The sequence below is a fragment of the Leptospira ainazelensis genome, assembly GCF_016918785.1.
GTDB classification, from domain to species: domain Bacteria; phylum Spirochaetota; class Leptospiria; order Leptospirales; family Leptospiraceae; genus Leptospira; species Leptospira ainazelensis.
In genome coordinates, this window is sequence record NZ_JAFFPT010000060.1 from 1 (window position 1) to 57,671 (window position 57,671).

The following is a 57,671-nucleotide window of genomic DNA, read 5'->3' on the forward strand; positions in this document are numbered from 1 at the left end:
GAATCAGGAGAGATTCTCTGTTTTTCTTTTTCAACAGGCTCCCAAAAATCAGGGCGGGGCGCGCGGCTTTCACAGAGAAATTGTTGGAGTTACGACAGATTCTATGAAAGACTCAGTTCACTTGCGGACAAGGTTCTTCAGATTTTGCCTGAAGTAAATACAACTTCTGAACTCAAGATGCACCCTCGCGCCGCTAAAAAAATCGGGGGAGTTACTTCTTTCCGATCTTCTCGAGTTCTTTTCCGATCTGTCCCGTGAGAATGTAGAAATACATGACCCAATCCCCCATAAAGGATTTGAACGGATACGTAAAGGTCGCAGGACGATTCTTCTCGACAAAAAAATGACCGATCCATGCAAAGAAGTAACCGGAAAACAAAGCGGCAAAAATGTAATACGGATTGAAGTTGATGATCGCGGTTAAGATCCAACCAAGAGCAATCGAAGTTCCGATAAAATGAAGGGTTCGATTGAGCGGGTGCGAATGTTCCCCCAAGTAAAAGGGCCAAAATTCTTTAAACGTATCATAAGTCTTCGGTGCGGCTTCGGTAGTCATAGCGGTTCATCCTTTTTTTTCTACGATTCTATCCATTCCAGTTCAAAAATGCAAGTCATTTGGATGAAAACAAATCCGTCGAAATTCCTTCCAAAGAATGAACGTAATCGAAGTAGGACTGAAGCTTGAACTTCTTCGCCGTAGAATCCGATGACATAGTTCGGATGTTACCGAAAACGTTTCTCTCCGGAAACCAAGGCCGATCAAACAAACCAAAACACCAAAGAATCCCGGTATAAGAATTCGGATCCCTCCCGTCATACGCGTATTTGTTGTTGAAGTCCTCCAAAATCTCGAACGCGGTTTCATAATCGGGAGTCCATTCGATCACTTTTTTTCCCCAGAGCATCCGAAGATAGTTGTGCATACTTCCGGATAAAACCAGCTCTTTCTGAGCGGCGTTCCAAACCACGTCATGCGTCTTTGCTTTTTCCAAATCCTCTTTCGAATACAAAAAAGGACGTTTGTCCTTTTTATGAAAATCCAGATTCTTCTGAATCCAATCCGGAAGAATGGAAAGGTCCTTTCGAAACGAAGGCTTTTTCCAAAACATCAAAAAGCCCACGTCTCTCCACGTGATGAGTTCGTCCAAAAAAGAATTCACATTTGCATCCGGATGAAAGAAACCTTCTCTTTTGTTTTTATTTTCGGGAATGATGATTCCTGGATTCCAAGGTTCTTCCAGATTCCAATCTAGGACGGCGCTTACGACTTCTTCTTGCGCGATATGACCGAAGTGTAAATACGGCGACAAAAGGGAAGAATTCGAATCTTCCGGACTTTTAGGCTGACTCCTTTTTTCAGAATAACCGGAAAGACCTTCCTTTAAGAATTTTTTGAGAAATCTGAGCCCTTCCGCTCTCCCGCCGCTTTTCCCTTCTACGGGCCTTACGTTTGGGAATTGAAAATCAATTTTTTCGAATATTCTAAAATTAGGATTTTCTTCCGGATCATACCAGAGAACTTTCTTTAAGGGAGAATCCGGATTCTTCTCCAACCAAGAATTTTCCCTTTCCACAAAAGGTTTTCCGGGTTTACGGGAAGACCGTAGACCCCAGGCTTCTCCGAACAAACGATGAACTCTAGGTCTTAAGATCCTCGCGGCGGATGCAAATTCTCCGTAAGAAAAAAGTGGTATGATGGAATTGGAATCGACGGCGAGTAACTTGCATTCGATCTTAGAAACAACTTGTTTAAACATTTCCGGGATGATATAAGCGGGATAATCGTCTGTGATTATGAGCGCGGCATCCCTGCTCAATTTCGAAAGAACTTCCGAAATCGGATTTTCCTTGGTTTCGACAAAGGCTCTGTATTTAAGTCCGGTCTTCTTCGCCTCTCTTGCGTTATCCGCCATTCCTTCCATCATAAATCGATGAAGCCGGGGGGAACTCCAAGGATAATCCATCTTCAGCGGTTCGTAGATCAGAAGTTCCTTTTTGTATTTTTTGGAAAGATGAATCGCATAATCCAAAGAATGATTCCAAGCAAGTCGCCTCGCCATCGACATCCAGTAGAGAATGTAAGCCCCTTCTTCTCGAACCGGTTTTTGATTTAGATCTCGGACTCGGATCAGATTTTCTTTTGGAAACATGATTCTCCCTGGAAACGGATTCTTCCTTAGACTTCTTCCGTTCGGCGTTTCGCGAAATTCTACAGAATTCTTCTTTTTTTCCCTCTCGTAAATTAGCACTCTCAGGCAGGAAGTGCTTGACGAACCGAAGGCAAATTTTTTAACTGGAAATCTAAGTCAGCACTCTTCCTAGTATAGTGCTAATCAACATTTTAAGGAGTTAGTCTATGGCATCGATTAAACCTCTGGGTGACAGAGTCCTCGTAGAACCAAGACAGGAAGCCGAGGAAAAGATCGGTAGCATTTTCGTTCCTGATACGGCAAAAGAAAAACCGCAAGAAGGGAAAGTCGTAGAGGTCGGAAGCGGCAAATACGAAGACGGAAAACTCATCCCTCTTGAAGTAAAAGTAGGCGATACCGTCCTTTACGGAAAATATTCCGGAACTGAAATCAAATCCGAAGGCAAAGAATACCTCATCATCCGTGAGAGCGATATTCTCGCCGTTGTTAAAAAATAATTTAGGAGTGAATCATGGCTAAAGAAATAGAATACAACGAAACAGCAAGACGTAAACTCCTCGAAGGCGTGAACAAACTCGCAAACGCGGTGAAAGTTACCCTCGGGCCTAAGGGTCGTAACGTAGTTATCGATAAAAAATTCGGCGCTCCCACCATCACAAAAGACGGTGTGACTGTTGCAAAAGAAATCGAACTCGAAGACGCTCTGGAAAACATGGGCGCGCAAATGGTAAAAGAAGTTTCCACAAAGACGAATGACGTCGCCGGAGACGGAACTACCACTGCTACCATTCTTGCTCAATCCATCATCAACGAAGGTTTGAAAAACGTAACCGCAGGTGCGAACCCAATGTCTCTGAAAAGAGGAATTGATAAGGCGGTTACTGCGGCTGTCGAAAGCATTCAAAAAAGAGCCGTTAAGATCGAAAACAAAAAAGACATCGCTAACGTTGCTACCATCTCTGCAAACAACGACAGCGCGATCGGAAATCTGATCGCCGACGCGATGGACAAAGTTGGGAAAGACGGAGTCATCACTGTAGAAGAAGCAAAGTCCATCGAAACCACTCTTGACGTGGTGGAAGGAATGCAATTCGACAGAGGATACATTTCACCTTATATGGTGACCGATCCTGAATCCATGATCGCAACTCTGAACGATCCTTTCATCCTCATCTACGACAAAAAGATCTCTTCTATGAAAGATCTGATTCACGTTCTTGAAAAAGTGGCACAAGCTGGAAAACCTTTAGTGATCATCTCCGAAGAAGTGGAAGGAGAAGCTTTGGCTACCATCGTAGTAAACACTCTCAGAAAAACCATTTCTTGCGTTGCGGTGAAAGCTCCCGGTTTTGGTGACAGAAGAAAATCCATGTTGGAAGACATTGCGATTCTCACCGGCGGACAAGTGATCTCCGAAGACCTCGGAATGAAACTCGAAAACGCTACTCTTCAGATGCTCGGACGAGCGAACAAAGTGACCGTAGACAAAGAAAATACTACGATCATCGAAGGGAAAGGCCAGACAAAAGACATCCAAGGAAGAATCGGTCAGATCAAAAAACAGATCGAAGATACTTCTTCCGAGTATGACAGAGAAAAACTCCAAGAAAGACTCGCGAAACTTGCGGGTGGTGTTGCCGTGATTCACGTGGGCGCCGCAACCGAAGTAGAAATGAAAGAGAAAAAAGCCCGTGTGGAAGACGCTCTTTCCGCGACTCGCGCCGCTGTGGAAGAAGGAATCGTTCCTGGTGGCGGTTTGACTCTTCTAAAGGCTCAGGAAGCGGTAGCCGCTCTGAAACTCGAAGGTGACGAAGCTACCGGAGCAAAAATCATCTTCAGAGCTCTCGAAGAACCGATTCGTATGATCACGAACAACGCAGGTCTGGAAGGATCCGTAATCGTTGAACACGCGAAGAGCAAAAAAGGAAACGAAGGTTTTAACGCACTGACTATGGTTTGGGAAGACCTTCTCGTAGCCGGAGTTGTTGACCCTGCGAAAGTGGTTCGTTCCGCTCTCCAAAACGCGGCTTCTATCGGTTCTATGATCTTAACTACAGAAGTTACGATCACCGATAAACCTGAAAAAGACGGTCCTAACCCGATGGCGGGAATGGGCGGTGGTATGGGAGGAATGGGCGGAATGATGTAATCCATTCTTTCCTTTCTTTTGATTCAATCAAAAAAGGCGGTCGAGGTTTTCCTCTTCCGCCTTTTTTTGTTTTCAAAAACTCAAACTTAAAAAAGAATCTCAAACATGATTCGACGCTTCCTAATTCTTCTTACGTTATTCATCCTTCCGACTCTGGAAATTTTTTCCGAAACAAAACAAACCGTTACCGTCAGCGGTAACGGTATAGCAGTCGTCGAAACGGACTATATTCAGATGTCTTTTTCGGTCGAGGTGGAGGACGCTAATCCTAAAATCGCTCAGGAAAAAAATTTACAGAGAGTGGCTAACGTGATCCAAGCCCTTTCCAAAGAATTTAAGATTTCTTCCAAGGACATCCACAGTACGGACTATACTTTGCAAAGGCAATATCTGGAAGAAGGAAAACAGAGACCTTATCTGGCGTCCTCCGGAATTCTACTCAAACTCAGAAACATAAAAGTCTATAAAGATTTACTGTTGGAGATTCAAAAGCTCGGAGTCAACCAAGTGAGCGGAATCGAATTCAAATCCGACAACACTCAAAAGCAAGAGAAGGAAGCACTTGTGGCGGCTTTGGAAGACGCTACAAACAAGGCTCTCGTTCTTGCTACCTCGATCGGAAAAACAAAGGTGGTTCCGATTCGAATTGTAGAATCCGATTCGAGCGTATTTCCTCAGGTCGTCTATCAAATGAAAGGGAGAGAAAGTGAATCCTCCCCTCTTTCCGTCGGAGAAAGAAAGATCCAAGCCAAGGTCAGCGTAGAATTCGAAATTCAATAAAATGTAGGATCTCACACACGACGGAGATTTTGCTGTAGAATCTTGAAAATGTAGGATCTCACACACGACGGAGATTTTACGGTGAAATCTCGTAAAACGTAGGATCTCACACGCGACGGAGATCTTGCGGTGAAATCTTGAAAATGTAGGATCTCACACAACACGGAGATCTTGCGGTGAAATTTCGTAAAACGTAGGATCTCACACAAAGCCAGCGACACGACACCCGATTCTTCTTCCCGTTTTTCAACCTAAATTATCTTGATTTCCCGGTTCGATTGTTCCCTACTGTTCTGCCATGAGTAAAGAAAAGTTTGAAACTTCGAAATGGAACGGAGTCCACAAAGAATTCGAATCCTTTATCGGCGACTGGAAAGGAGTCGCTCAGATGATATTCGAAGAAGGAAAAATCGCCGACGAATCTCCGATCGCGGGAAACATAAAACTAGTGTTAGGTGGAAGATTCCTTTTTCACGAATACAAGGGAAGTTACGCGGGTGAACCCCTGGAAGGAATCGCAATCTACGGATATCACATCGATCGAAAACGATACGAATCCGCATGGATTGAAACATTCGGAATGGGAAGCGGAATTCTTTTTTCACAAGGAGAATCCGGAGCCGCAGATTTTTCATTCACCGGTCACTATGGAGGAGAAACTCCGGAAAGACAGTGGGGCTGGAAAACCCATCTCGAAAAAGACGGTGAAAATAAACTCGTCATCTTTTCACAGAATTTGACCCCGGAAGGAGAAAAAGCGGGTGGAGTCAGAATTCTTTACGAACGAGTAAACCATTCTTAAAAACTCAAAGTCCAATTCTTGAGCGAAACAAAGAAAAACGCGCAAGGATAAAAAATGACGAAAACAACTACGACCCGGTGGATTCCTGAGAAACAATTAATTTCCACGACGATCAGAGGTAAGATGGAAGTAGAAGACGTGGAACTTTGGGAAAGGACCCTTCTGGATTCTTTGGAACAAATACCGGATAACGGAGTTTTTAAGATTTTTGTAAATCTTCACGGATTCGAAAGCGCAAACATCGAAGCTCACAAACGATTTCGCACGATCATCCCCGAAGTTCTTTCCGATTACGGATGGAAGGTGGGATATCTGGATCTTTTTGAAGAATCCAAACAAATGCGATTTAGAAATCATCGCGGGATTCGTTGTCTCGGCGCGGTTCACGTTCATCAGGACAAAACCAAGATCGATTCTTACGAAGAGAAGTTCGGAAGAGACAACGAACATTTCTACACCGATCCGCAGATCGCGGAGGAATGGATCTCCAGCCTCGCTCTTCCTACTTAAAAATCCTTTGACTTTCTTAGGGGATCCAAAGAAATACGAAGGGAAATGAAGCAGAAGGGGTATTTTCTTTCCATCGGAGCCGGTATCAACCAAGTACCCCTCATCTCAGCCGCGATCAACTTGGGATACACAGTCATTGCGGTGGATCAAAACGATCGTGCGCCTGGGTTGGGCCTCGCCTCACTTCGAATCTTAGAATCCGTAACTGAATATCGTAAAATTCTAAAAACCGCTTCCGAACTTCCTTTACAAGGCCGGATCGTAGGAGTGGGAACCCGCTCATACGGAAAAGCGACGTACACGACATCGTATATCGCCGATAAGATGAAACTGCGTTATGCGCCTCTTTCCTCGGTGGAGATTTGTTCGGATAAGAATCTTCTGAAAGCAACCGCCGAAAAAGTCGGAATCCTAGTTCCTGAAAGTCTGGATCTCCATTCGGCAATATCCAAAACTCAGTTTCCATTCGTATTAAAACCGGCGCGTGGAAACAGCAAAGAAGGAATTCATACCTTCTATCATCCGGAAGAATGGGAACACCATCTCAAGTCCAAAAAAAAACTTCCTAGACCCAAAACTTCCTCCAAGAAAAAAACTTCTCCGAACATAACCGAAAAAGAGGATTGGATCGCGGAAGAATACGTTCCCGGCTTTGAAATTACGGTCTGCGGACTTGTTCAAAACAAGGAATTCTTTACGGCTTCGATCTCCCACAAGGATGTAACTTCTTACGCACCTTATTTAGAAATCGCTCATACACTTCCCTTTTTACATCCGGAACTTGTGGGAGAAATTCTACTCAACTGTAGGGCTCTTGTTGCCGCGACAAAGATGAACAACTGTCCCTTTGTCGCGGAATTTCGTATCAATCCTCTCGGAGAAATTTTTCTCATCGAAGCGGTTCCCGAAGTCGGGGGAGAATTTTTAGCGGACTATCTTATTCCCAACTACTTCGGAACCCGATATTTTGAAAATTTGGTTCGGCTTCTGACCGGTGAAACGCTCAAACCGTTCGATCTCTATTCGGAAGTTCCCAAAAAATACGCGGGAGTATTTTTTTCCGCACCTCCCGAAGGAAAATCCAAACTCGTCGAACATTCTTCTTTTCAAACGTTAGGAAAAGAAAAGCTTATCTTCGATCAAAAATGGAAACAACCCGGCGAAGTTTTAAGAACAAACGACGGAAATTCGGTCCGCACTCGCGGAGTCGCACTCTTAGGGCCCGAACAAAACAACCAAAGTCTGGAAGAATGGAAAACCTCCGTTTACAAAAGACTGGAAGGCAAGTTTGAATCCATCTGAACCCTCTTCCCAGTCGGCTTGGAATATTCACTATACTCGAAACAAATCCAAGCTAGCTTATCCGGACGAGAACCTGGTAAGAATACTTTCTAAAATCAAAACAAACGCGGAAGAATCTTCGATTCCAAAAAAAGCTTTGGATTTCGGCGCCGGTTCGGGTAGACACTGTCTTTTGTTAAACGAATTCGCTTATCAAGTTTACGCGACGGATTATACGGAGAATGCGGTCCAAACGATTTCAAAAGAATATCCGTTTGTAAACGCTTCCGTCACCGGAGCTCCGCCCTATTCTTTCAAAAACGAATTCTTCGACGTGATCGTAAGCTGGGGAGTCCTTCACTACAACACTGTCGAACTCGCAACACAAATCTTGGACGAGAAAAAAAGAATTTTGAAACCGGGCGGATTTCTCGCGGGTTCAGTTCGAGCCGTGGGAGACACTCATCTTCAGGCAAAAGGAACCACGATCCAAACACCGGATCTCAAGGGCGCCTATTCCCGGTTTTATACGTTGGAAGAATTAAAACAAGATCTGAACGGTTTTTCCCAAGTCGAGTTCGGATACACGGAAAGGACTCCTCTCGGAAAACTGGAAGAAAGGATTTGCCATTGGATTTTTCTGGCCAAACTTTAGACGAAACCTGCCCTTGTTGCCGGAAAAATCTCTGGAAATTCTTATATCACTCTGCATTCAATCATTATAATATACCGATATTCTTGTGCACCTTCTGTGGTCTGCAGACTCAGTTTCCAAGACCTAAAGCCTCCGAGTTATACACGGAAGACTATTATTCCGGAAACGCCGAATTTTCATACAGAGACGAAAGAAAAACTGAAAAATTCGATCGTTACGTCTGGAAGGCAAGAATCAAAAACATTCAAAAATTCAAACATACGGGGCAATTTCTGGATATCGGTTGTTCCTTCGGCGGATTTTTAAACTGCGCGAAAGAAGCGGGTTTCGGAGTTACCGGAGTCGAAATTTCTCCTTATTCTTCAAAGGTCGCTGAATCCAGAGGTTTTAAGGTTTTTACCGGAGAATTTTTAGACGCGGACCTGCCCGAAAACTTTTTCGACGTCGTCACCCTTGTCGAAGTGATCGAACATCTTTCCAAACCTTCGAAAGTTTTTGCAAAACTAAATCGGATTCTAAAACCCGGAGGCCTTCTTCTTCTGCAAACCGCCAACTTCGAAGGATGGCAGGCGATCGAAGCGGGCCCGAACTATCACTACTATCTTCCGGGACATTTTTATTATTATTCCGAATCCAATCTGAAAAAAATTCTTGATCAATCCGGTTTCACCGATCATATCACGTATCCCGGAGTCGACTTTTCTCTCTCGGCAAAGTTACTCAAGTCCAGAGGTAGTTTCCATTCTTGGTTCGATTATTGGAAATGGATTCGTATCGGAATCTATCACTGGAAAAGCAAATTCAAAAAGAAAGACAGACCTTTGACATCGTCTATGGTACTGTACAGCTTCAAGGTAGAATGAAGGATGTTACAATTTTTAAAACCGGGTTGGTTGACCGACTCCGAAAAAATTCCTAAAAGCGGATTCTTACGTTACTTCGTACTTTTCCTGAGAGTGCTCGTCGGTTCCGCCTATCGTTTTATCAAAGACGATTGTCTTATGCAGGCTTCCGGAATTTCTTATACCACGATCGTTTCGCTCATTCCCATGCTGACCGTAGCTCTTTCCTTGATCACGATCACTTCCGGTTTGGAAAATCGAAAGGAGGAAATCTTCGATACGATCAACACCTTCATTCTGCAAAGTAATATCAACGTCGACATCAACACGTATCTTGAAGCGATCGGAGATTTGATCGACACAGCGTCCCAGATCGGAGCTATCGGTTTTGTCATTCTTGTATTTTCCGCGACCGCGGTTTTACGTTCTCTCGAAAACGCGTTTAACGGAATTTGGAAAATTCAATCCAATCGTTCCCTTTTCCAAAAATTGGTGTTCTATTTTTTTGTCTTAGCCATCGGACCGCTTCTTTTTGTGATCGGCGAAGGTGTCGCGGAAAAGACGATCGATTTTTTCAGACCACCCCATTACTTTTCCATGGAAAAAGATTCTTCCGAAAAAATTTGGGTGAGCGGTGAGAATGGAACCTTGTTCCGAATGGATTCAAATCTTAAGAGAGAATATTCCATCCGTGAAGACGAAATCGACTTTGAGAACATGAGATGTTTGGACAACTTAGGAGGACGACTCGACTTCTGTAAAAAACCGGATATAGGGGCTTCCGATTTTTTGAAAATTAGAATTCGGGACGGACTCATCTATGTCCTTTCTCAAAAAGGCGTCCTTCTCATAAAACCTATCGAATCCTCGGTTTGGACCTTGACCTCCCTCGAAGGTGTGGAACTCAAAGACATAGAAATCGTGGATTCAAATAATATTTTTATTGTATTCAAGAATGGTGAAGTTCTTCACTACATCCCCGAAGGAATCTCCTTCAAACCGATCTTCAAGGACCGATTGAGGATGAACGCCTCCAAAGTTTACTTTCCCGACCCGCTAAACGGTTATATCGCAGACGAATCCGGAACGGTCTGGACGAGCAATGACAAAGGTTTCACATTCTATCCGAACCGATTGACACATTTGTCGTTTCATGATATTCACAAAACCCAAAACGGGGACATCTTTTTAGCCGGAGAAAGAGGAGTCATCTTCCGATCCAAGGATGGAGGAAACAGTTGGATCGAAACCAGTCACAAACGTTACAATTTTATTCGTATCTGGTCCTTTACCGGTATGGATACGATGGAACTTTTCGCGATGGACAGCCTCGGTCATATTCTCATTTCCACGGACGAAGGCGATCACTGGAATCCTTTTTATACTCCCCTGAACGGTAAACTCTGGGCCAATCTTCTTTTGGAAAGAAAGGAAAACGGAAAAATCAGAATGCTAAACGTAGGAGAATACAGAACTATCAGCATCACAGAATCCAAGGATCAGAAGTTTTCAACAACGCTTGTGACGGGAGGAGACAGCGTCTTTTCGATCTATTCCTTCTTAAGAATTCTTTTCCCTCTTTCTGGAATCTGGCTCTTTTTCCTAAGCCTTTATTCTTTGATTCCGAACACAAAAGTCCCTCTCAAAGCCTCTTCGGTCGGAGCCGCGGTAACGGGTGTGATCTTTTTGATCTTTCTCTGGGGATTTCAAGTCTATCTTTCCTCGTTCAGCGAAACGACGATGATCATCTACAAGGCGTTAGCCGCAATCCCGATTTTTTTATTGGGAGTATATTCACTTTCTCTAATCGTTCTATTCGGCGCCGAAATAACGGCCTCCTTACAATTTAGGGAAAGATATCTGGCTCCCCTTCAATCCTTGGAAAGAATACATACTTCCACGAGCAACGAATTTAGAAAGTTGATCCTCGCCTTAAAATCCGCGTATCAGATTCAGAAGGATAAAAAAGTTCCTTCCACTTCGCACGAAATCGCCCTGATTTCCAGTTTGAAGGAAGAAGAAATTCCAGTGCTCACTAAAAAACTATGTGAATTGGGATTCTTATCGGAAACCAAAAAGAACGAATACGTTCCGATAGCCGCGTCCACTGATCTAAGCGTGGGTGACGTCTATCGAAAAATTCCGGAACCTTTGCTGACGGGGGACTCGGGTTTAAAACTATTCCCATCCAATCTTCAAACCAAAGTGGAGAAAACGGAAGAAAAACTTCAGAACGATCTGGATACTATCAAATTTAACGATCTAATCGGCTAATACCGATTAGACTTTTTGATCCAGTTTTTTGGAACCGGTTACCGGAGGAAGATTGGAAGCGAGAGATTGGTAGATTTGTTCCGCGAGTCCGAGCGAGGAATTGGAAGAAAGATTTTTCGCATATTCGTCGTAGAGCATGTCTTCGAAAATTTCCTCCGCGTGTCCGCCGTCGATCAAACCCGATTTTTCGACGGTCTTTTTCATTTCGGTTAACATCATCTTGACGAAAATCGATTCGAATTCCACGGAAGCAGAATATAATTTTTTTCGATATGGGTCGGCTTGGATTTCTTCCTTGATATTATGAGGAAGACGTATTTCAGAGGAACTGATCTTACCGGAAAGTTTTTCGTTAAATTCTTCCCTAAGTTGATCCGGAAAAGAAACGTTTTGTTTTCCCTGGCTCGCTTTTTCGGCGTTGATAAGACTTCTTACCTCCGACTTTTCCAGGAGATTTAACTTGTTAGTATAATCGTTGATCGAATCGATTTTCATTGGATCTCCAGTTCGGCGTGTAAGGCTCCCGATTTTTTGAGTGCTTCTAAAATTGCTATGATGTCTCTTGTGGACGCTCCCACTTTGTTCAAGGCTTCCACAACGTCGCCTACGCTCGTGGATTCTTCGATAAGAAAGGAACTTTTTACGGGCTCCTGTTCTTTTCCGAGCCAGTTGCGTTTCCTGTTTTTGTCGGTGACAGAAAGATTCAATCCCGAACGTGAAACCGCAACTTCTTCGATCGTGATATTTCCACCCATGACGATCACTCCGGTTCTTTCGTTGATGACAACTCTGGGTTTTACTTGGGTTTCTACGGTAAGATTTTCAATGTCGCTTAACAAAGTTAAGAATAAGTCCGATTTGTTTTCGAAGGTTTTTCCGAGGACGATATTGATTTCAGACGGAGAAACGGGAACCACCGATTCCGGACCGATTCCGTGTTTTCCGGGAAGAATGGATCGGATCTGAGTGATGACGGCGTTTAAGGTGGTAAAGTCCTGATTGTCCAATTGAATTTGAACCCTTTCCGAGGCGTAAAAATTCTGATCTAATTCTTGTTCGACGATCGCACCGCCATGAATGAGACCTACCGTTTTTTTATTTCCACGTCCGCTCGTTCCACGTTCTTGTTCCTGTCTTCCGCCGAAAGAAATCACCCCGGAAGCTACCGCAAAAGTTTTATCACCTGCGGTTTTCAGAGGAGACTGGAGAAGCACTCCGCCTTCCAAGGATTTTGCGTCTCCGATCGAAGAGACCACTACGTTTAACTTATCACCTTTGCGGGCGTAGGTCGGAATCGTCGCCGTAATAAGGACGGATGCGATGTTTCGCGTTTGATCCGGTTTTAAATTGGCTTCTACTCCGAGGTTTTTGAGATAGTTTTTCATACTTTCGGATGTCATCGGAGTTTTGCTGTCGCCGGTTCCGGGAAGACCTACCACGATTCCGTATCCGGTGATTTGATTTTCACGAACGCCTTCGATTTTTGCGATATCCTTCAGTCGAAGTTCAGTCGCCGACAACCCGGCAATCAAAGATAAAAAACACATAAAGAATGCGGAATATTTCAATTTCATTGTGATTCTCCCAGAAGACGATTGAGTTGATTCAAAATCAGCCTTTGTTTTTCCTCTTCTGAAAGTTCCGCCTTGACGGTCACGGATCCGTCCGGATTGTTCACCGTCTTTAGAGCGATCGGCGGGGTCACCTGTTTGGGGTTGATTCTTCCATTGTATGTAACCTGCAAATTCGCGATTTTATCGGAATTCAGGGAAGAATCCTTTTCCACAAACTCGGGAGCGACCGTTCCCGCGAGAATCAGACTGTTTTCTTCTCCGTTGATCACACTCACCTTTTGTCCCTGAATGGAAAGAAGTCCGGTATTCGGATCGACTGCGGTTACGAGCGCAGTTAGATTTCCTTTGATCTTTCCTATCGACTTGATCTTTCCCTTGTTCTTGCGTGTAATCGTACGATCGTTGTTATATGACGGCATATCGGGAATGATTTTTTTATCGGGCATCGCCTTGAGAGTCAGAGTTTCGTCCGCATTGGACTCGAGTTCGAACTCGGCTTGAAGTCCGTTCGTGATTCTGATATAAAGAGGAGAACCAACTTTGAGATTCTGGCGGACCGAATACGGATTTTTATCGGTCCAAAGTGAGGAATCTTGCGCCCTCAGCCTGGATCCGTCCTCGACGAGAAGAACCAATATTAGTAAAACGTAAACAGTCCCGGCGCCGAGGATTCCCGGAAAAAGATCAAAGAGGATCTTTTTGATAGATTCGAATTTCATTCCGTGACCACCGTATTCTTATCCACGACCTTCGCTCTCATCTGCCCGTCTCTGGAATGAGTCGTAACCTGAACTTCGTCACCGATATTTCCGGAGCTCAAAGCCTTCACTTTTGTTTTAAGGACAAGACTTCCCTTATGATAGACCATAAGAATTTCTCCGCCTCTTTGGACGTCTGCGATCTTACGGACGTGTTTTTTACGGAAGATTTCACCTTCGTTCATATCCTTCAAAAGTGTCGAACCCAAAAGTTCCTTCCCTGGAGAATCTAAAATTTCTTCGGGAGTAAGGATTTCTTCTTCTTGAAAGTCGTTTTCGGTAACTCTGATTCCTTTGTTCAAAGATCGGACGGCTTTTTGAACACGAACCTTTTGTTCCACTTGAAATCGGATTCTTAAAGTATGCACTTTTTGATTTTGATAAAAAATTTCCAAAGACGCCATAACTTGCCCCGGATGCAGACGCGAAGCAAGGCTCGCCCAACGGAGTTCGACTCCTTCGGAAGGAACCTTGGTTTCACCGGATAAGAACGTTAGACGAAATTCTTCGTTTGGATGTTTCTTTTTAATTTCGTCGGAGAGAGAATCGGTAATCTCGGACGGTTCCAGAACGTGATTGAGCGGAAGTACCAGTGTTTCTTTTCCGGTCACGATCGGATCCAAATCCCTGTAGACGTTTAAAATTTCCTTGGAACCCACAAAGACCGGTTTTTTTAAATTTTTAAGAATGACTCGATCTTCAAAACCGTCCGGAATTCTCGCGATAGAAGAAAGGAAAACTTCGTCTCCGTCCACTACGGCGCGGCCCTTTAGGTAGATTCCGGAAACTCCCCTTCCCCAAAGAGGGTTCAAAAATAAAATCAGAAAGAGGAAAGTTATCGCGGTCTTCATAAGAAATTTATAAAATTCTTATCTCTTGAGTGAAATGGCGGTAGAGAGCATGTTGTCCGAGGTTTGGATCGCTTTCGAATTGGATTCGTAAGCCCTCTGTGCGACGATCATGTTCACCATCTCTTCCACGATTTTTACGTTACTCATCTCGAGAAAACCCTGGAGGACGTTTCCAAATCCTTCCATCCCCGGATTCCCCGGTATCTCGGGACCGGAAGCCATGGTCTCTTGAAATAAGTTTTTTCCGATGGCTGTAAGACCGGCGGGGTTTACAAAACGATAGAGTTCGACCTGACCGATTACGATCGGACGGATGTCAGCTCCTACCTTTACCGTAACTTCCCCTTGTTCGGAGATCATAAGCGTGTTTAAGATAGAGCCTTCGGGAAGAATGAGAGGCGGCTCCAGGAGATATCCGTTAGACGTCACCACCTGTTGATTCGAGTCGATCTTAAAAGATCCGTCTCTGGAGAATGCAAAACTTCCGTCCGGCATTTGGATCTTAAAAAATCCCATCTCACCGGTGATCGCCATATCCAGCTTGTTTCCCGTTGCTTGGAAGGAACCGATCTCAAAAAGTTTTTGGGAAGCCGCTGCGCGAACCCCGTGACCTACGTTCACTCCCGTGGGAATCTCGCTCACGGAAGTCGCCGGTGTTCCGGCCAAAACCTGATGTTGATAGACTAAGTCTTCAAAGTCCGCACGGTTCTTTTTAAAACCGGTTGTGTTTACGTTTGCCAAGTTGTTGGAAATCGTATCGATATGGAATTGCTGGGCAATCATACCCGTAGCCGCAGTCCAGAGTGAGCGCATCATATTCCGGTAACCCTCTTCTGTATTCAAGTTCGGTCGAAATCCGAAATTGGTGAAGGGGAAAGCTTCGAATTAGAGACAGAATTCGTAAAAAATGAGAGTTAAACGAGGAGGGGGAAGCCTCCCCCTCGCTGCAGCCGCAAAGCGTCTTCCGCTACCCCCTCTCCGGGCGACTTCTTTCAAATTCATTGCCCGGACCCAAAATGAGATTTGTAAAAGGACATTTATCCGAGTTCTTAGGAACGCCGCAGAAGAAAGAAGGAGTTCCCACACCGCAAGGGACACGGAGGGTTTAGTCTAAAACGCGCGTTTGCAGAAAACTTCGAATCTTTTGAAAATTACTTTGCCGCGTTTTAGACCGAGCGAGACTTCGCGAGCCCGGAGCGGCCCGACCGCGCCAGCGGATGCGGCCAAAGATTGTAGGAAGAGTCCCCTTTTTTTTGGAAAACTCTCCAAGGAACCATAGGAGTTCCCACACTCTCTTCTATTTGTAATTCCGAAAGACCACACAACGATTCGAGTTTGTGCCTTTCTCGTTGTTCGAGACGTTCCAGCAATTGGAGAGTTTTGTAAACTTCTGATCGTTGATAAACGTAGTTTCCCATTCTAATCCGGTTCCTGCGGCGGCTTGGATCACATATTCGTCCAGATTAAAAACGGTTCTTCCCTTTTTGATGTCCCCGACTTCCATCACACAAACGCCTTGAGGTTTTAGGACGCGGGAAAGTTCTTCCAAAGTTCCGTGAATAAAATCGGTCCAGCCGGAAAGGGTCGAGAAGATACTCGGCTTCTTATGATCCGGAAGTTCTATCTCTAAAAACCAGTAACGAAGCCAGTTGTCTTCTTCGTAGTTCACCTTATCGAGAAAAGGCGGAGACGTTATGACAAGATCGGTAACCGAGTCTTCGAGAGATTCAAGATGGAGAGAAGAATGATTCGTATAACGATTTCTTCCCGAGAACTCGTGATAGAACGGAGGAAGCGGAGTTTTTAGATCTCTCTTCATCTTCTGCATGATTCGAGATTTGATCTCCTTGTATTCAGGACGAATCCCCTTCTTCTCATTGTTCCGTTTCTGCGCGGAAGGAGGAATGGAAATCTGAGGAAAACTATAAACTGAAAAGAAGCCGTCGCTGTGCCCGTGCAAACGAGAAAGGGCGGTGACTCCGATGTATTGAATTTCAGGAGTCCCGTCTTGTGCGAGAATTCTTTTGAGATTCTTGATCTCTTTTAAAGTGTCTTTATGATAGAATGCGAGAAGATCCTTGTCTTCTTTTTCTTCGGAAATCTTTTTCTTGAGATCCAGACCCGAAAGAATTTTCTCCATACTTTCGATCGAAGGAACGATCTGTCTTGACTTCGCGAGAAACAAGGACATAGGACTGATATCGTTGTGAATCGCGGTATGTCCTTCCAGATTGGCTTGGATCGAAGTGGTTCCTCTTCCGCCAAACGGGTCCAAGACGACTCCCTTATTCCCCGAAAGATATTTATCCAAGAAGAATGCGGGGAGTTCCGGTTTGAACGAGGCGCGATAACTTACGCTGTAATGAATGGAGTGTGATTGTCTCTGGCGCGAAGTCCAGAATTCTCCGGTTTGAATTTTTCTTTCTTTTCTTTTGAGTGCGGTCGACATCCAGGAGGCCTCGTATGAAAAGATTTTCGGTCTTCCAACGAGTTTTCACCTGAAGAAAAAGAAGAGTGAAAGATAGGACTTCGTTTTTGCAAAAGGAAAATTTCGACCGGTTTGTTATGTCTCTCCTGCACGCCGCTCTTTCCAAAAAGCTAACACGGCAAACGTTTAGAATTTCACGGAGACAAAATTTAGCGAAGCGAATGAAATTCTCAAATCTCCTTTTTGTTTCCGGGCAGGCAGTCGGCTGTTTCGCAAAATGATATCGAGACCGGCTCGATTTGATTTGTCATTTCGAGTGTGGAATTTTGGATGGATAGAAGAACCAGGAATATTCCTTTTTCATAATTTACCCGATGACCCAAAACAAAACCGCACCCTACTCCACGGAGTCCCTTGATTTAGAATTCGACAAAGAAGTTTTTTGGAACCGTTTTTTCGAAAGGAGCGGACTCATCCTCGGTTACGGGGCTTACTTGGTTTGTTTTATCATCGTTTTCGGTTTAAAAATGGAGGCCGTCAAATACGCGTCCCTCTTTTATCTGGGTCTTTTTACTCGTTTCTCAAGCCTTCTCATTGGAAAATTCTACGAAATTCCTTCCGTGTTTCGGAATCTTTTTTCGGACGATTCCGCGCTTATTTCCGCGAGTTGGGAATATCTGAAGGTCAATCGGGAAAAAGCTTTTCTCCGGCTTGCATCTCGTTTATACGGAATGAACGACGCCTCCGAACTCTATAACGCAAACGATGAGAAACTGATCGAACTTTTAAGGCCAAAAATGAAGAAACCCTGGAAGAAGGCGGGAAAACTCTACTTCTTCTTTTTTTATCTTCCAGTTTCTCTAATTTTGATTGGCATCTCTATCTTAAACTGATTGAGTCAATCTTCAGTGAAGTTTTTTATCTCATACTTTTGGATCGTTTTCGTTCTTTTGTTTTGTAAGAGCGAACCCGCAGTTTTGTCTCTTCCTCCGATGCCCTTTTCCGAAAAAAATCTGAATTGGGACGGAAAGTCCGCCTGCGCCGTGTTAGTCAATCTTGCGGCAAGAACCAAAATCTACTTTCAAAAAGAAGAATGTTTTTACAAGTCCCCGCCCGCGTCTCTCTTTCATACCTTCCTCGCGTTAAACGCCCTGGAAAGCGGTTATCTCAAAGAAGACCAGTCCCTATTTTTCTGGGATAAAACAAGACATCCTTATATACGTTGGCAAAAGGATCAAAATCTAAAATCGGCGCTTGAGTATTCGGTGCATTGGTATTTCGCGAAACTCTGGAACGATATCGGCCCGGAAAAAGGAAAACAACTTCTGGAAAGAGTGAACGGTTTCTCAAGTCCGGTTCCGATCACGAGAAACTCTTTTTGGCTGGATGGATCTTACACGGTCTCTCCTTCCGAATTCGTAGATTTCCTAACGCGTCTGCAAGAATCGAATCCTCCCTTTCGAAAAAAGACGATTCAGACCGTCTTCGGTCTTTTAAAACGAGAAGCGGGGTCCCTTTCCAACGCGAGCGGAAATCACGACCTTCCCGGAACCTGGAGCGGAATCGAAGATTACCGATCAGATTCTTCTTTTTACTACAATCAAGACGAGGCAAACTCTTGGTTCTGGGCATTGTTTCAAAAAGAAGGAAAACAGTGGCTGGTTTTAACTCGAGTGAGAACGACGGGACAACCCGCCGCTCCGTTGGAAGCGGCAAAACTCGCTTCTAAGATTATCCAAGAAGAATTTTTACAGCTCTCCCCTTTACCGTAAATCGCATTTGTTAAACGAAGTCGATTGGAAGAACGATTCACTTCACCTTTTGGAAAAAATAAAAAAATCGACATTCTAAGGTGTTGTGTTTCCTTTTTTTGAATCCGGCATTTCCTAACGGTAAAATTATAAGAATATCAATCCTGAAAGCTCGAAATCCAAATTAAAATCTGAATGACGAATCCAGAATTCGGAGAGAATCTGCTCCCAGAGACAGGATTTCCCTCATGAAAAAAATTTCGGTATTTTATATTTTTCTAATTTTCTCTTTTGTTTTTTCCCTCGCTTTTATCCTGCAGTCCGGGAAAGACTTGGAACCGAAAAAGGAAACTTTTCATTCTTCTCAAAGTTCGGAAACAAAATCGGCGAATCAGAAAAAAACTCCGATTCAAAACGTTTTGGAAAGACCCGGGTTGCTCGATTTCAAATCTATCGGCGAGATTTTTTCAGGACACCTCAAACAACCTCTTTCTAGATTATTACTCCAACTGATCGCGATCATGCTCGCAGCGAGATTTTTCGGAAAAGTCGCGACTCTTGTAGGACAACCCGCCGTGATAGGAGAAATCCTTGCCGGAATTCTTTTAGGCCCTTCTTTGCTCGGTTTTTTGTTTCCGGAAGGATTTGCGCTTCTTTTCCCGAAAGAATCCTTGTCGACGCTTCAGATTCTCAGTCAGTTGGGTCTTCTGCTTTTTATGTTTGTGATCGGAATGGAATTGGATCTCAAAATTCTAAAAAACCAAGCAGAGTCCGCGATCGTCATCTCTCACTCGAGTATCATGTTTCCATTTCTTTTGGGGGCCGGTCTCGCCTACTTTATCTACATTCCTCTGGCGCCGGAGAAAGTCGATTTTATAGCGTTTTGTCTTTTTATGGGGATCGGAATGAGTATTACCGCGTTTCCGGTCCTCGCAAGAATTATTCTGGAGAAAGGTTGGACCAAAACCACGTTAGGCAGTCTTGCAATCACGGCAGCCGCGGCGGACGACGTGACGGCTTGGTGTGTTCTTGCGATCGTGGTGACTATCGTAAACGCAGGATCGTTCTCCTCCGGAATTCTTACGATTCTTATGTCCGTTACCTACATGATCGTGATGTGGAAAGCGATTCTTCCTCTCATGAGAAGGGCGGGAAACCTCTATACTACCAAAGAATCGATGACCAAAACGATATCCGCATTCTTCTTTCTTTTTATCTTTATCTCCTCTTGGATCACCGAGGCGATCGGCATACACGCGTTATTCGGTGCGTTTGTCGCGGGTGTGGTCATGCCCGATAAAAAGGAACTTCGAAGCAATCTGGTGGATAAAATCGAAGACTTCAGCCTCACCGTATTACTTCCCCTCTTTTTCGCCTTTACGGGTCTTCGAACCAAAATCGGACTTCTTTCGAGTTCAGGACTCTGGCCGATTTTTTTCCTGATTCTTTTTGTCGCGATCCTTGGAAAGTTAGGCGGAAGCGCGATCGCGTCCAGACTCTCCGGTAAGAATTGGAAGGATTCTCTTTCCATCGGGATTCTCATGAACACCAGAGGTTTGATGGAGCTGATCGTTTTGAACATAGGTTACGATCTTGGAGTTTTGTCCGAGGAAATTTTCTCGATGATGGTTCTTATGGCATTGACCACCACCGTAATGACCGGTCCGGGTCTAAAAATCGTAGACTGGTTTTTTTCCAAAGAGGAAACGTTTTCAAAATACAGATCCGGAAACGGAATTTTAATTTCCTTTGCACAACATTCCAGAGGTTTGGAACTATTAAAGATTGCTTATGGACTTTTTCCGGAAAAGAAAAAAGAAAGAGAAGTAACCGCGGTCCATCTTTCTCCCGATTCGAATATCTCCGAATCGCACGCTGAAAAATACGAGGCCTCGAGTTTCACACCTTTGAAAGAACTTTCAAAGGACTTGAACATTCGCCTGAAAACGATCTACAAAACTTCCACGAATATCACCAAAGACATCATTCGAATTTTAGAAGACGGCAACTTTAAACTACTTTTGATCGGCGCCGCCCGTTCTTTTTTCTCGGACGATATCCTCGGAGGAAAGATCCGTACGATTCTGAAAGAAACCGATTGTAATACTGGAATTTTATTCTCATCCCAACTGGAAGACGTAAAGAACATCCATATTCTTTTCGGATCCGAAAAGGATTTGGCCCTTTTGCAGATCGCAAAAAGGCTTGCGTCCAACTATAATTCTAAACTTTCGATCGTCGATCTGAACGGTTCCGTGGATCAAATTCCCTCCAAGATCAAACAAAATCTAAAACGGGAAAAGGTAAAAATCCTTCAGCCGGGTTCGAGCGTTTCCGATTGGAAACAGTTTGATCTGATCCTTTGCGATTTGGATATCTGGGAAAATCATCCGGAATTTCGTGTGGACGAACTCCCAAAGGGAGGCGGGCTTCTTTTGATTCGATCCGTGGATGAATTTTTACTCGAAGGCTGAGCGACCCAAGTTTCGTTCGAGTTCCAAGAGCGCATAACGCGAAGATTTAGCTTTTTGCAAGGCTTCCGAAAGTTGGAGCTCAAGATCGCAGTTAGACGAAATAGAATTCCCCAGATCCAGGTCTTAACTTTCTCCTTCTCCAGCCTCGCTTTCATCCTTTGTTTTCCAAAACGGCAAAAGAGCGATTCCAAAAAGAATCGGGTAAACGCCTATAAAAAGAATAAGCCTCGTATTACCGGAATACTCGATTCCCAAAAAGGAAAAATCCGAGATACAACAAAAAAGAGATCGCACCGTTAAAATTTGCGGAGGCCCCCAAAAACAAAAGATGTCGTTTTATCGCAGAAGTTCGCGTTGTTTTGAGTGGACAAAGAAACGGATCGTAAGAATTCTATGGATTCCATTATGGAGAAGACAATCCATCAGATATTGAATCGAGATTCGAGAGAACCATTTCCGATCGATTCCGATACCGTGGATTTGATTCTCACATCTCCTCCGTATCCGATGATTGAAATGTGGGACGATCTTTTTTTCGGTTTTTCGGATTCTATACGAGAAACCATTTCGGTAAATCCGAATCTTTCCTTTGAAAAGATGCACTTGGAGTTGGACAAGGTCTGGAAAGAATCGTTTCGCGTTCTGAAAGACGGCGGTTTTCTGGTGATCAATATCGGCGACGCGACTCGGAAGACGAACTCCGGTTTCCAAATTTTTATGAATCACGCTCGAGTGATTCAAAGTTGCAATTTTTTCGGCTTTCAAAGTCTTCCGGGAATCCTCTGGAGAAAACAAACCAATTCCCCCAATAAATTCATGGGTTCCGGAATGTTGCCGGCCGGCGCGTATGTAACCTTAGAACATGAACACATTCTAATATTCCGAAAAGGGAATAAACGAAAGTTCTCATCCAAATCTGAAAAATTAGCGAGAGCGCGGAGCGCATTTTTTTGGGAAGAACGCAATCTCTGGTTTTCCGATCTCTGGGATTTTAAGGGAAAAAAACAAGGCCTGGATTCGATCGCGGGAAGAGAAAGGAGCGCGGCCTATCCCTTGGAACTCGCAAATCGAATTCTCCGAATGTATTCTCTCAAAGGGGATTTGGTTTTGGATCCCTTTCTCGGAACGGGAACTACAACTCTTTCTGCCATAGGCAACTGTAGGAACTCCATCGGTTTTGATCTGGATTCCAATCTTCTTCAAAATCCGTTTCAAAATCTATCCGCTCTTCCCGAAGAACTCAATCGAATCGTGGAAAAAAGAAAAACCAATCACGATCTTTTCGTACATTCAAGACTCGAAGAAGGAAAATCTTTTCTTCATTTCAATCAAAGTCTGCAAACTCCGGTCGTCACCAATCAGGAAAAATTCCTCACTTTGGAAAAAATTACGAGGATCGAACGAAACGGCGATAACGGTATCGAAGTCGAATATTCTCCCCATTTTCAAGCGGTCGCTCCGCCGCAACTCGAACCCGCACCGGCCGTACAACCGTAACAATGTTCGCCGACGCGGATCGTTCTTTTTAACAAAAGGTCTCCGTCGTAATCTCTGATCGTTTGATTTTCACTTTCCACTTTCATCTCCAGCATCTGATTGAAATCGCAATCATAGAGCGAACCGTCGTATCCAACGCTGAGCGTATTCTTACACATAACCCCTAAAGCGGCGGACGGATTATAGGAAGAGACTAGTTTTTCGAGATAATTTTCGAGATTTCCGCTTTCCTGCAGATATTCCAAATATCTAGAAATTGGCATATTCGTAATCGTGAATAAAGAATTGAACCGGATACCGTGTTCCTTTTCGAGAGAATTTTTAAACTCCTTCTCAAGCGACCCTTGAGCCCCCGGTAAAAAAGCTCCCGCAGGATTGTAGACAAGATTCAATACAAGACCGGAATCGGGAATTCCGTATCCGACCGCGTTCAGACGTTTGAGGGCCTCTATCGAACGATCAAAAACCCCTTCTCCTCTCTGAGAATCGGTTCTTCTTTTTTCAAAGTAAGGAAGACTGGAAATAACTTCCACCTTGTTTTCCGCATAAAATCGGGGAAGATCCGCATAACGCGCACCCGCGAGTAGAATGGTTAGATTACAACGAACCAACACTTTTTTATCGAGCTTTCGAAGTTCCAACACGAGCCACCGAAACTCGGGATGCATTTCGGGAGCCCCTCCGGTGATATCCACAGTCGGTATCGGACTCGTTGCAAGGACGCTCAAACAGTGAAACATCGTATCCTTGCTCATACTTTCCTTTCGATCCGGACCTGCGTCCACGTGACAGTGTTTGCAGGTTTGATTGCAGAGTTTTCCGAGGTTCATCTGAAAGATCTCAGTGGGAATCGGATGCAGAGCCCCGACTCCGGATTGATCGAGTTTATCGGAGAAAGACGGAAAATTCTTATCCGCAAAGACCTCTTTTAAGATCCGAAACTGCCGCTGCGGAGAAACCAATTCGCTTCCTCGAGACTGTAAGGATTTCATCATTCTTTCTCCAAAAACTTTCTCATACGATCACATCCCGAGTTCTTTGACTTTATTCATCATCTGAACCGAATGTACAAGAGACGCTCCCCCGCGAATCGCCGCCGCGACGTGAACCGCTTCCATCAGTCCGGCTTCACTCACTCCCTTTTCGAGAGTGTCCGTCGTATAGGCATCGATACAATACGGACATTGAATCGCGTGAGAAACCGCGAGTGCGATCAGAGATTTTTCGCGGGCGGTCAAAGCCCCGTCCGCAAAAACGTCTCCATAATAATCAAAAAACTTTTTCGCAAGATTGGGTTGGAATTCTCCGATACTTCCGAATTTTTTGAGATCTTCGGGGACGTAGTAACTTTCTTTAGACATAGATCGATTCCTTTTTTGACGAGTATTTCGGTGAAATCAAATTTCGCTTATAGACGTTGATCTTTTTAGAATCAACCGTTTGGAAACGTTTGTAAAATCAATTCTTCGCCTTGAACGTGAGATTGTTACACTTTTCGCAGATCTCTTTCGGAATCACTCCCCATTGCATCAGATATCCGAACACAAAACAACCGGCGCAAAAACCGACGATCGATTCAAGCGCGGCGAAAAAGGACAAAATTCCGAGCACAATTTTAAACGCAAATATCTGTTCTTGAAAGAGTAAAATAAGAGACGTTAGGCTAAACAGAAACCCAATCGTTTGTGCGAATCGTTTTGGAGGACCGGGTGTCGGGCGATCCCCTAAATGAAACAAGGGAACGATTCCGTGGATTGCAATCTTTGCAAAAAGTGAAAACTTCGGCCCGTACAAAACTCGGGCGCTAAAACCGTAAAACAAAGCCAGATTCAACCAAATCGATTGTGTAAACAACGTAGCCAAACTGAGAGCCAGAACAAGACCTGCAACCGATCTCGCGGCGTATTCATTGACCGAATCCGGGAAATTTCCGATACGAATCATCCGTCCTCCTATCCCTCTTGGATAACGACAGGTCCCATTCTTAGACCGAATTCGTATTTTAAAAAATGAACCACAAGTTCTGCAATAATTTTAAATATTTTGCTATAACATTATTTTTTCTGCTATAACGAAATATCGATTGTCATATAGAAATTCCCAGATTCTTCTGACAAAAAAAAGAAATCCAGGTTTGAGATCCTTCTAAATGATAGAATGAAAAGATCTCCAGGCTGCTCAGGAAAAAAACGATGAAACTTCAAGCTGCATTCTTAACTTTTCTAGTCCTTACACCGAGTTTCCTTTTTGCACAAAGGTCGGAATCCTGGATTCTCACCCCCGGCGAAGCCAGGGCACTATTACCCAATAGCCTCGTATTGGATACAAGATCTCGTTCCATTTTTTACAGAGAACATATCAACGGTTCCCGTTCCGTTTCTTGGGAAGAATTTTCGGTTCCCAATCTTCCGTTTCGCGGAAACTTGCTTCCGCCGGAGATTCTCAAAAAAAAATTAGAATCCTATGGGATCGACAACAACCAACCCGTACTCGTTATCAGCGAACCTAAAAACAACTGGGGGGAAGACGGAAGAATCGTTTGGATGCTTCGTTCTCTCGGACATCGTTCCGCATTTTTAGTCGACGGAGGTTATTCCGGCCTAAAACGCCTGGGGGCCCCGGTCTCCAACCAAGGAGAACCGAAAAATAAGGGTTCGTTATCGATCAAAGCCGATCCAAAACTCACGGCGACTTCTTTGGAAATCAAATCCAATCTCAAAAATCGAAAGTACGTCTTTTTAGACACGAGGGAAGAAAGGGAATTTTTAGGCGAAACTCCTTACGGAGAATCCAGAGGCGGACATATCCCCGGCGCAAAACATCTCTATTACAAAAATCTGTTACACGACGACGGTTCTCTTTTATCTTCGGAAGAAATTTCCGAGAAAATCAAAGAACTCGGAATCGGAAGAGAATCGATCATAGTCGCTTATTGCACCGGCGGAATCCGTTCCGCTTGGGTGACCGCGGTTCTTAGAAACGAAGGATATAACGCAAAAAACTACGCGGGTTCGATGTGGGAATGGTCTTCAGGAAACGAAAAGGATTTTCCCCTCGACGTAAAATGATCGATATCAAAATACTTCATTTTTTGAATATTCTAAATTCGTGGAGTACAATTCGGATCGGATTGGGAATTTCAGTCGCATTTTCCTCTTTTTACGTTTGCAAAAACGATTCCGAACTCACTCCCGTAAAGGATCGTTTCCCCGGTCGCGCCTGGGCCGAACCCGTGAACGTCGTAAAATCGCTTCCCGGAATCGAAGGTCTTACCGCTAAAGATTGCGGAAGATGTCACGAAGATCATTATAAAGAATGGAAAACTTCCACACACGCAAATGCCTTTACGGATCTTCAATTTCAGGCGGAACTTTCCAAACCCAATTCTCCACAATGGCTCTGTTTGAATTGTCATATTCCTTTGTCCGGTCAGAGAAGGGAAATTGCGACCCATCTCAAAGGCGGGGACGTATTTCAACCCGTACTCGTTTCCAACAAAAAGTTCGATCCGGAATGGGAGAAAGAAGGAATCAGTTGCGGAACCTGTCACCTCAAATCCGATTCCCAAGGGAATACGGTTCTCATCGGTCCTACGGGAGCACAAGCTCCGCATCCGGTTGAAAAAAACAGAGAGGCATTACACTCTCGTTGTAACGATTGTCACAACCAGGATTACAAACTCAACTTATCTCTCGTCTGTTATTTCAAAACCGGTGACGAATACAAAAAGAGCGTTCACTTTCCAAAAGAAGACTGCGTTAGCTGTCACATGCCGTCGATCAACCGTAGCATCGTACTTCCCGCTTTTCGAAAGGAAAAAAAAGATTCCCACAGACATACCTTTATCGGAGGAGGTGTTCCCAAAACCTTCGCGCTTTTCGACTCGCAGTGGAAAGATTATCAAAGCGGTCTGAAAATCGAAGAACCTCGATGGTCTTTTGAAAATAAAAACGTCCGATTGGATGTTACTCTGGAAAACACCTTTGCAGGCCACAGCGTTCCTACCGGAGACCCGGAAAGACATCTTTTGGTAGAAGCGATTCTTCAGGATACGAACGGCAAGGAGATTTTGAAAAAAGTCCAAAGGATCGGCCAAAACTGGGAGTGGTATCCGGAAGCTAAACTCGTAAACGACAATCGAATCCGTTCGGGTGAAAAAAGAAAGATGGAATGGAATCTAAAAATCGAACCGGACACCAAACCCGTTTTCGGTATTTTAAGAATTCTGCATGTTCGTTTAACAAAAGAAAACGCCGAACACATGAGAAAAAACGCCCCCAACACTCCGAAGGAAATCGGAGATAAACTGGGAAAAATCGAACTCAACTATCCCTTTGCTAACGTTTTTTACGAGTCTAAAACCGATCTAAACACGGGGAAAATTCGGATCACTTCCAAGGTAAAATTACTCGAGATTTCCAAACGAGGCGATCTGTGAGTTTACAATCGGTGAGCGTCGTCATTCCGGCGTTAAACGAAGAAAAGTCGATCGCTCTCGTTCTCAAGGATTTGCAAAAAATAAAAAACTCAAAGATCAGGGAAATCATCGTAGTCGACAACGGTTCCAGAGACAAAACTGCGGAGATCGCTTTTCAAAACGGGGCCGTCGTATTAAACGAATTTGAAAGAGGATACGGAGCCGCCTGTCTCAGAGGAATCCGAAGAATTTTAGAATCAGCCGATCCTCCGAATCTTGTGGCCTTTGTCGACGCGGACTATTCGGACTCTCCTGCGGAACTAGTCTATTTGTTAAACGAATTCCAAAATCCGAATATAGATCTCGTCGTCGGTTCGAGAGCTTTGGGAAAAGCCGAAAAAGGTTCCCTTTTGCCGGTTCAAAAATTCGGAAATCAACTTTCGACCTTTCTAATTCGAGTCCTTTACGGTGTAAAGTTTACGGACCTCGGCCCGTTTCGTGTGATCCGTTTGGATTCTCTCAAAAAATTGAATATGCAGGATCGGAATTTCGGATGGACTGTGGAAATGCAGATCAAAGCCGCCAAACTCGGAATGAATTGTGTGGAAGTTCCGGTCAGTTATAAAAAAAGAATCGGGACTTCCAAAGTAAGCGGAACGATTTCCGGTTCGATCAAGGCGGGCTGGAAAATTCTTTATACGATCGCAAAACTTCAATTCACCAAATGAGTAAGGAATTCGTTCTTTTTTTATTCTTTCTTCCCGGCGTGGCGTTTCAACTCTTCGGCGAAAGAAAAGACTTCGCACTTTTGATCGGATCCAATCTCCCGGCTTTTCTCGCTTATTTCCGGATCGTTTTTTCAAAAGAAATCGAGGATCGTTTTTCCTCGTTTACCAAAACAGTTGCAAAAATTCGAATATTGCTTCCCGAAATTTCGAGTTCGGAGTTTTCGTTTCGAACCTGGATCTTTTTAGGATTCGTTTTGAGAATCGGGATGTTTTTTTCGGAACCGATTTTATCCGAAGACGTAGATCGTTTTTTGTGGGACGGACTTTTGGTCCACGAAGGAATTTCTCCGTTTTCCATTCTTCCTAAGGAATTGGATCTTTCGGTTTTTAACGGGTCCGCCCGAATTCTTGTGGCTCAATTGTTAAACGAAATGAACTCCGCGAAATTCTATTCAGTCTACCCTCCTCTTCTTCAGTTTCTTTTTTATCTCAGCGCCAAGGGAATGCTCTGGTTTCAAAACGTTTCCGTCGGAATCGCGATCTGGAAATCGATTTTGATCTTTTCGGAGATCGGAGTTCTCCTGCTTCTTTGTAAAATCCTAAAAGAAAACGATCTTCCGATCCGAAGAAGTCTGATCTATTGGCTGAACCCTCTCGTGATTTTAGAGATTGCGGGTAACGCGCATCCGGAACCGGTTCTTCTTTTCTTTTTGGTCGGCGCGGTATATTCTCTTTGGAAATGGACAAAATATCAAAAAACAAAGGACTTTTTTTTTCACGTTGTCTTTGTAGTTTTGGGAATTCTCACCAAAATCACTCCGCTGATTCTTTTACCATGGACCGTTTTTACTTTATTCGGTAGAAAAAAATTTCTGCTTTTACTTCAAACTTCTCTTTTTGCAACGGTGTTTGCGTTAGTCGGTCTTTTCTTTTTTCGAGAAGAATTTTTTGAAAAACAAAACGAATCCGGTCTCGGAGTTTTTTTCCAACTTTTCGAATTTAACGGAGGTTTTTACTATTTGCTGAGAGAATTCCTAAGAACGATCGGAGCAAACTTTTATCTTGCGGGAAAGATCTGCGGATGGGCCGCGTTATTCCTCATTCTCGCGTTCTCGTATCAAAGAAAAAAAGAAACCGATCTCGGAGATTTTTTCGCCTCTGCGGAAACGATCTATCTTTTCTTTTTTCTTTTTTCCACGACGGTTCATCCTTGGTATATTCTTCCTTTGCTTGTTTTCAGCGTTTTTTCGGGGAGAATTTTTTCCATCGTTTGGTCCGCCTTGATTCTTCTTTCTTATTCCACATACGAGACGTTTCCGTATCGGGATTCTTTTTGGTGGATCGGCGTCGAATACGGAATTCTATTCTTCTTTTTGCATATTGATTACAAACTCATCTCTTCGCTGAATCCATCTACAAGAAGTTCGAGCACGACCTGATCGGATCCGAAAAGGTTCTTCTTTTTATTAGGATTCGACACAGTTCCTTCAAAACATTCTTTCTAAAAAAACCTTTCATCTATGACCTTGTGAGGGTTTCCTGTCCATATCGTCTTTTTTTAGAGTTCTTCGAAACACATGATTGATACACTGATCCGCGCTTCCATTAAGAACAGAGCCTTGGTGTTGGTTCTCACATTTATGATCACCCTCGTCGGGATCTACAACGCCTATCATCTTTCCATCGACGCGATCCCGGACGTGACCAACGTTCAGGTTTCCGCAGTGACCGCGTCTCCCGGTCTTTCTCCTCTCGAAGTCGAACAGTTCATTACGTATCCGATCGAGATGGAGTTCACCGGTCTTCCGAACGTCACCGAAATCCGTTCCATCTCTAGAACCGGTGTGAGTTCCGTTACCGTCATCTTTAAGGACGGAACCGATATCTACTTCGCGAGACAACTCGTGAACGAAAGAATCAAACAAGCCGAAGCGATCATTCCTCCGGGTTATGGAAGACCGGAACTTTCTCCGATCGCGACCGGTCTTGGAGATATTTACGAATTCGTATTAACGTCCGATCGCCATTCTCCCGAAGAACTGAGAACCTATATGGAATGGGAACTGGCAAGAGAAGTAAAGTCGGTCGAAGGTATCATCGATGTTAACATCATCGGAGGTCAGGTCCGTCAGTATCAGGTCAAGATCGATCCGAGAAGACTCGCGGTTCACAACCTGACCCTTTCCCAAATCTACGAAAAGTTAGATTCCGCCAACCAGAACACCGGGGGCGGTTATATCACCAAGGGCGCGGAACAAATCGTGATCCGAGGGGAAAGTCAGTACAAATCGATTGAGGATTTACGAAACACCGCGGTGACTACCGCTGGAGACGGAATCCCTCTTTTGCTCGGTCAGATCGCGGAGATAGAAATCGGTCCCGCTCTTCGTTTCGGTTTGATTACTAAGGACGCTAAGGGTGAAGTCGTGGGCGCTACCGCGATGATGCTCATGGGTCAAAACTCCCTTGAGGTCGTAAAAAGAGTTAAGATCAAAATCGAAGACATCAAAAAAAGACTTCCTCCGGGAATGAGAATCGAAACCTATTACGATCGTTCCGAGTTTATCGGAAGAACGTTAGGCACCATCTTCACAAACCTGGCCGAAGCCGCCGTTCTTGTCATTATCGTTTTGATCATCGCTCTTGGAACGGTTAAGGGTGCGTTACTCGTCGCTTTGGCGATTCCGATTCCTATGCTCGTCGCCACGATTTTTATGAACGCTTTCGGAATCGTGGGAAACCTCATGTCCTTGGGAGCCCTCGACTTCGGTCTTCTCGTGGACGGAACGATCGTGATGTTGGAATCTATTCTTCATGCGTTTATCTTAAAACGATCCTTTTACGAGATGCAGACCAAGTTGGAAGATCGGGAGATGGCGGCGGAAGAGATCATCACCGACGCCTGTGTCCGAGTCGGTCGAGCCGCCACTTTCTCCGTTGCAATCATCATGCTCGTCTATCTTCCTCTGATGAGTTTGGAAGGTGTGGAAGGAAGGATGTTTAAGCCGATGGCGATCACGGTCGCTCTCGCTCTCGGAGCCGCGCTTCTTTTTTCACTCACCACCTTTCCCGCGGCGGCGAGTATCTTGTTCAAAGAACCCGTTTTTCATCATAGCAAGTATTGGGACGTGATCACCGAAAAATACAAAGAACTTTTGGATTTCGGAATGTCTCGAAAGAAAGAATTCTTATACGCGGGCGTCGGAGTTGTGGTGTTCGCGCTTCTTTTGGGTTCAACTTTGGGTTCCGAATTCTTACCAAGAATCGACGAAGGAGAGATCGCGGTAGATATCAAACGTCTTCCTTCCACTTCTCTCAACTATTCCAGAGATACAAACACCGACATGGAAACCATTCTGAAAAAATTTCCGGAAGTGATCAGCGTCGTCTCCAAAATGGGTCGAGGAGAATCGGCTGCGGAGCCGATCGGAACCGACGAAGGCGAGGCGATGGTAAAACTGAAACCCCGTAAAGAATGGGTAAGCGCCGACGACAGAGAAGAACTTATGACGAAGATGAAGGATGAAATTCTTAAATACATTCCTTCGAGTACGGTGAGTTTGTCGCAACCGATCGAGAACCGTGTGAACGCGCTTCTTTCCGGTTCGAAAGCGGACGTCGTTATCAAAATCTACGGAGACGACTTAGTCAAACTCAAAGATATCGCCGGACAGTTTGCGGGAAAGCTAAAGGGTGTACAAGGTGTCGCGGATTTAAGAGTGCAGAGGGTTTTGGGACTTCCTCTCGTTGAGATCAAAGTGGATCGAGAGAACATGGCGCGTTACGGAGTTCAAGCCGAAGAAATTCTCGCGACCGTGGAAGCGCTTCGTCTGGGAAGAAACACCGGAAAAGTGTTCGAAGGTTTTAAACGTTTTGATCTTGTGGTTCGTCTGAAAATCGACGCTACCGATTTGGAACAAGTGGGGAATATTCCGGTCTTTACTTCTTCGGGTTCGACGGTTCCTCTCGGCCAAGTTGCGGAGATCAAACTCGTGGAAGGTCCCGCGGCGATCTACAGAGAATCTTTGAAAAGAAGAATTATGGTGGAGACCAACATTCGGGGAAGAGACCTCGTCGGTTTTGTAAACGAGGCTCAGAAGGTCACAGAAGAGATCGAAAAAAATCTCCCTCCGGGTTATAGGACCGACTGGGGAGGTCAGTTCGAGAACTTCACAAGAGCGAAAGAAAGACTCGCGATGGTGGTTCCGATCGCTCTTGCCATCATCTTCTTTATGTTGATGGCGGCTTTCGGAAGTATCTACTACGCGTTAGGCGTCTTTATCGTCGTTCCTCTCGCGGTTTCGGGCGGAATCATCGGTCTTGTTCTAAGAGGTCTTCCGTTTAGTATTCCCGCGGGAGTCGGTTTTATCGCAGTGAGCGGGATCGCGGTTCTAAACGGCGTTGTCTACGCATCGACTCTAAAGGAAGAATTGGAAAAAGGAGCGTCGATCGCGGACGCGGTCTATTTAGCAGGAATCCATTCTCTTCGTCCCGTTATGACCACCGAGGTGATCGCTGCCGTGGGTTTTATCCCGATGGCGATTTCGACGATGGCCGGCGCGGAAGTGCAGAGACCTCTGGCAACGGTGGTGATTTTTGGAGTGATCGTCGCGACCGTATTCTCCCGTGTTCTACTTCCGATCGTAATGGAATATCTTTTGAACGTCTATGAATCCCAAGAAAAGAAAAAGTCCGCGAAAAGACAACTCCTGGAAAAACAGACCTTTGGGGCAAACGCAGGTTTTGGGCAGAGCAACAGAGATTGGATGCATTCGGATCTAGAGGAACTGACCACGGAAGAAGATTCCGAAGCGGAATCCAAAAACCGTTCTCCAAAATCGAAAAAGCCAAAGAAAAAGAAATGAGGAACACTTTTTAGAAAACGGCTCTTTTCTCTTGTAGGAATTACGACGCTTCTCCGTGAAAGTCGCGCGCCCCGCCCGATTTTCGGGTGGAGGGGCGGGAGGCGGAAGACTCCCGGAGATTTTCCTATATCACAGAATTATAACTTTGCAAGGAATATTCTCTCGCAGAGCTTTTGTAGGAACTCCTACAAAAAGTCATACTCGGATCCTTCTTCATTCTAAATAGCTTTTAACTTGTGGGTAAGGTTATGAATCCTATGAGCAATTCTTACCCACAAAGTGGACTGAATCTTAAGAAAAATCTGTCGTAACAACGACAATCTTCCGTGAAAGTCGCGCGCCCCGCCCTGATTTTCGGGTGGAGGGGCGGGAGGCGGAAGACTCCCGGAGATTTTCCTATATCACAGAATTATGACTTTGCAAGGAATATTTCTCAGAGCTTTTGTAGGAACTCCTACAAAAAGTCAAACTCGGATCCTTCTTCATTCTAAATAGCTTTTAACTTGTGGGTAAGGTTATGCTGATTGGGTGGTGGATTAACTCAATGCGACGCTCTTTACGAATCGCGTCGCAGGGAAAAACTCCGGCAAAATCTCCCGATCACAGAAAAGCATTTCCGACAACAACAAATCGCGCCTCTACAAACCTGTCGGAACTCCGACAAGTCGCTCGCAAACTAAAGCGCCTCGTTTCTACGGTCACTCGGCGGATCGCGGTCCTTGTTAAAAACAAAGAGCCGACGGCCACGCTCCGCTGCCTTACGGCTAATTCGCTCTCTACGGATCGCGAATTATGTCCAAAAAAAGAGTTTCCGGTCCCGTTTCGCTCCCCAGGATTGTTCTACCGGGGACCCCAAAGTCCCGCCCGGAGAATCCGATGTTAACCCAAAAACCGATCGTTTCACTACTGGATCACAGCAAGGATCCTTTCAATCTCGCCATCGCAACGGCAAGAACCTGCTATTCTTCCAAAGGAATTCTCCTCCCCTCCGACATGGTCTCTTCGGAAAAATCCATCGAGATTCGCGACCGCGTCGCCAAATCTACCAAAAAGGCCGGACATCTTACAACAAGACAACATCCTCAGTTTATCTTCACGCTGGATAAAGTCTCCCGACAATTCGTCTGGTCCTTCTTACACTCTCATCCGTTTTATAACTCGGAACAAGTATCTCAGAGATACGTAGAAGTAAAAAAGGAGAATTACTACGTTCCACCGGGACTCAGCGGCAAACTACTCGAACTCTATCTCGACGCGGTCGATTTCGCGAGCCAAGCCTACTTCTCATACAACGAAATTCTCCATCCATTTATCCAAGAAGAATACTTCAACATCTACAAGGCCAGAGCCAACTATCCGGACAAATGGCAGGGACCGATCAAAAAAAAATGTCTCGAAGTGGCGCGTTATCTGCTACCGCTTGGAACTTATACGTATCTCTATCATTCCATCAACGGATTAACTCTTCATCGTTACTATCGATTGATGAATTCTTACGACGTCCCCGAAGAACAAAGGACCGTCGTGACCGAAATGGTAAACCAAGTTCGCGCCGTCGATCCTCTCTACGCAGACGAAATGGACGATCCGCTGCCCCTCGAGGAAACGACGGAGTATCGTTTTTTTGATTCCATGTTCGGGACCGCAAAAAAAGAATACCATCCGGAAGTCGCGGGAGCTTTTGTAAAAGAATACGACGGCGAACTCGGAGCTCGGTATTCGAAACTAGTATCGCATTCTTCCAATGCGCCGGAAATTCTTGCACAATCGGTTCGATCTATATTAGGAATTCCTAAATCTTCTCTCGATGATCAGGACGCGATCGACCTCGTCTTAAATCCGTCCAAGAATAAACACCTGACTTCTACCTTGAACGAAAGTTCTCTCAGTCCGATCACAAGAGCCCTCTTCAACGTTCAGTATTCTTTCCAAAAAAGAATTTCTCACACCGCAGACAGTCAGGATCAAAGACATAGAATGGTTCCAGGAGGAAGACCGGTTCTCATGTCCCAGTATGCGGGAACACCGGATTACATCACTCCTCTCGTGGTCCAAAAATATCCGCAACTCAAAGAGAAGTATGATTCCGATATGAAGCAGATCTTCGAAAAGTTAAACCGATTTTTAGACGCAGGCGGTTCCCCCGAATATGCAACCTATCTTTTACCGAACGCATTCCCGATCCGTTTTTACGAAAGCGGGGATCTCTTAAACCTCCATCACAAATGGAGATCCAGAACCTGTTACAACGCCCAGGAAGAAATTTTCCAAGCCTCCGTGGAAGAACTCACCGACGTCATGAAAGTACATCCGGAGATCGCAAAGTGGATCAAGGCCCCATGCTGGATCCGACTCCAGGGCGAAGTCAAACCCTATTGTCCGGAAGGAGATCACTACTGTGGAACCCAGGTCTGGAAAAGAGAACTGTCCGAGTATTCCCGAGTGATCTAAAATTCTTTCCGAAAACGATTCTACGCTGTAGAATGGTCGAAGAAGTATGAAACTCACAGTGACCGACAGCCGAACCCAGGAACTCATTCGTTACAGAAGACAGATTCACAAACATCCCGAACTCCGTTACGAGGAAAATCAAACCGCGGGTTATGTGATCGATCACCTCAAGTCTCTCGGTCTTTCCTTTCAGGATAAAATCGCGAAAACCGGAGTGGTCGCGTTAGTCGATTCCGGAAAACCCGGTAAAACACTTCTCGTCCGCGCGGACATGGACGCACTCCCCATCTTTGAGGAATCCAAAGCTGAATACAAATCCGTCCACGACGGAGTCATGCACGCCTGCGGTCACGACGCTCACACGTCGATTCTTATGGGCCTCGCTTCCGATATCAAAGAGGACATCCGTTCCATTCTTCCCAAGGGAAAGGTTTTACTCGTCTTTCAACCCGCCGAAGAAGGCGGGCAAGGCGCCGATAAAATGATCGAAGAAGGAATATTAGAAAAATATAACGTAGACGCGGCCCTCGCCCTTCACGTCTGGAATCATATTCCGGTCGGAAAGGTCGGAGTTGTGGACGGACCGATGATGGCCGCAGTGGACGAATTTACGATTACTATCGCCGGAATCAGCGGTCACGGAGCGATGCCGCAACATACGGTCGATCCGATCGTCGTCGGCGCACAAATCGTAACGGCTCTTCAGACGATCGTCTCAAGAAACACGGACCCATTGGATTCTTGCGTGGTTACCGTGGGAAGTTTTCACTCTGGAAACGCGTTTAACGTGATTCCCGAAACTGCGGAACTCAAAGGAACCGTAAGAACCTATTCCAAAAAGATGTTTGAAGAAGTTCCCGGAAAACTCGAACGAGTGGTAAAAGGAATCGCGTCAGCGCTAGGAGCTAAAGTTTCGATTCACTACGAAAGAACCAACCAACCCACGATCAACGACCCTTTTATGGCGAATATAGTCCGTAAGGCTTCGTTTAACATTCTTGGCGCAGAGAGTGTAACCGAGGAGCATACGAAGTCCATGGGTGGAGAGGATTTTTCCGCGTTTCTTATGAAAGTGCCCGGTTGTTATTTTTTTGTGGGTTCGATGAACGAATCCAAAGGTCTCGTCCATCCGCACCACAGCTCGAAGTTCGATATCGACGAAGACTCTCTTTCCATCGGACTTTCCGTCCTAAAGGAAGCGATCCGAATCTATTTGGATGAAAATTAGAATTTTATTATATGGGTCTAAGTCCGATCCGGACCGAATCCAGAATTTTCAGCGCGTTTTGATTGTTCGGCGCGATCGACAGGGCGCGGTTTACTACCGCCTCGGCGAGATGAAATTCCCTTAAAATTTTATAGAGATCCGCGAGATTGATCAGATTCCTCAGATGATCCGGATCCAAGGAAAGAAGTTTCAAAGCCGCATCCACCGCCTCCGAATAACGCCGATTCAACTTCGCACAATAGGAAAGATAATACAAGGACTCCGTAGAATCCGGACGGTTAAGGACGATGATTTCAAAACAATTCTCGGCTCGGACGAATTGTTTTTCCTTGATATACGCTTTTCCTAAAAGGTGAAGTAATTCCTCGTTCTCACTTTTCAACTTCAAAAGGTTTTCTAAAATTTCGATTCCCTTTCGCACCTCGTTGGTCCGGAAAAACGTTTTTGCAGATTCCAGATCCTCTCTAAAATAGTCTAATCCGGACAAACCATTACTTTCTAAAATTGGAATATACGAAATTCTCAATAGAGTAAAATCGTCGGTGAGTTCGCCGAGTGAGCTGATCGAATTATTGATTTCTTCCAGATTTCCGTCGGCTTCCTCCACGTCCTGCTGGACTTTCAAATTCTGAACTTCCGTCAAAGAATCGTTCAACTCTTGCGTCCTTTGTGTCGCTTTTTTTTCGAAATCGTTGTTCAAATCCTCCACCATCCGGTTCAGACTGACGTAACGATTGGCGAGAATGGTCGCTACGCTCATGATAAAAACGAAAAACGCGTATCCTAAAAGTCTCGGAAAAACGATCAGCTCTCGGGCGGTCAGGGCGTCCACAGTGGAAGCGATGATCACTACCAAAAGCGCTAACAAAATCAGAAGTGCGTCTTTTTCCTTTTCGATCAGACGTTTGATGAGATAGTAAAACATATACACGACATAGGGAAGGTATAAAAACTGAACCAAATTTTTGTTGATTCGGCCGTTTAGATTCACGTCGTTCGAAAACAGATAAAAAAATCCGATTCCTAAAAACGAAATATCCAGAGCGTTCGTAAACTTAGTTTTAGGATATCTAAAGTAGAATCGAATAAAACGGAATCCCACGGGCATCATAAACGCGACCGAAATATATTCAATTTTCTTTAAATAAATGAGTTCGAGTCCGATATCGTATTTCGCCTGATTTCTTAAAAATTGATAGATCACCAATAGAATTGTAAAAAGACCGTAGTAGAAGTTCTCCTTACTCGATCTTTTTCTAAGATATAGAAAAAGAAAAAAGAATCCGACCGTTAGATATACGATCAAAAATCCCAGTTTGAGATGTTCGGTATCGAAGAAATTTTTAAATACAACGGCTGAATCCCCGATCTCGGTTCGATCCTGTTCTATCCCCAGTCTATTCGGAAAATAACCTTTCACTTCAATTACGATTAGATTTTCTTTTCCTTTTCGAATCAGATCCGAAGGAACCGAATAGATTCTAATTTTATCATACGCCTGCGGATCTTCACTGGAAAAGTCTCCGGTCTGACCGATCAGAGTTCCGTTCAGATACGTCCGATCCTTATCGGAAATAGTCCCTAATCGAATTGCGATTCCGGAAGCCTTCCAGTAAACGGGTGCGATAAATCTTTTGACAAGATAACCCGTGTTTGTTTTCGAAAGTTCATCCGGGTAACTTCCGGGAACCGAATATTCCCGCGTCTGCAATCTAAAATTTCGATCTCCTTTGAGATAGGAAATGGAATCTTGGATCGGGTCCAGCCTTTGAAGTGAAACTTCCCAACTCGAGTTTTGAGAAGAATCCAAAGAAACAACTTCTTCGAAAGATACGATCCTCTGAATCTCCTTTGAAAAAACCTCGTTTGTAAAAAAGTGAAAACAAAAGACGACAACGGATCCGTTAGAATTCTATACTTTCTCCACCGAGATCGAACTAAGTAAAAATCCGTATTTGCGAGAATTATATATTTACAAGCTTAGAAAGCAATGGAACAAGATCTGCCCGCTTGAAATGTCATGAATTCCGAAAGGCTCGTAGGATCAATCGGAATTTACCTATAACTTTTCACTACTCGACGAATACAATCCATCAAACGGTTTCAAGCGAGGTTTTAACCTGAAGAGCTTTGAGATTTTTCGGATCTATATCGAGAGCTTTTTCCACTAGATCCTTAGCACGAGGAAGAATATTCATAATTCTGTATATATCAGCGAGATTGATCAGATTTCGTATTAACAATGGGTCCAACAAATACGCCCTTTCCCCCAAATCGGCGGCCTTTTGGTAGAATTTAAGCATTTTGTAACAAAGAGAAGTATGATACAAAAAGTCGCTGGAAGCCGCGTTCTGATCAAGAAGGGTTTCCCAATACCCTACCGACTTCGCATAATCTTTTTCCCTAAGATAAAATCTTGCTAAAACCTTAAGAATCTGTTCGTTTTTCGGATAAAGTTCCAAGGCGTTTTCTAAGGTTTTTAATCCGTCCTCAACCCGATTTTTTTCGAGAAGTTCTCTTCCGCGGTCCAGCGCCTCTTGAAACGAAAATTCGGGAAAAGTTCGAAAGGAAGGACTTGCGGATTCGGGATGATAGGTGATCTTTAAAAGTGTGAAGTCGTCGACGAGAGCGCCGAACTTTACAATTCGATCATATACTTCTTTCAGGTCGGCCGCGCCTTCTTCCACCCTTCTTAAAAATTGATCCTGATCTTCGTTGATCACTCGATCCTCCGCCTTACCGATCAAAAGATCGTCCCTTCCGTCCGAGCCGATTACGATCGTATCTCCCGGGAGCATTCGAAAGGTCTTGATCGTAAGATGTTGTTCATTTTCCGGAATTCCGATTTTACGAAGAGTAAGCTCGTCTTCTATGTAAGACGCGACCCGATCCCGGTATAACACCGTCCAAGGATGTTCTGCATTGATATAGTAGAGTAATCCCGAAGATTCTTCGACCAGACCGAGGACGATCGAGATATACATCGATCCGTCGAAAGACTCGAAAATTTTCTGAAGTTCCAGAAAGGCTTCCTTCAACCAACGTTCGGGAGATTTTTCTTTTTGAGAATTGATTCCGGATCGGGTCAGAATGGTATTAAAAACGGTTCCCATTACCAAGGCGCCTCCAGCTCCTTGGATGGATTTTCCCATCGCGTCCCCATTGACAAAGACCACATAACGTTTCCCGCTCAGCTCCACGTTTCCGGATATCAGAATATCGCCGCCGATCTCGTATGTTTTCCCCTTGAATTCGAAGGATTTTTTCTGCTTTGTATAAAATTCTGTTTTGACGGTTTGACTCGTATTCTTATTGGAAGAAAGAGGATTGATCAGAAGAGAAGTGAGAAAATAATCCGCGTCCTGCTGAATCTTGAGACGATTGACTTGTTCCAGGGATTGTTTCAGTTCTTCGGTCCTTCGTTCCACTTTCTTTTCAAGATCCTCGTTTAATTCCTCCACTTCCTCGTTAAGACGAACAAACTTATTGGCAAGAATCGTAGCGATGTTTAGAATAAAGAATAAAAAAGCGTAACCGACAACCCTTGGAAAAACTATCACGTTGCGGGCTCCGAGAGTGTCCAAAACTCCGGCGATCACCACGACCAAAACTCCGATCAGAATAAAAAACGCGTCCCGATCCTTTTGACCGATCCTCCGAATCAAATAATACGAAATGAGTCCAACGTAAAGAATCCAACCGAATTGAACTACGTGTTTATTCAACATATTGTAATGGATAACGTTGTTTGAAAAAAGATAAAAAAGGGTAAACAAAGCGTAACTTCCGTCCAAAACGTTTAACGCAAGATTTCTAGGATATTTAAAATAAATCCTGACAAAGTTGGCGAAAAGAGGAATCAAAACGGTAAGAATGATATATTCCACCTTTTTCATATAGATAAATTCGATTCCCAGATCGTATTTGATCTGATTTCTTAAAAATTGATAGATAAAAAACAGAATCGTAAAAAGGCCGTAGTATAAATTTTCCTGATCCGAACGGCGCCTTACGTATAAAAAGAGAAAATATCCGCCCACTGTGAGATAGATCATCAATAAGAATATCTTAATATACTCTGCGCGCAGAAGATCCTTTAAAACCAAAGCGCTATCCCCTATCAAGGTCCGATCCTGTTCGATTCCGACCTCTCGGTCAAAAAATTTCTTCACTTGTATTACGATTATATTCTTTTCTCCCCTTCGAATGAGATCGTTCGAGATCGGATAAACCCGAATCTTATCGTAAGCCTGCGGAAACTTAGAATTCAGATCACCCGTCGCTCCGATCAATGTTCCGTTGAGATAAGTTCGGTCCTTATCGTTGATCGTCCCCAATCGAATGGAAAGACTTGATGCGTTCCATTCCTTCGGTGCGATAAATTTTTTAACGATATAAACGGTTTGTACGGATTCGTCTTTTAACTTATGGACCCCCGGCGCTTTGTAGATCTCAAAAGGAATGGAATTTTTCTTTCCTTCCAAATAAGAATTTGAAAAAGAAATCGGATCGATCGGAGAAGTTGTGATTTCCCAGTTGTACTCTGAAGTAGAATCCAGACTTGTCATCGTATCAAAGGATGAAATTTTTTGAATCGATTCCGAGTAGAGTGAAAAGACAAAACAATCGCAGAGAATCAAAAGGCAAAAAAGTTTATAAATCGAGATTTTTCGAAAGAAAAAAAATCCGTTGAGAATGGGATAAAAAAAAGAAAAGGATTCCTTTTTAAAAATCGGACCGAGGGCATGTTCGTATAAAAACATAGAAACAACTCTTCCTTAGTTCTGATTGGGCAAAACCCTTTTTATAAATTTAGAAATCGAAAGAATTCCGCGCTTTCATCCAAAAAAAGAACGTTGGCCGCATTCGATTCCGACATCCAAAAGAGTTTCTATCGGGGATAAAAACTCTTTTCGGAGACAAAAAACAATACAACTAACGTTCTGATTCCGGTTAAGACAAGGATAAATTTACATTTTTGAGAATGCGCAATTTCTTTTTATAAAAGAATTCCTCAATCCTGAGTATGATTTCGGTTTAATTTTTTAGAGCTTCGATTTCATCGATTTCTTTCGGAATCATTTCGGTTAAATTGAAGGGATTTTGACCTCGGACTAGGATATCGTCCTCGATTCGAATCCCGATTCCGCGAAAACGTTCCGGAATTTCGGGATCTTCCGGATCAAAATACAATCCCGGTTCGATTGTAATCACTTGGCCGTTTTCCAATTTTTTGGAAGTTCCGTTTTGATAATAAGTTCCCACGTCGTGAACGTCCATACCCAGATAATGGCTCGTCCTATGCATATAATATTTTTTGAATATTCCCTGTTCCAAAATGGCATCCAGAGAACCTTCCAGAACTCCCAGATCCTTCAAACCTTCGCAGAGTGTTTTTACGGCTTGATTATGAATAGCGACAAATTCAACCCCCTCCTTTGTATGTAGGATCGCTTCTTTCTGCGCTTTTAAGACGATCTCATAAACCGCTTTTTGTTCGGGTGAGAATTTTTTGCCGACCGGGAAGTTGCGCGTAACGTCGGCGGTGTAGTAGCCTTTTTCGGCTCCGCTGTCCACGAGTACGATCTCTCCCTCCTTCAGCTGACAGTTGTTAGACGTATAGTGGAGAATCGTAGCATTCCTTCCTGTCGCGACGATATGTCCATATCCTCCGCCCCAAGCTCCATGTTTGAGATATTCGGATTCTAAAATCGCTTCGAGTTCGTATTCGAACATTCCAAGTTTGGATTCTTGCATCAATCGTTTATGACCGAGAGCCGTAATTCTTGCGGATTCACGTAACGCTTCAATCTCCACTGGACTTTTGAACATTCTCATCCAGTGTAGGAAGTCCGGAGATTCGATTCTTCTTGGTCCGAACTTCCCCTCTCTCGAACGCTGGTTGAGAGAATAGATCCACTGAATGAGTTTGGAATCTCGGACTAAGTCCTTACCGAAAAAATGATAAAGAGTATGCTGATTGACGAGAATTTCATCTAACTTAGATTCCCATTCGGTAGTATCAAAGGATTCGTCGAGACCTAAAAGTGTTTTCGCCTTTTCCTTCCCGACCCGGATCCCGGTCCAAATTTCTTTTTCCTTGTCTTTCGGGAGCATAAAGACGGATTTATAAGAATTTTTTAATATTAGAATTCCGTCGGCCTCGTCCAAACCTGTCAGATAAAAGTAATCGGAATCCTGGCGAAACTTATATTCCACGTCCCGGTTTCGGATCAGATGAGAAGCGGCAAAGACGATCAAAACCTCGCCTTCTTTAAGTTTTTTTTGAACCTCTGCGATTCTTTCCCGATAAATAGAATGAGTCATGGCTGGATTCCCTTTTCTAATTGGACTGCTATCGAAAACAATTTGTCCGGATCTTGGTCTTTCATACAACGAAAATGTCCTTCCGGACAAACCCTTCCCCCGTGGATTCCGCAGGGTCGGCAGGAAAGTCCGGAAATCCCGGAAACAAAAGAAAGATCTGCCAAAGGTGTATAACCGAAATCCGGAACCGTAGCGCCAAAGACGGCTAACGTAGGAATGTTAAACGAAGAAGCAAAGTGGATCGGAGAAGAATCATTGCTGATCATCAGAGACGCTTTGGAAACGAGAAAGGAAAGTTCCTGAAGATTTGTCTTTCCGGCGAGATTGATTCCGAACCCGGAGCCGACTTCCTCACAAAGTTCAAAATCCCCTTTGGAACCGATCAATACGATCTTCTTCCCGGTTTCTTTGGAAAGCCTTTCGCCTAACGCGCGAAAATGGGAGGCCGGCATTCTTTTTGTTTCCCAGACCGAACTTGGGGCAAGAAGAATATAATTCCCGGTTTCCAAGCCGTTTTCCTTCATCAAAACCCGCACTCGAAAGACCGATTCTTCCTTCCAAAACAGTTCGGGGCGTTTCGAAAGTTGAGAGTAGTCCTTCTCCTCGTAAATCAAGGAGAATAGTTTTTCCACCTCGTGTTTTCCCCGTATTGGACGAGGGATTTTTTTCGTAAGAAGAAAGGAGAAACCCGCGCTTTCATAGCCGATTCTAACCTTTGCCCCGCTGGCAAATCCCATAAGCGTCGAACGAAATGAAAAATGAGGAAGCAGACAAAGGGTATATTCTTCTTTTCGAATGCTCCACAAAAAGGAAAAAAATTTCCAGAGCGATTTTTTAAATTCTTTTTTATCCAGAGGGATGAGGCGATCGATATGAGGATTCGCTTCCAGAACTCCTTCGGTGCCCTTGTTGACTACGACCGTCAGATGAGAATTCGGATACTTACGTTTTACTTCTCGAAAAAAGGCGGTCGTCAAGATTAAATCGCCCAAAAACGCGGTTTGAATCAAAAGTATTTTTTCAGTCACGTGAGATTCCATTCTTATCCTTTGGAAAGAATTGTCGCAAAGTTATTCACTCCCAATCCTCCGATCGAAAGGGCGAGACCGTTTTGAAAACGGTCTTCTTTGTACATCCAAGTCTGAAGTTCGGCGATCTGAGCCAGACCCGATACTCCGACCGGATGTCCTCTCGTTTTTAGACCTCCGGATGCGTTGATCGGAAGTTGTCCGTCCGGGTGAGTCTTTCCCTCTTTCACATAACGCAGCGCCTTTCCCTTCGGAAAAAGTCCCGCGTCCTCGGCTCCGATCAATTCAAAAGGAGTAAATGCGTCGTGAAGTTCGGCGAGATGAATGTCCTTGGGTTTTAAGCCTGCTTCCTTATATGCGCCTTCAAAGGCCGCGACACTCGAAGGAAAACTCAAACTCCCGGGAGCGGCGGAAAGATTTCCGATCCCATGTCCGATCCCAGCGATCTTTAATTCTTTGGAAGAATTCGTTTTGTCGGAGCTCATAAGCACGGCGCAACTTCCGTCGGAGAGAGGGGAAATATCGTACAGACAAAGAGGACTCGTAAAAAGCGGCGATCTAAAATATTCTTCTTCCGTAATATTCTTCCGGATATGAGCGTTTTCGTTTTGAAGTCCGTTGTCGTGGAGTTTTTTGGAAAGAGAATAAAGATCCTTTCGGTCGTATCCGTTTTCGTAAAGATAACGAGTCGCGATCATTCCGCCTCCTTGCGCCATCGACATCGCAAATCCTCTCTGACGATCGGAAAGTACACTTCCCAGAAGAAGATTGTTTTCTTCCCTTTCCAGGCGACTCATCACTTCGGTTGCGATAACGATTCCCCTTTGAAACGCGCCGGATCGGAGAAGATAGGTCGCGGTGTGTAAGGCGCTTGCCCCGCTCGAAGAAGCGGTTTCCGTTCTGATGACAAAAAGATTCTTAAGACCCAAACTTTCTTTGATTCTTGCGGGAAGAAAAATTTCTCCCGTATATTTTTCCGGAGCCATAGCGGCGAAAATCAGAAATTGAGGTTCAAACTCAGAATTCCGTTTGAGAAGTTGAATCGCAGTTTGATAAGAAAGAGAATGATAATCAAGTTCAGTTTTACCAAAACGACTGAGTTGAGAATCGATGATGAATACGGATGAAGACACGATAGTCTATGTTTTTGAAAATTGTGAGATTGAAAATCAAAAAAAATAAATCAAAACGAGACTAACGACTTTTCAGAGCGCTTTCGAAAGTATCCTTGCAAATTTAAGAATGTTTTTTATACTGAAAGGATAGAAGGGGAAATACTATGAAAGGAAATAAAGAAGTTCTCGAAATTCTTGGCGAAGTCCTTGCCGCAGAACTCACAGCAATCAATCAATATTTTATTCACGCGAAGATGAACAAAAACTGGGGTTTCAAAAAACTCGCCGATTTTATGAAACACGAATCCATCGACGAGATGAAACACGCGGACGAGATCATCGATCGAATTCTTTATTTGGACGGAGTTCCCGATCTTCAGAGATACATGAAAGTAAACGTCGGCAACAATATCCAAGAGATCCTCAAAGCGGATCTGGAATTGGAATACGCCGCCGTGGAAAGATTCAATCGAGGAATCGCGATCGCGGTAAAAAACAACGACAACGGAACCCGCGAACTTTTTGAAAAAATTCTGCTTTCGGAAGAAGAACACGTGGACTGGATCGAGGCACAACAGGAAATCATTCGTCAGATCGGCGTTGAAAACTATCTGGCGCAACAAATCGAGTGACGAATTTTAGAAACCCCGCTCCCAAAAAATCGTTAAGGTTGAAAGTCCGAAAACCGGAGGGGCGCCCCTCTTCTTCGGATCGTTCCAGAGAGAAAGAAGTCCCTTCCAAAACGGAATGGGATTTTTCAAGACCTGATACTTTTGAATACCATGCGTCTTGTCCGGACGGTCTTTCCGGTTTACTCCGAGAAGAAATTTTAGAAGCCGGACTTACGGTTCTCGCGGAAAATCGAGGCGGAGTTTTTTTTCAAGGTTCGGCCAAAGCCTTAAAAGATTTTATCCTTACGACCGGGATCGCTTCGGGGATCAGTATTTCTTTACGTTATTGGAGGGTCGATAGTCCGGAAGATCTTTATAACCAAGCCCTTCAATTTCCTTTTGAGAAGATCATCAGTCCGGAACAATCCTTTCGGATCGATTCTACGACCAAGGATTCTTTGAAGGACTCGCGTTATGCGACCTACAAACTCAAGGACGCGATGTTCGATCGTTTTCGTTCCAAGGGTAAAGAAACTCCGCAGGTTTCCAGAGACGAACCCGATTTTTTATTCTATCTTCGTTCTCATTCCGACCACGCGAAACTTTCTCTGGGTCTGAATACAAGGCCCCTCCAACAGCGCGGTCATGGAAGAATCGGAGGAGAAGCTCCGATGCGAGAAATTCTTGCGTCCGCTCTGGTTCGTTACTCCGGTTGGGACGCCAAATCCGCGTTATACGATCCTTTCTGCGGTTCCGGAACGATCGTTATCGAAGCCGCATTGAAACTTTTGTACGGCGGTTACACGAATTACAGAAGTCTGGATTCTTCACTTCCGTTTAAAAAACTTTTCGGAGAACCCAATCTGAAAGAGGAAGCGGGGAAGGTTTCTAAAATTCTAATATTCGCGTCGGATCAAGACGAAAAGGCCTTGAATCTCGCGAAGTTAAACGCAAAAAATGCGGGCGTGGAACATCTCATCGATTTTTTTACGGCGGATGCGACGGTTTCTGAAAACGAAAAAGGAATCCAAAACGGATTTATCGTTACCAATCCTCCCTACGGTGTTCGACTGGGAACCAAGGAAGAAGCCAAAGAAATCTATTTGGCCTGGGGTAAAAAACTCAAAGACCATTTTGCCGGGAATATTCTTGCGCTCGTCTGCGGCGACACGTCTCTTTTAGGATTTCTAAAACTTAAAAAAGACAAGGAACAATCGCTCACAATCGGCAAGCTAAAGGGAAAATTAGTTGCCTACACTCTGGGCAAATAATCCAATCGAATCGGAATGAAACATCAGGAAATTCTTCTTAAACTCTTAGAAGTCACTGAGAACACGAAGGATTCGTTTCAATTTCTTAAACTCTTTCGTTCCATAGAACCCGAAAAGTTTGCCGTGATCTACGCCGATTCGGGAACTCTGATGGAATCCGCCGAAGCGCTTCTTTACAATCTCAAACTTCTTCACAAACTCGAACTCTATCCGGTTGTCGTTTTGGATAAGGACGGAATTTCCTATACGAATCTTTTTTATAGAAATCAGTCCAAGGAAGAAACGGACTCCGCGCTTCCCGGTAAACTTTTTCGTCATTTCAATCAACTGGAAACTTCGGTGGCTTCCGCTCTTGCCGAAAAAAAGCTTCCGGTTTTCGTCGCCGAAGAAAGAGGAAACGGTCTTTTCGAATTCTTAAACAACCTCTGCTCTTCCTTAAAAACAAAAAAACTCATCTACTTAAATCCCCGCGGAGGAATTTATTCCGGTGGTGAAAAAATTTCCATCTGTGACGTGGATTCCACAATCGAACCCGATCCGATCGATTCGGTTCTTTTTCACGCTTGCAATCAACTTTATAAAAACGTAAAGGACCCGGAATTCGGGATCGCAATCACTTCGGCTTCTTCTCTTCTGAAAGAATTGTTTACGATCAAAGGAAGCGGAACTCTCATTCGTAAGAAAAATCGAATCGATTTTATTTCCGATCTCAATTCGATTCCCAAGGAGAAGATCAATCAACTTATTGAAAAGGCGTTTCAGAGACCTTTGAAACCGAATTTCTGGGAACAAGAGTTTGCGGGGATTCTTCTCGAGTCGGAATACAAGGGCTGCGCATTGGTCAAGGAGACTCCTTACGGTTTTTTTCTTTCCAAGTTTGCCGTCGACGAAATCGCGAGAGGGGAAGGTGTGGGAAGGGATATCTGGGATCAATTGGTCCAAAGATTCCCGGCGCTTTTCTGGAGAGCGCGAAAGGAGAATTCGATTTCCAAGTGGTATATAAAAGTCTGCGACGGAATGCAGAAAGAAGGAATCTGGATCTACTTTTGGATCGGGGTCATGGAAGAACATATCCAGCCGATTTGTAATTTTCTAAAAAATCTACCGCAGGATTTGGAAGCTCCGTCCAACACGAAGTAGTCGAAGGATATTTTTTGACGGCGGTTTGCCGAACAAAAAAGTTGTAAATTTTAAAATGGAAGACTTGTAGGAGTTCCGACAGGGAGAATATTACTTGCAAAAAGTATGTTTTTCTGATATGCGGAGTTCGCCGCGAGGTTTTCCCTGCAACGCGACCCATAGGGAGCGATGCACTGAGTTTATCCACCTCACCCCTGCAGCGCGATCCGTAGAGAGCGATGCACTTGAGTTTCCTAGATCAGGGCGGGGCGCGCGACTTGCACGGCGATTGTCGGAACTACGACAGAAGAAATACATAAGAAGGGAAAACTCATGAACTCACCAGTCTTTTTATACGACGGAGATTGTTCTTTTTGCAAGGACTTAGCGCAAAAGCTCCAGTCTTACAATCTCAAGTCGAACATCCGCTTTCAATCCTTCCGAGATTTTTCCGAAAAAGAACTCAGAGAAATTCACCCGAGTTTGAATATCCAAGTGGCGGAGGGAAATGTTCAGATGATCGCCGACGGAAGAAGATACCCCGGATTTTTTGCAGTCCGAAAACTCAGCCATTCTCTCAGAGGATATCGTTGGATTTCACCCCTCCTCTATCTCCCTCTGATTCCGATTTTCGGGATGATCGGAATGAACGTCTTAAAGACCTTGAAAAGCCGATAGACCTTCGTAAAAAACCAGTCTTGCATCCAATGCCAGGCGATTCCCTTCCATCACACGATTCTTTTTTTCATCGTTGTCCGCGACGAAATCGATCAAACGAAAGAGTTTTTCCGCGTGAGATTCGTCCGCGTCCAAATTGACTTGGAAGAATTTCCCCTCCGGAAGCGAGGCCCTTCCTTTCAGCTCTCCGTAAGACTTAAACATTCTTGAATATTCTAATTTTAGCAAGTATTCGTTTGCCGGACCGAGCGCACCCAACGCGGAATAAAAATCGGTAGTCGTGATTCTCTGCATCAGATCGAGATAGGCTTTTGTCTGAGGAAGAAGATGGGACTCGAAAACGACTTCTCCCATATCGGAAAGAAATTTTTTAAGAATGGAAACATGGGAATCCTCGACATTTCCTTCTCCCAATTCTTCCCAGATATTATGTACAAGAACGATTTTTGCGTCCAGACTTTCGCTGATCGCAGCGGTATTGAGAAACCAATTTACAAAATCCACGCTCACGAAATATTCCTGACGCAGCCAAAGAAGAAGATCTTCTTTTTCCATTTTTCTTTCTTTGGATTCCAACCAAAGATTCGCGGTTAGGACTGGATGATTTCGAACCGATTCTTCCAGAGAATTCCGAAAAGAAACGTCGGTTTGAGAGGAATGAAACGTCTGCATAAATTCTTTTTTATTTTTTTGTGAGAAGAAAATCGGTCTTTAACTTAGAATACAAAAACCGAGGAGTTTCGCCGTCCAAACGTGCAATCTTTAGAATCTCCGAAAACAAGGATTTTTCCTCCCCCAACGCCTGACGATAACAAATCGGAAAGGTGGAATAAAACGGTGACAAACCGGGGGTCAGATTGATTTCCAAAAAAAAAGGCTCCCCTTCTTCGTTGCATTTCCAGTCCAAACGTGCGGGACCGGAACTCCCTAAGGTTTTACAAAAAAGGACGCTCTGTTCCTGAAGGAACAATTCCCTTTCTGCCGGACAATCAAAAACCAAAACCTCGGGCATAACGCTCTTTGACTTCGTCTTTTCTCCGTAGACTTCTTCGACTTTCAGATCGTCTTTCAGGATCAGACGACCCGCAGGGCTCACGCGATAGCCGTAGGCCAAGGAACCCATTACAGAAACCGTATATTCAGAACCTTTTAAGTAATCTTCCGCTAAATAGGGAAAATACTCTTCGGGTAGCTGAACCAGTCGGGAACGTAGTTCTTTTTCGTTTCCGACTACGCTTTTTTCTCCGATCCCGAGACTCGAACCTTCTCCGGAAGGTTTTAAAAAACAAGGAAAGGAGATTTCCTTAGGCAATGTAAAATTTTCCCGATCCGCAAAGGAAATGGAAAAACCTTTTGCCACGGGGATTCCCAGAGACTTCGCAAAGATCTTCGTCAGATTCTTATCCAAAGAGACGTTTTGAGAAAATGCGTCCGAACCGGTATGCGGAAAACCGAAAAGTTCGGCGGTCGCCGGAATCAAGGCTTCCCGATTTCGAGAGCGAAAACCTTCCATCAGGTGAAAAATCACCGGTCGATCGCGAAATTCCAAAGAAGAATATAAATTCAACTTTTCTAATAAATCCCTCGGAGTAGTCGCGAGTTCCACAACTTCCCCGAGTTCGTTTAACAATTCCATGATCTTTTCGACGGATGCTCTGGATTCCCATTCTTGTTTGTAAGAATCCGGAAATTCTCCCGAAAACTCGTGGAGATCGGCGTAGACGAGTACGGTGGGAATAACCTCATTCATAAAAATGTTTTTCTTTCGCGCCGAAACTTCCGGGATAAATTCTTTCCCAAGTTTCCGTCGTGATTTCGGGATAACTTTCTTCCATTGTGGAATCGGGAGGCTCCGGACTCAAATGATAGGTTCCGCGTAACGCGGATCGAAAAACGTGCATCCTCTCCGGTTTGTAATAACCGAGATACCAATCGGGAGTCAGGGTGATCTTTCCTCCGCCTCCGGGAAGATCGTTCACAAATTGAGGAATTCCCATTCCCGCGATTTTTCCCCGAAGATATCCAACGATCTCGATCCCTTTTGCAAGAGGAGTTCTAAAACCTCGGGAACCGGGAATCAATTCCGGATCATACATATAATACGCGCGAATCCTAAGCTCCAAGAGTTTTTTATGAAGTTCTAACATAGTTTCTCCGGAATCGTTGATCCCTTTTAGGAGAACACATTGGTTTCCTACGCTCACGCCGGCCTTGAGAAGTTTTAGAATCGCTTCCTTCGCCTCGGAGGTGCATTCCTTTGAATGATTGAATTGGGTATTGCAGAAGATCGACAATCGGTCATTGTTGTGAGATTCTATTATATTACAAAGTTCGTATGTGATTCGAAACGGCAACGTCACGGGGTTTCTAGTTCCGAGTCTGCAGATTTTTACGTGTTCGATTTTTTCGAGTTTTTCCAAAATCCAATCGATCTTAGAATCGCTCAAGTTCAGAGGATCCCCTCCCGACAAAACCACGTCTCGAATCTCAGGATGGGATTCTATGTATTCGAAACAGGCTTCCAGATCATCGGTCGCCATTCTTTCTTTAGAATCGGAGACCTTTCTTCCTCTCATACAATGTCTGCAATAAACCGAACACTCGTGATTGGTAAAAAGAAGAACCCGATCCGGATACATGTGAGTCAATCCCTTCACGGGAGAAAGTCTTTCTTCATGAAGCGGATCGGCCGATTCTTCCGGAGAAAAAATAGATTCGGCCTCTCTCGGAAGAATCATCTTTCGAATCGGATCTTCGGGATCGTTCGGGTCCGTAAGAGAAATGTAATATGGAGTCGCGGAAACATTCAATCGAATCGTCTCTTTCAATCCGATTCTTTCGCTCGGAGTCAGTTCAAAGTAGCGCTCCAATTTTTCACCTTGGACCCGATTCTTCAACTGCGCCTTATAATCGGTCCAAACAAAGGACGAAAAGAGTTCGGAGCGGTTCTGCAAAAGATTTTGCAGAGAAGAAACGTCCGTCTGATTGAGATCCGAAGTTTTCATAGAGGAGATACTTCCTATTTTCTCCGCGTCCGGGGAAAATCAAGCAAAGGGAAAAAGAAAATGCCAAAAGGATCCGTTTTCAGAAACTGTCCAGAGAAATGACTTCTTTTTCCCCGGATTCTCTCCAAGCTCTTGCCTTCGACGTAGACGGAACCTTGTTTTCTTCGGAGGAGATCATTCTCGAAGTTTATAAGGACTCAATCGAACATTTTTCCCAAAGTTCGGGAATTCCCATCGAATTGCCTTCGAGGGAAAGAATCATGGACGAGATCGGAAAACCGGTCAAAACCATTTTTCAAAATCTTCTTCCTCAGCTCCAAGAAGAACAAAGAGACGGAATCTCCGACGGCGTCCTTCGTTTTCTTTGTCAGAGAATCCGAAACGGAGAGGGAGAATTTTATCCAAAGGTAAAAGAGACGATCGAGTCCCTTTCCAGAAAAGGATTTCGTATTTTAGCGGCTTCCAACGGTAGAAGACCCTATATCGAAACCATTTTAGACGTCGCCGGAGTTCTTCCCCTTTTTGATCCCATTCTCGTGATCGACAACGAAAGGATCAAAACCAAAGGAGGAATTCTGAAAGAATACGTAAAACTCTACGGCCTTGAACCCGAAAAAATTCTTATGATCGGAGACCGACTTTCCGACCACGAGGCGGCTCGTCAAAACGGTTGTCCCTTTGCGTTCTGCACATACGGACACGCCAATCCGGGAGAAATTCCCGACTTCGAGATGGAACTCAAAAACCTCTCGGATCTCGCCAAACTCCTCTGATTTTTGCCTGTATAGAATCCAAATTCTTTCCGAAAATGATAGAGTGCCGGATTCGGAAAAAAGAAAAAATCTCATCTTCATTTTAACGGGAATCATCTTTACTTTGGTACTTTTGGATAAGAGTACCGGGTCCGGCTTTTCCCTTTCCGGAACCGGGTTTCAAGGTTTTCGAAATATCGGTAAGATGAATCCGGAATCTCAGAGTTCCAACCGAGGCAATCTCAATCACAAAGAAATGATGGACCAAGCCGAAGACGAAATCCTCGGGGAGCTCCTACAAAACGGAGACATCCAAACCTCTTCTTCCGAAACTACAAACGTGATCGAAGAAGATCTAAACGAGGAAAATCTTGTTCCCGTACTGGATCCGCAGATTTCCGAAACGCAAGGCGTAGAGACCGCGCTTCCCACGGAAAAGGGAGAATTGGCCCTCTACTTTCTCAAATTCTATGGAAAAGGAAGTAAGAGCCATTCCAGACTTGTAAAGGTTCTTCGGCTTTCGAAGGGCGGTGATCGCGTAAGACTCGTCCTAAATTCACTCATTGCGGGTCCGGTTGGAGCCGAAAAGGAAAAAGGAATTCTCAATTCGATTCCCTCGAGTCTTAGCTACGATCCGGATTACAGGATCGAAGACGGAATTCTGAAGATTTCCCTGAGCAGCGATTTGGAAAGAAGCGCCGGCCCTGAGATTCTCAAAGACAGAATCGACCAGCTCACTTACAGTCTTATGGAGAATCTTCCGATTCGGGGAGTTCACCTGAAAATCAACGGAAGAGCGGTACGTTCTCTCGGCGGAGAAGGAATGCCTTTGCCCTCCGTTCTGACAAAAAATCCTCGAAAGATCGTAGTTTTTTAATATTCGACACCGTTATTTTTTTCCAAATTCGGTCGAATCCCTATGTCGAAGAGGCCTTTACAAATCCTGATTGTTTAAACAGAGCCATTCTTAAAATGGGGAAGCAAGATCCTTTCGTCGTCCGCAAATCAATGAGATATTCTTTCGGAAACAATCAAAAAGCAAAACTCCTCGCTCGGAGAGTTTTTTTCAATCCCTTCCCGGACGATTATCTAAAGATCTATCAACCGGATATTCAAAGAGCCACCGTCATTTATTTTTTTCTCTGCATCGGGATCAGCATTCTCTCGGCTTTGGTTCCGGATGGAGCAAATCCTCTCGGAGAGGAAAACCGGATTCTCGTTTACTCCCGATTGGCGGTAGTTTTGTTATCGAGTTTTTTTGCATTCTTACTTATAAAGTGGAAAAACTTTTTTCGGAGAAAAATCGAGAGGTTCAGCATTCTTTCTTCGGGAACAATCGTCTTTTCAGTTCTTCCGTTTATCTTTTTGGATTCCGAAAGAATGGGACTTTACTTTCATTTTTTTACCGCCTTGGTGGTAAGCGGGAACATTCTTCTCTGGTTTACGGGAACCACCGTGATCTTTTTCAATTCCCTCTTCTACTTTTCGTTAGTTCTCTGTACAACAATCACCGGTTTTGCGATTCCGCTTCAGCACGACTTTGCGATCATATTGATTTATCTGACGACAGGGGTGATCGGAAATCTTCTGATCAATTTCTGGAGAGTGATGGATCATCGTGCGAAAAAAAAATTGCAGAAAGCGGTCAATAAGCTCCGGGACAAAAACATCCAGATCGAAAAAATATCGAAGGTCGACGAACTCACCCGTCTTTACAACAGAAGATATCTGATCGAACAGTTTGAACTTTTTTTAAAAAGGGCTCAACGTTATAAATTCTCTCTCGCGATGATCATCTTGGACATGGACTATCTCAAAGAGATCAACGATTCTTACGGACATCTGGCTGGGGATTTGTCGCTGCGAACCATTTCGGAAGTGATGAAACACAGAGTGAGGGCCACCGATATCTGTTCCCGAATCGGAGGGGATGAATTTTGTATTCTTCTCGACGCGATCAAAAGAGAAGACCTTTCCCAACTCTGCGAAAAACTAAGACTGGACGTTTCCGAAAAGGAACTTTCGTATCGAACAAAAACCGGAGATCCGGTCAAGATCACCGTTTCCATCGGAGCCTGTATCTTCGGCCCCGAAGAAGAATTCAGTTTTGACGATATCTATCATTCGATCGATTCCGCTCTTTACGAATCCAAAAAGAAGGGAAGAAACCGAGTTTCGTTTATCGAACCGATTCGTTATTTTCCAAAAGAAAATCCGAGAGCTTTTACTTCTTAGGAGTCGGAAGTTCGTAGTGATAGGTGATTTCGCAGTAAACTCCCTCTTCCAAATACTTAGTATTTTTTAACTCCAAAAAGAACTGTCTGTTTTTTTGGTCGGGTTCCAATTCTTCCAGTTTGCGGGTTACGATCGTTTTGGCGGCTGTGCAGGAAGTGTTCTGCATTTTGAACCTGTCGTTTTCTTCGATCGAAGAAGCGGAAGCCTGTCCGATCGAAACGAGTTCATAGCGATGGGGTCCGAGAGTTTTTACCGTGACCCCCGTTTCCATTTGAATTCTTTCTTTTACCTCGTGGGCGCAGGAGGTAAAAGCCAACGTAAACACCAGAATACAATTTAGAATCTTCATCTCTTTCTCCTCATCGCTTTTCGTTTCGAAAGGCGTTCTCTTTTTAAGACCTTTTTTTGTTTAAAAACGGATTCTTCTCTTTTCTATTCTTATCTCGAAAACATTGCGGAAGAGCCAATCTTTGTTCCGACTATCTATTTTTTGTAAATCGGAGTCGATTCGGACTTAAAGTCCGTTCCAAGGTGGAATTCGGCAAGGCCCTTCTCGAAGAAGAAAAAATCCCAAATATCCGAACATTTTTCTTGAGAACCGTGATGCTCACTTCCCTTTGAGAAAAATTTTTCTTATTTTTAGAATGGGAATACGAGACGAGACGTTCCAAAATATTTTTTAAAGAGTCCCCGCCAATTCGTTTCCATATCGATCATAGTTGTAGAGAAGGTCTCTTCGTTTTGGAACAAATCCGCCTTCCTTTAAAAACTTAATCGCTTCTTTTTCGGTCTTGAGTCCGTAGGAACGAAGGACGTTTTCTTCGATGACGACCGAAGAGATATCGTCGGCCCCGCTCGTCAAAGCCAACTGCCCGACTCCTTTTCCAAGAACCATCACCGAAGTTTCGATATGAGGAACATTGTCTAAGAAAATTCTACAAATCCCGAGAACCTTTAGATATTCCTGCGTGGAAACGGCGCGAACTTTGAAACGTTTTGTCTGCGGTTGAAACGTCCAAGGAATAAAGGATAAGAATCCTCCGGTCCGATCTTGGAGGTTTCGCACAACGCTCAAATGTTCGATCACTTCTTCTTTTGTTTCTTCCGAACCGAAGACGATGTTGGCGCTTCCCGGAAGTCCAGCCTCGTGAGAAGTTTCCATCGCGCGAACCCATTCTTCCGTGGTTGCTTTTTTCGGAGAAATGATGTTGCGCATCCGATCGGTAAGAATCTCCGCTCCCGCTCCGGGAACGGAATCCAATCCGGCTTGTTTCAAAATTTGTAATACTTCCTTGAGAGGAAGTCCCGTGATCTTTTCTAAGTTGATGATTTCCACCGGAGAAAATGCTCGGATATGCATGTCCGGATATTTCTTTTTTACGGAAGAGATGACGTTTAGATAATAATCAAAGGGAAGATCCGGATAAACTCCGCCTTGGAGAAACATCTGATCCGCTCCTTCACTCACTGCGTAGTCCATCTTTTCCAAAATGTCTTCGGCGCTCAGGACGTAACCTTTCCCGCTTCCGATCTCATCCATAAAAGAACAAAAACTACATTCTACGTTGCAGAAGTTTGTGTAGTTTACGACGCGAAACATCGTATAACTCGCCTGCGAATGAGGGAGAATTTTTTCTCTCAAGGTTCTGGCGGTCGCCATAATTTTGAGGTGATCCGCATCTTTGTAAAGCAAGAGGGCTTCTTCCGGAGAAATTCGAACTCCATCGAGGGCTTTTTCTAAAATCGAATCGGTAGGATGGGAAGAAAAAATTGAGGCCACTTATGCTCCTGTTCGGACGTTCTTAAAAAAGGGAATCTCCTTCAATCTTTGGACTGATTCCTTATTTGGCATCTTCTTTTTGAGGGAGAATTTTGTTTCCCCCGAACGGTTCCTTTCTCTAAAAGAGACTTTGTCTCAACGAAAATGCAAGTTCGATTTTCCAAAACGTGAGAGTTCCCACACCGGAGCTCGCGCCGCGAAGTCGAGATCAGATTCACGAAAAATGTAAGAGTTCCCACACCGGAGCTCGCACTGCGAAGTCGAGATCAGATTCACGAAAAACGTGAGAGTTCCCACACCTCTTCAAGCCTCCACCAGAAAAGTAGGAACTCTTACAAATTTCGGTCTTACTAAAAACCATTGAGTTTCAATCTCAAGAACGATCGTTCTACCGAAGATCCTCAATTTGAAAATTCCTCGACAGGGAGGTTCTGGATTCCTACCCTGTAAATCAAATCACCAATCCAAAAGAAAGGGTAACTCATCAATATGGCAATTTCACAAATCGCCTTTCACGTGATCTTTACGATCCTCTTCGTCGTCGCGAATGTAGTTTTTATCCGTGCGATTTTTTATCGCCTTCAACTGATCTTCAACGCAAGAAAAGCGGCGGGGACTGAAAATTTTCTGGAGAACCCAAACTGGGGATTTAGAATCAACAGTTTTATCCAGAACGTGATTCTTCAGAAGAAGAACTTCAAAGAACCTCTTCGTGGAATCATGCACGCGTTTATCTTTTACGGATTCGTAACCTATCTGCTTCATACCACGAGCCAGATGATTTCGGGAATGTTCGGATACGGAATGGATGATCCTTATAAATTCTCCCTGATCGGTTTTCTTTTTGGAGAAAGTATCGGTCATTTGTATGAATCGATCGTTCAGGTAGTTTCGATTTTTGTCTTAATCGGTCTCGGATTCTTCGCTTGGAGAAGATGGGTTCAAAAGGCGAAAGGACTCGATGTCCATTCTCCAGCGTCTGCGATCGTAATTTCTATGATTTCCATTCTTATGATCTCCACCCTTTTGGGAGAAGGCGCAAAGGCGGTCGGTGCGGTTTACGATAGCCCGACTGAAAACGCGTCCTTTATCGCTGCAGGAATCGGGGCCGTTTGGAAATCGATCGGTGTCGAATATTCCACCGCCGACCTGGTGGTTCAGATCATGTGGTGGGTTCACATTCTTTCCGTTTTTGCATTTATGCTTTATGTGCCGACTTCCAAACACGCGCACTTGATCTTTGCTCCTTTTAACTACTTCCTTCAATCCGATACTCCGAAAGGAG

Annotated in this window: 49 protein-coding genes (1 of these 49 running past the window's edge); 28 read left to right on the forward strand and 21 right to left on the reverse strand. The window is 44.3% G+C overall.

The features are described from left to right. Positions 1 to 211: 211 nt before the first annotated feature. Entirely contained in the window at positions 212 to 556 is a 345-nt protein-coding gene (locus JWG44_RS13430; RefSeq protein ID WP_205275487.1) for a DUF962 domain-containing protein, read from the reverse strand. A gap of 55 nt (positions 557 to 611) precedes the next feature. Then, entirely contained in the window at positions 612 to 2,150 is a 1,539-nt protein-coding gene (locus tag JWG44_RS13435; protein ID WP_205275488.1) for a deoxyribodipyrimidine photolyase, read from the reverse strand. A 206-nt stretch (positions 2,151 to 2,356) separates the two neighbouring features. Here JWG44_RS13435 and groES point away from each other — a divergent pair, with 206 nt between their 5' ends. The 9 genes from groES (at position 2,357) to JWG44_RS13480 (ending at position 11,443) form a co-directional block, all read left to right on the forward strand. Next, the gene (gene groES / locus JWG44_RS13440; protein ID WP_069607700.1) at positions 2,357 to 2,647 is read left to right on the forward strand and encodes a co-chaperone GroES; all 291 of its coding nucleotides are present in this window, start codon (positions 2,357 to 2,359) and stop codon (positions 2,645 to 2,647) included. 14 nt (positions 2,648 to 2,661) lie between these two features. Then, positions 2,662 to 4,299, forward strand: coding sequence for a chaperonin GroEL (groL, locus tag JWG44_RS13445; RefSeq protein ID WP_205275490.1), 1,638 nt, complete (start codon positions 2,662 to 2,664; stop codon positions 4,297 to 4,299). 105 nt (positions 4,300 to 4,404) lie between these two features. Further along, positions 4,405 to 5,079 (forward strand): SIMPL domain-containing protein, encoded by a 675-nt coding sequence (locus JWG44_RS13450; protein WP_205275496.1) that lies wholly within the window; start codon positions 4,405 to 4,407, stop codon positions 5,077 to 5,079. A 298-nt stretch (positions 5,080 to 5,377) separates the two neighbouring features. Beyond that, on the forward strand, positions 5,378 to 5,881 hold the full coding sequence (locus JWG44_RS13455) for a DUF1579 family protein (protein ID WP_205275498.1): 504 nt from the start codon (positions 5,378 to 5,380) through the stop codon (positions 5,879 to 5,881). A gap of 54 nt (positions 5,882 to 5,935) precedes the next feature. Further along, a complete protein-coding gene (locus JWG44_RS13460; RefSeq protein WP_205275500.1) occupies positions 5,936 to 6,391 on the forward strand; it encodes a hypothetical protein in 456 nt (151 codons plus the stop codon). Between the two features lie 45 nt (positions 6,392 to 6,436). Then, a complete protein-coding gene (locus JWG44_RS13465) occupies positions 6,437 to 7,693 on the forward strand; it encodes an ATP-grasp domain-containing protein (RefSeq protein ID WP_205275502.1) in 1,257 nt (418 codons plus the stop codon). After that, on the forward strand, positions 7,680 to 8,327 hold the full coding sequence (locus JWG44_RS13470; protein ID WP_205275504.1) for a class I SAM-dependent methyltransferase: 648 nt from the start codon (positions 7,680 to 7,682) through the stop codon (positions 8,325 to 8,327). Before JWG44_RS13465 ends, JWG44_RS13470 begins: the two co-directional genes overlap by 14 nt. Then, entirely contained in the window at positions 8,303 to 9,190 is an 888-nt protein-coding gene (locus JWG44_RS13475; RefSeq protein WP_205275506.1) for a class I SAM-dependent methyltransferase, read from the forward strand. The genes JWG44_RS13470 and JWG44_RS13475 overlap by 25 nt, the downstream gene beginning before the upstream one ends. Before the next feature lie 3 nt (positions 9,191 to 9,193). Beyond that, positions 9,194 to 11,443 (forward strand): YhjD/YihY/BrkB family envelope integrity protein, encoded by a 2,250-nt coding sequence (locus JWG44_RS13480; RefSeq protein WP_205275508.1) that lies wholly within the window; start codon positions 9,194 to 9,196, stop codon positions 11,441 to 11,443. A 6-nt stretch (positions 11,444 to 11,449) separates the two neighbouring features. On the opposite strand, the gene JWG44_RS13485 is transcribed toward JWG44_RS13480, so the two are convergent. The 6 genes from JWG44_RS13485 to JWG44_RS13510 form a co-directional block, all read right to left on the reverse strand. Next, positions 11,450 to 11,938 carry a rod-binding protein gene (locus JWG44_RS13485; RefSeq protein WP_205275510.1) on the reverse strand — a complete coding sequence of 163 codons (489 nt, stop codon included), beginning with the start codon at positions 11,936 to 11,938 and terminating at the stop codon, positions 11,450 to 11,452. Further along, positions 11,935 to 13,017: a flagellar basal body P-ring protein FlgI gene (locus JWG44_RS13490; protein WP_205275511.1), complete on the reverse strand. Its 1,083-nt coding sequence runs from the start codon at positions 13,015 to 13,017 to the stop codon at positions 11,935 to 11,937. Before JWG44_RS13490 ends, JWG44_RS13485 begins: the two co-directional genes overlap by 4 nt. After that, a complete protein-coding gene (locus JWG44_RS13495) occupies positions 13,014 to 13,736 on the reverse strand; it encodes a flagellar basal body L-ring protein FlgH (protein ID WP_205275513.1) in 723 nt (240 codons plus the stop codon). The genes JWG44_RS13490 and JWG44_RS13495 overlap by 4 nt, the downstream gene beginning before the upstream one ends. Further along, entirely contained in the window at positions 13,733 to 14,626 is an 894-nt protein-coding gene (gene flgA, locus JWG44_RS13500) for a flagellar basal body P-ring formation chaperone FlgA (RefSeq protein WP_205275515.1), read from the reverse strand. The genes JWG44_RS13495 and flgA overlap by 4 nt, the downstream gene beginning before the upstream one ends. A gap of 18 nt (positions 14,627 to 14,644) precedes the next feature. Continuing rightward, complete coding sequence (flgG, locus tag JWG44_RS13505) at positions 14,645 to 15,439, reverse strand: flagellar basal-body rod protein FlgG (RefSeq protein WP_205275699.1); 795 nt, start codon at positions 15,437 to 15,439, stop codon at positions 14,645 to 14,647. Positions 15,440 to 15,923: 484 nt separating this feature from the next. Beyond that, positions 15,924 to 17,075, reverse strand: a complete 1,152-nt coding sequence (locus tag JWG44_RS13510) for a DNA methyltransferase (protein WP_205275516.1) — start codon at positions 17,073 to 17,075, stop codon at positions 15,924 to 15,926. Between the two features lie 353 nt (positions 17,076 to 17,428). On the opposite strand from JWG44_RS13510, the gene JWG44_RS13515 reads away from it, so the two are divergent. The 4 genes from JWG44_RS13515 to JWG44_RS13530 all read left to right on the forward strand — a co-directional run bounded on the left by JWG44_RS13515 (position 17,429) and on the right by JWG44_RS13530 (position 22,776). Next, positions 17,429 to 17,947 carry a hypothetical protein gene (locus tag JWG44_RS13515; RefSeq protein ID WP_205275517.1) on the forward strand — a complete coding sequence of 173 codons (519 nt, stop codon included), beginning with the start codon at positions 17,429 to 17,431 and terminating at the stop codon, positions 17,945 to 17,947. Positions 17,948 to 18,004: 57 nt separating this feature from the next. Next, positions 18,005 to 18,826, forward strand: a complete 822-nt coding sequence (locus JWG44_RS13520; protein WP_232371649.1) for a penicillin-binding transpeptidase domain-containing protein — start codon at positions 18,005 to 18,007, stop codon at positions 18,824 to 18,826. A gap of 227 nt (positions 18,827 to 19,053) precedes the next feature. Continuing rightward, positions 19,054 to 21,279: a cation:proton antiporter gene (locus JWG44_RS13525; protein ID WP_205275519.1), complete on the forward strand. Its 2,226-nt coding sequence runs from the start codon at positions 19,054 to 19,056 to the stop codon at positions 21,277 to 21,279. A gap of 405 nt (positions 21,280 to 21,684) precedes the next feature. Continuing rightward, positions 21,685 to 22,776, forward strand: coding sequence for a DNA-methyltransferase (locus JWG44_RS13530; protein WP_205275702.1), 1,092 nt, complete (start codon positions 21,685 to 21,687; stop codon positions 22,774 to 22,776). On the opposite strand, the gene arsS is transcribed toward JWG44_RS13530, so the two are convergent. The 3 genes from arsS to JWG44_RS13545 form a co-directional block, all read right to left on the reverse strand. Then, positions 22,725 to 23,768: an arsenosugar biosynthesis radical SAM (seleno)protein ArsS gene (gene arsS / locus JWG44_RS13535; RefSeq protein WP_205275701.1), complete on the reverse strand. Its 1,044-nt coding sequence runs from the start codon at positions 23,766 to 23,768 to the stop codon at positions 22,725 to 22,727. The genes JWG44_RS13530 and arsS overlap by 52 nt on opposite strands. A gap of 30 nt (positions 23,769 to 23,798) precedes the next feature. Next, a complete protein-coding gene (locus JWG44_RS13540; protein ID WP_205275523.1) occupies positions 23,799 to 24,137 on the reverse strand; it encodes an arsenosugar biosynthesis-associated peroxidase-like protein in 339 nt (112 codons plus the stop codon). Positions 24,138 to 24,234: 97 nt separating this feature from the next. Beyond that, the gene (locus JWG44_RS13545) at positions 24,235 to 24,720 is read right to left on the reverse strand and encodes a DUF4395 domain-containing protein (protein ID WP_205275524.1); all 486 of its coding nucleotides are present in this window, start codon (positions 24,718 to 24,720) and stop codon (positions 24,235 to 24,237) included. Between the two features lie 248 nt (positions 24,721 to 24,968). Between JWG44_RS13545 and JWG44_RS13550 the strand changes: the two genes are divergently transcribed. From JWG44_RS13550 to JWG44_RS13580, 7 genes are all read left to right on the forward strand, one after another. Continuing rightward, complete coding sequence (locus JWG44_RS13550) at positions 24,969 to 25,844, forward strand: sulfurtransferase (RefSeq protein WP_205275525.1); 876 nt, start codon at positions 24,969 to 24,971, stop codon at positions 25,842 to 25,844. Further along, positions 25,841 to 27,214: a multiheme c-type cytochrome gene (locus tag JWG44_RS13555; protein ID WP_205275526.1), complete on the forward strand. Its 1,374-nt coding sequence runs from the start codon at positions 25,841 to 25,843 to the stop codon at positions 27,212 to 27,214. The genes JWG44_RS13550 and JWG44_RS13555 overlap by 4 nt, the downstream gene beginning before the upstream one ends. After that, complete coding sequence (locus JWG44_RS13560) at positions 27,211 to 27,921, forward strand: glycosyltransferase family 2 protein (protein ID WP_205275527.1); 711 nt, start codon at positions 27,211 to 27,213, stop codon at positions 27,919 to 27,921. Before JWG44_RS13555 ends, JWG44_RS13560 begins: the two co-directional genes overlap by 4 nt. After that, positions 27,918 to 29,360, forward strand: coding sequence for a dolichyl-phosphate-mannose--protein mannosyltransferase (locus JWG44_RS13565; protein ID WP_205275529.1), 1,443 nt, complete (start codon positions 27,918 to 27,920; stop codon positions 29,358 to 29,360). The genes JWG44_RS13560 and JWG44_RS13565 overlap by 4 nt, the downstream gene beginning before the upstream one ends. A gap of 138 nt (positions 29,361 to 29,498) precedes the next feature. Then, positions 29,499 to 32,786, forward strand: coding sequence for an efflux RND transporter permease subunit (locus tag JWG44_RS13570; RefSeq protein WP_205275530.1), 3,288 nt, complete (start codon positions 29,499 to 29,501; stop codon positions 32,784 to 32,786). 876 nt (positions 32,787 to 33,662) lie between these two features. Continuing rightward, positions 33,663 to 35,237: an FAD-dependent thymidylate synthase gene (locus tag JWG44_RS13575; protein ID WP_205275531.1), complete on the forward strand. Its 1,575-nt coding sequence runs from the start codon at positions 33,663 to 33,665 to the stop codon at positions 35,235 to 35,237. Positions 35,238 to 35,283: 46 nt separating this feature from the next. Continuing rightward, positions 35,284 to 36,465: an amidohydrolase gene (locus JWG44_RS13580; protein ID WP_205275533.1), complete on the forward strand. Its 1,182-nt coding sequence runs from the start codon at positions 35,284 to 35,286 to the stop codon at positions 36,463 to 36,465. 7 nt (positions 36,466 to 36,472) lie between these two features. On the opposite strand, the gene JWG44_RS13585 is transcribed toward JWG44_RS13580, so the two are convergent. The 5 genes from JWG44_RS13585 to JWG44_RS13605 form a co-directional block, all read right to left on the reverse strand. Beyond that, positions 36,473 to 38,275, reverse strand: coding sequence for a 7TM diverse intracellular signaling domain-containing protein (locus JWG44_RS13585; protein WP_232371640.1), 1,803 nt, complete (start codon positions 38,273 to 38,275; stop codon positions 36,473 to 36,475). Between the two features lie 283 nt (positions 38,276 to 38,558). Beyond that, on the reverse strand, positions 38,559 to 41,228 hold the full coding sequence (locus tag JWG44_RS13590) for a SpoIIE family protein phosphatase (protein ID WP_205275541.1): 2,670 nt from the start codon (positions 41,226 to 41,228) through the stop codon (positions 38,559 to 38,561). Positions 41,229 to 41,502: 274 nt separating this feature from the next. After that, positions 41,503 to 42,792: an aminopeptidase P N-terminal domain-containing protein gene (locus JWG44_RS13595; protein WP_205275543.1), complete on the reverse strand. Its 1,290-nt coding sequence runs from the start codon at positions 42,790 to 42,792 to the stop codon at positions 41,503 to 41,505. Then, positions 42,789 to 43,820 (reverse strand): glycosyltransferase family 9 protein, encoded by a 1,032-nt coding sequence (locus JWG44_RS13600; protein ID WP_205275704.1) that lies wholly within the window; start codon positions 43,818 to 43,820, stop codon positions 42,789 to 42,791. The genes JWG44_RS13595 and JWG44_RS13600 overlap by 4 nt, the downstream gene beginning before the upstream one ends. A 14-nt stretch (positions 43,821 to 43,834) precedes the next feature. Next, positions 43,835 to 44,953, reverse strand: coding sequence for a thiolase family protein (locus tag JWG44_RS13605; RefSeq protein WP_205275545.1), 1,119 nt, complete (start codon positions 44,951 to 44,953; stop codon positions 43,835 to 43,837). A gap of 146 nt (positions 44,954 to 45,099) precedes the next feature. Here JWG44_RS13605 and bfr point away from each other — a divergent pair, with 146 nt between their 5' ends. The 4 genes from bfr (at position 45,100) to JWG44_RS13625 (ending at position 48,614) form a co-directional block, all read left to right on the forward strand. Next, complete coding sequence (gene bfr / locus JWG44_RS13610) at positions 45,100 to 45,567, forward strand: bacterioferritin (RefSeq protein WP_205275551.1); 468 nt, start codon at positions 45,100 to 45,102, stop codon at positions 45,565 to 45,567. Next, a complete protein-coding gene (locus tag JWG44_RS13615; RefSeq protein WP_205275553.1) occupies positions 45,564 to 46,817 on the forward strand; it encodes a THUMP domain-containing class I SAM-dependent RNA methyltransferase in 1,254 nt (417 codons plus the stop codon). The genes bfr and JWG44_RS13615 overlap by 4 nt, the downstream gene beginning before the upstream one ends. A gap of 15 nt (positions 46,818 to 46,832) precedes the next feature. Next, positions 46,833 to 47,957, forward strand: a complete 1,125-nt coding sequence (locus tag JWG44_RS13620) for an acetylglutamate kinase (RefSeq protein WP_205275555.1) — start codon at positions 46,833 to 46,835, stop codon at positions 47,955 to 47,957. 312 nt (positions 47,958 to 48,269) lie between these two features. Continuing rightward, positions 48,270 to 48,614 (forward strand): DCC1-like thiol-disulfide oxidoreductase family protein, encoded by a 345-nt coding sequence (locus JWG44_RS13625; protein WP_205275556.1) that lies wholly within the window; start codon positions 48,270 to 48,272, stop codon positions 48,612 to 48,614. On the opposite strand, the gene JWG44_RS13630 is transcribed toward JWG44_RS13625, so the two are convergent. Genes JWG44_RS13630 through JWG44_RS13640 form a run of 3 tightly spaced genes read right to left on the reverse strand, consistent with a single transcriptional unit; the run spans position 48,591 to position 51,619 of the window. Beyond that, positions 48,591 to 49,286, reverse strand: coding sequence for an iron-containing redox enzyme family protein (locus JWG44_RS13630; RefSeq protein WP_205275557.1), 696 nt, complete (start codon positions 49,284 to 49,286; stop codon positions 48,591 to 48,593). The two genes, JWG44_RS13625 and JWG44_RS13630, sit on opposite strands and share 24 nt — an antisense overlap. A 10-nt stretch (positions 49,287 to 49,296) precedes the next feature. Continuing rightward, positions 49,297 to 50,364 (reverse strand): D-alanine--D-alanine ligase family protein, encoded by a 1,068-nt coding sequence (locus tag JWG44_RS13635; protein WP_205275558.1) that lies wholly within the window; start codon positions 50,362 to 50,364, stop codon positions 49,297 to 49,299. After that, on the reverse strand, positions 50,357 to 51,619 hold the full coding sequence (locus JWG44_RS13640) for a KamA family radical SAM protein (RefSeq protein WP_205275559.1): 1,263 nt from the start codon (positions 51,617 to 51,619) through the stop codon (positions 50,357 to 50,359). Before JWG44_RS13640 ends, JWG44_RS13635 begins: the two co-directional genes overlap by 8 nt. Before the next feature lie 98 nt (positions 51,620 to 51,717). On the opposite strand from JWG44_RS13640, the gene JWG44_RS13645 reads away from it, so the two are divergent. From JWG44_RS13645 to JWG44_RS13655, 3 genes are all read left to right on the forward strand, one after another. Next, on the forward strand, positions 51,718 to 52,392 hold the full coding sequence (locus tag JWG44_RS13645) for an HAD family hydrolase (RefSeq protein WP_205275560.1): 675 nt from the start codon (positions 51,718 to 51,720) through the stop codon (positions 52,390 to 52,392). 43 nt (positions 52,393 to 52,435) lie between these two features. Beyond that, on the forward strand, positions 52,436 to 53,248 hold the full coding sequence (locus JWG44_RS13650) for a GerMN domain-containing protein (protein WP_205275561.1): 813 nt from the start codon (positions 52,436 to 52,438) through the stop codon (positions 53,246 to 53,248). 131 nt (positions 53,249 to 53,379) lie between these two features. Next, positions 53,380 to 54,606 carry a GGDEF domain-containing protein gene (locus tag JWG44_RS13655; protein WP_205275562.1) on the forward strand — a complete coding sequence of 409 codons (1,227 nt, stop codon included), beginning with the start codon at positions 53,380 to 53,382 and terminating at the stop codon, positions 54,604 to 54,606. Here JWG44_RS13655 and JWG44_RS13660 read toward each other — a convergent pair. Together JWG44_RS13660 and mqnC are read right to left on the reverse strand one after the other, a co-directional pair. Then, positions 54,596 to 54,955 carry an LIC11299 family lipoprotein gene (locus tag JWG44_RS13660; RefSeq protein ID WP_205275563.1) on the reverse strand — a complete coding sequence of 120 codons (360 nt, stop codon included), beginning with the start codon at positions 54,953 to 54,955 and terminating at the stop codon, positions 54,596 to 54,598. The two genes, JWG44_RS13655 and JWG44_RS13660, sit on opposite strands and share 11 nt — an antisense overlap. A gap of 330 nt (positions 54,956 to 55,285) precedes the next feature. Continuing rightward, on the reverse strand, positions 55,286 to 56,386 hold the full coding sequence (mqnC, locus tag JWG44_RS13665; protein WP_205275564.1) for a cyclic dehypoxanthinyl futalosine synthase: 1,101 nt from the start codon (positions 56,384 to 56,386) through the stop codon (positions 55,286 to 55,288). 489 nt (positions 56,387 to 56,875) lie between these two features. Here mqnC and JWG44_RS13670 point away from each other — a divergent pair, with 489 nt between their 5' ends. After that, positions 56,876 to 57,671 carry the 5' end (the start) of a heterodisulfide reductase-related iron-sulfur binding cluster gene (locus JWG44_RS13670; RefSeq protein WP_205275565.1) on the forward strand. 1,295 nt of this gene lie beyond the right edge of the window, so 796 of the gene's 2,091 nt are visible here — the first part of the coding sequence; it begins with the start codon at positions 56,876 to 56,878; its stop codon lies off the right edge, out of view.

What these genes read in the sequence shown, in the direction of transcription:
- JWG44_RS13635 (WP_205275558.1), bottom strand. Translation starts at nt 50,364, where the DNA reads ATGAATGAGGTTATTCCCACCGTACTCGTCTACGCCGATCTCCACGAG.
- JWG44_RS13430 (WP_205275487.1), bottom strand. Translation starts at nt 556, where the DNA reads ATGACTACCGAAGCCGCACCGAAGACTTATGATACGTTTAAAGAATTT.
- JWG44_RS13495 (WP_205275513.1), bottom strand. Translation starts at nt 13,736, where the DNA reads ATGAAATTCGAATCTATCAAAAAGATCCTCTTTGATCTTTTTCCGGGA.
- JWG44_RS13465 (WP_205275502.1), top strand. Translation starts at nt 6,437, where the DNA reads ATGAAGCAGAAGGGGTATTTTCTTTCCATCGGAGCCGGTATCAACCAA.
- JWG44_RS13480 (WP_205275508.1), top strand. Translation starts at nt 9,194, where the DNA reads ATGTTACAATTTTTAAAACCGGGTTGGTTGACCGACTCCGAAAAAATT.
- JWG44_RS13510 (WP_205275516.1), bottom strand. Translation starts at nt 17,075, where the DNA reads ATGTCGACCGCACTCAAAAGAAAAGAAAGAAAAATTCAAACCGGAGAA.
- JWG44_RS13545 (WP_205275524.1), bottom strand. Translation starts at nt 24,720, where the DNA reads ATGATTCGTATCGGAAATTTCCCGGATTCGGTCAATGAATACGCCGCG.
- JWG44_RS13485 (WP_205275510.1), bottom strand. Translation starts at nt 11,938, where the DNA reads ATGAAAATCGATTCGATCAACGATTATACTAACAAGTTAAATCTCCTG.
- JWG44_RS13490 (WP_205275511.1), bottom strand. Translation starts at nt 13,017, where the DNA reads ATGAAATTGAAATATTCCGCATTCTTTATGTGTTTTTTATCTTTGATT.
- JWG44_RS13435 (WP_205275488.1), bottom strand. Translation starts at nt 2,150, where the DNA reads ATGTTTCCAAAAGAAAATCTGATCCGAGTCCGAGATCTAAATCAAAAA.
- flgA (WP_205275515.1), bottom strand. Translation starts at nt 14,626, where the DNA reads ATGAAGACCGCGATAACTTTCCTCTTTCTGATTTTATTTTTGAACCCT.
- JWG44_RS13620 (WP_205275555.1), top strand. Translation starts at nt 46,833, where the DNA reads ATGAAACATCAGGAAATTCTTCTTAAACTCTTAGAAGTCACTGAGAAC.
- JWG44_RS13655 (WP_205275562.1), top strand. Translation starts at nt 53,380, where the DNA reads ATGAGATATTCTTTCGGAAACAATCAAAAAGCAAAACTCCTCGCTCGG.
- JWG44_RS13580 (WP_205275533.1), top strand. Translation starts at nt 35,284, where the DNA reads ATGAAACTCACAGTGACCGACAGCCGAACCCAGGAACTCATTCGTTAC.
- JWG44_RS13555 (WP_205275526.1), top strand. Translation starts at nt 25,841, where the DNA reads ATGATCGATATCAAAATACTTCATTTTTTGAATATTCTAAATTCGTGG.
- groL (WP_205275490.1), top strand. Translation starts at nt 2,662, where the DNA reads ATGGCTAAAGAAATAGAATACAACGAAACAGCAAGACGTAAACTCCTC.
- bfr (WP_205275551.1), top strand. Translation starts at nt 45,100, where the DNA reads ATGAAAGGAAATAAAGAAGTTCTCGAAATTCTTGGCGAAGTCCTTGCC.
- JWG44_RS13450 (WP_205275496.1), top strand. Translation starts at nt 4,405, where the DNA reads ATGATTCGACGCTTCCTAATTCTTCTTACGTTATTCATCCTTCCGACT.
- JWG44_RS13540 (WP_205275523.1), bottom strand. Translation starts at nt 24,137, where the DNA reads ATGTCTAAAGAAAGTTACTACGTCCCCGAAGATCTCAAAAAATTCGGA.
- arsS (WP_205275701.1), bottom strand. Translation starts at nt 23,768, where the DNA reads ATGAAATCCTTACAGTCTCGAGGAAGCGAATTGGTTTCTCCGCAGCGG.
- JWG44_RS13660 (WP_205275563.1), bottom strand. Translation starts at nt 54,955, where the DNA reads ATGAAGATTCTAAATTGTATTCTGGTGTTTACGTTGGCTTTTACCTCC.
- JWG44_RS13645 (WP_205275560.1), top strand. Translation starts at nt 51,718, where the DNA reads ATGACTTCTTTTTCCCCGGATTCTCTCCAAGCTCTTGCCTTCGACGTA.
- JWG44_RS13570 (WP_205275530.1), top strand. Translation starts at nt 29,499, where the DNA reads ATGATTGATACACTGATCCGCGCTTCCATTAAGAACAGAGCCTTGGTG.
- JWG44_RS13455 (WP_205275498.1), top strand. Translation starts at nt 5,378, where the DNA reads ATGAGTAAAGAAAAGTTTGAAACTTCGAAATGGAACGGAGTCCACAAA.
- groES (WP_069607700.1), top strand. Translation starts at nt 2,357, where the DNA reads ATGGCATCGATTAAACCTCTGGGTGACAGAGTCCTCGTAGAACCAAGA.
- JWG44_RS13515 (WP_205275517.1), top strand. Translation starts at nt 17,429, where the DNA reads ATGACCCAAAACAAAACCGCACCCTACTCCACGGAGTCCCTTGATTTA.
- JWG44_RS13460 (WP_205275500.1), top strand. Translation starts at nt 5,936, where the DNA reads ATGACGAAAACAACTACGACCCGGTGGATTCCTGAGAAACAATTAATT.
- flgG (WP_205275699.1), bottom strand. Translation starts at nt 15,439, where the DNA reads ATGCGCTCACTCTGGACTGCGGCTACGGGTATGATTGCCCAGCAATTC.
- JWG44_RS13630 (WP_205275557.1), bottom strand. Translation starts at nt 49,286, where the DNA reads ATGCAGACGTTTCATTCCTCTCAAACCGACGTTTCTTTTCGGAATTCT.
- JWG44_RS13595 (WP_205275543.1), bottom strand. Translation starts at nt 42,792, where the DNA reads ATGACTCATTCTATTTATCGGGAAAGAATCGCAGAGGTTCAAAAAAAA.
- JWG44_RS13525 (WP_205275519.1), top strand. Translation starts at nt 19,054, where the DNA reads ATGAAAAAAATTTCGGTATTTTATATTTTTCTAATTTTCTCTTTTGTT.
- JWG44_RS13565 (WP_205275529.1), top strand. Translation starts at nt 27,918, where the DNA reads ATGAGTAAGGAATTCGTTCTTTTTTTATTCTTTCTTCCCGGCGTGGCG.
- JWG44_RS13625 (WP_205275556.1), top strand. Translation starts at nt 48,270, where the DNA reads ATGAACTCACCAGTCTTTTTATACGACGGAGATTGTTCTTTTTGCAAG.
- JWG44_RS13575 (WP_205275531.1), top strand. Translation starts at nt 33,663, where the DNA reads ATGTTAACCCAAAAACCGATCGTTTCACTACTGGATCACAGCAAGGAT.
- JWG44_RS13640 (WP_205275559.1), bottom strand. Translation starts at nt 51,619, where the DNA reads ATGAAAACTTCGGATCTCAATCAGACGGACGTTTCTTCTCTGCAAAAT.
- JWG44_RS13550 (WP_205275525.1), top strand. Translation starts at nt 24,969, where the DNA reads ATGAAACTTCAAGCTGCATTCTTAACTTTTCTAGTCCTTACACCGAGT.
- JWG44_RS13590 (WP_205275541.1), bottom strand. Translation starts at nt 41,228, where the DNA reads ATGTTTTTATACGAACATGCCCTCGGTCCGATTTTTAAAAAGGAATCC.
- JWG44_RS13530 (WP_205275702.1), top strand. Translation starts at nt 21,685, where the DNA reads ATGGAGAAGACAATCCATCAGATATTGAATCGAGATTCGAGAGAACCA.